Here is a 57,671-nt window from a genome sequence, read left to right as displayed (position 1 = left end):
TATTTTACTATAAGAGGAACGGATCAGGCTGTCCGTTAAATCCTCAGGCCTAAAAGGATAAAATGGAACGGTATATGGTGTTCCTAAAGATTCTAACCGTGTAAGGTGAATGATTAAAAAGGCAATCCCTATAACGATACCTAGTCCCCCCCAAATAGATGCGAAGAAAATTAAAGGAAAACGTAAAAAACGGATAGTGTTCGACATTTTATAAATTGGAGTAGTAAAGGAAGCTAAGGCAGATAAGGCGACTATAATGAGTAAGACATTACTTGTAAGGGACGCCTCAACTGACGCTTGGCCGATAACAATACCGCCCACTATTCCCAATGTTTGTCCTACCTTTGTAGGTAACCTGACTCCCGCTTCACGTAATAGTTCAATCGTGAATTCCAGAAAAATCACCTCTAATACCGGTGGAAACGGGACATTATAACGAGAATTACTAAGTGAACTGAATAAATCGTTTGGAATCATCTCGTAATGGTAAGTGATAACGGCTATATAAATAGATGTTCCAAAAATGGAGAAAAGGACACTGAATACCCGTATTAAACGAAAAAAAGATGCAAGAATCCATGGGAGAAAGTAATCTTCAGGTGAAATAAAATAATCAATTATCGTAGAAGGACCTGTAATGACATATGGCGACCCACTACTTAAAACAGCTACTTGTCCGTTAATAAGAGCTTGAACCACCCTATCCACACGTTCAGTTGGAAGAAGCAAAGGAAACGGAGTAAGAGAATCATCTTCTATAATTTGATGCAGCAGAGCAGTATCAAAAATGACATCAAAATCAATATCTTGAAGCCGTTGGGTCATGGTATTAACATGCTGCTCACTCGTAATCCCATCAATATGAGCAATAATAACTCGAGTATTTGAAGTAGAACCAATGTTTAATTCCTTCGTAATTAGATCAGTTGTATTTATTTGTTGTCTTAATAAATGTATATTTACATCAATATTCTCAAGAAACCCAATTTGTGGCCCCACCACACTAAACTCATTTTCAACGTTATTTTGTTCACGCAATCCAGCTTTATCATTAGATAAGAGAATTAAAGCAACCCTTTGATCATTTTCCTTCATTTGAAGTATCGCATACCCTTTAAGTAACTTTGATTCAGCTTCGTTCCGATTATCCGTTATTACAATATCTTCTATTGCGATGATTTTCTTTATGTCATCAATTTTCTCTAGCCTGTCTAGTTCAAAAGTGGTCTCTCGGAAAATCATTAAAATTTTCTGTTGGAGTTGTTGTTGATCGACCAGTGTATTGTAGTAAGAAATGATTAAATGTCCCGATTCATCCGTAAGTGGAAATTGTTTAAAATCACTGGATTTTTTAACCTTAGCAAACAGCTGGCCAATATCTTGTGAATTCTCAGTCACGGCCTGTTTGTCTTTATTATTTCTAATCTTTCGTTTTTTGAAGAACATCAAATCACCTCCCTATTACAAAGGAATTCATATCCTTCTATTATTATGTAAAGGCATCCCCATATTTATGTAAATCTGTTTTATCAAAAGTGAAAACTTCATCCTCTCCTGTCTACATAAAACAACTTTCTTGTTCAGCAAAAGTGGACTTTTGTTGAACAAGGAGTTGATGTGGCAGCATTCCTTTTTATTGACGGAGCAGTTTTGTTATAAAAGAAATTAAAAAAGCAAGCACAAAGTGCTCACTTTTTTTAACAATGTGGTAAGAAATATATCAGGAATACCTGTTCCATAGGTTAAGTTGGCATACTCAGTGATGAAGATAACTTAACGCTTATCTTTTCAATTAAGAAATATATTCTAACCAACACTCTAATTAGGGCTGTCATTATGACTCTTAATGAAGTATTCAAAAACATCCCTCCACATTGAACTTTAGTGTTATTAAACAATAACTCTAGAGTTATTATACCCTTTAAAACATATGAATACTTTTTCTTTTTATGGTTGTCGATTCGTATGAGGAAGTAAAAAATTTTATCTTCTCTGAAGTTTTTAACAAATATAATTTATTGTTAATGGTTAACCTATTTCTGTAAAAGTTAGGAGGGTTAAAAAATGGATCAGGTTAATCACCAAGATAAAATTAATGCCTCAGAATATGGAATCATCTGGTCGCAATATGTAAATGATAGTATGTCACGTTGTGTTCTTCGTTATTTCTTAAATGATGTTACGGATGAAAATACTCGTGCTTTACTTCAATTTGCCTTAGAATTATCAGAAACCCATATAGAAAGAACGAAACAATTGTTAATACAAGAAAACTATCCGATTCCAATAGGGTTCACAGATGAAGATGTAACTGTAAACGCCCCTAGTTTATTTACGGATACATTTAAGGTTATTTATTTGCAAATTATGGCGATACACGGCTTGACTAGATATGCTGGTGCAACAAGCCTTTGTATTCGAGAAGATGTCAGAAAATATCTTATTGAATGTACTTCTCAAACGTTGGAATTATATGATAGGGTCACTGCCGTCGCTTTATCTAAGGGAATTCTTAGTAAGCCCCCTACATTAAATAACAAACAAAAGATTGATTTTATTAGGAAACAAAACTATTTAACTGGTTGGTTCGGTAAGCGAAGACCGATAAATGCAATCGAAATCAGTGGTGCACATCTTAATATGCAAAAAAATATGGTGAAAATGGTTTTAGAGTTAGGATTCAGTCAAGTATGCCAATCTAAAGAAGTACGAGAGTATTTCGAACGTGCTCGAAAACTTTGTAAAAGACACTTTCATATACTGGGTTTAATGTTAGAAGAGGAGAATCTCCATCAACCAAGGATATTTGAATCAGAAGTAACCGATTCAACCGTACCTCCCTTTTCTGATAAGCTTATGCTTTTCCATATAGCAACACTACTTTCTGCGGCACTTGGTTATTACGGGGAGGCTTTATCAATGTGTCAAAGAAGAGACTTGTCGGCTGATTACGCTCGAATGAATATGGAAATTGCTTTAATCGCTGAAGATGGTATGAATCTTTTAATAGAAAATGGTTGGATGGAACAACCCCCTATTGCCACTGACCACGAAAACTTGGCGAAGGATTAGAACAATGTGGATGCAAAAGAACGATTATTTTGGTTCTAACCGTGAAATTGAAAAAGCGATTGATTATACAGACTATCAATGGATTATGTTTTATCCTTCTGTATACTTTTTTTCCATATGGGACGCTTATAAAGATGCAGGTGGAGGTAAGGAACCATATTCTTTCATACCATTTGCTCTTTCAGCTAAAACAATGGATTCTTATTAAGAACTGTTATATTCCAACCAATGAATTTACCTTGACAGGGCAGGGCGCTGGCTCGAATCTGTTGGAAATCATTAAAAGCCATCATCTTAAAGGTGTAGGCTTTTTTTCCTGTTTACATGAAATATTAACCCCACATATGATTTAGACATATGGAACAAGAAGAAGTAGTAAATGTAGGTGGAACACACACAAAGTAAGGTCCTAATTATTCCTTTTAGCCGCAAATAAACACATCCACTGGCTCCTATTCCATTTAATCGGGAAGGTGAGCCTTGCAATCGACCAGTATCTACCTTTCCGGCTGATTAGCGTTTTATTAGCGTCCCGAAGAGGATTCGAACCTCCGATCTGCAGTTTAGGAAACAGTAGGTCTATTAATATCGTAGGTGAATGTTGGTGCCATGTTTGGTGCCCAAATTTTTAAAATTAGAAATTACAAGGAAACATCAAAAAACAAGAAACCTTGATATATCAATACTTTAGGGTACATCAAAGCATCAGAGAAACAGATGCTAGCAAACTTCAAAACCGCTTGTGACCTGCGTGCCAGGTTAGCTGGGTTCGATTCCCAGGCGGTCGCGCCAACTATACATAGTTAACCGCACGGTGAAATTTCAACTCGTGCGGTTTATTTATGTTCGTTGATAAATATTATAAATAGGGTGAAGTCTATTATGTATCTAAAGGGTTTCGAAGGGAAATCAAACTTTACTTTGCGTCATTTCCTAAAAACCTATTAAGAGCCATTTTATTTTGATCTAAATCCACTTCTAAGACTTCTCCGATGCCCTCATAACGTTCATTTGTGAAACTTCCATCTTCAGGGATTCGTATGCTTTCTATATCTCCACTTTCATTGGTCAAAACTTCTTTTCCAATCGTCAAGAGAGTGGAGGTTTCAATGTTTGTATCGATGTATGTATTTAAAAGTCCCAATAGATCGGGAAGTTTTACGACACTTTGTAGACTTACTGCTTGATCTTTTAATTTGGTGATGACTTCTTGTTGTCTTTGGACCCGTCCGAAGTCACTTAAACGATCTTGACGAAAACGAACATATCCTAACAGCTCTTTACCATGAAGTTGCTGTTTCCCTTTCTCCAACGTCATTCCTATACCATGAGACATGTCATATGGTATGTCTACTTCAATTCCGTCGGGAACAAGGAGGTCGACAGCTTTTTCGAAGCCTTTAAAGTCGACAATCGCATAATGATGAATATCCAGACCGAAATTTAATTGAATGGTCTTCCTTAGTAATTCAGGACCTCCGTATGTATAAGCAGCATTTAATTTTTGCTGACCATGTTCAGGTATTGAGACATACATATCACGCATAAGTGAAATAAGTTTTACCTTATGAGTTTGTGGATTATAATGTGCAACCATGATCGTATCCGTTCGAGCTTGTTTTTCTCCACGTGAGTCACTTCCTAATAAAAGAACATTTACTTCGTCTAGTTTATTTTTCTCTCCTTGAAAGGATTGATTTGCTTCAACTTTTTTTAATGGTTGATTTAATTTTTTTGCCGTTCCTTCTATGTACTGGAATATATTAAAAAGACCAACTAAAAAGATACTTAAGAGAAGAAAGGCGGTCCATACTCTACTCCATTTTACCCTTATTCTCTTTTTTGTTCCTGACATACTTGCACCACCTAGGCTGAATAATAATAACCAACATTAAATATGGATGCCTCTACATTTTCTGATAGCGTAATAGAAATGCTGGAGGCCCATTTTTTCCTTGAAGAAGTCATTATCCCATAAATAGATTTCATCTTTTAGCAAATTAGGTTACATTTGTTTGAAATTCTGTTAACAATCATTACTTTCTTCGTATTACCCAAACTACATAGCAAGTAGTCTAAAATTCAATATTAAAGTTACTTAGATGGAGAAAGTATCATTGTTGGGAGCGGTCCGAATACTGAGGGGATCAAACCCGGATGATAAATAGGTAGTGGAAGAGTTCTTAAATAGAAGCAATTATAAATGTTATTAGAATATGTTAATCGAGTTCGACCCTATGCAGTCTAACAAATTACATAAGTAACCGCACGGTGATTTCACTCGTGCGGTTTTTTTGTGCTGTATTTAGTTAGCGTGGTGCCAGCCAATTAAATTGGTCTTAGTGGTCGTGATCTCCACCAGGATTTACTGGGAAAGAAAACTCTGGTATGGCATCATATACAGCTGGATCTGCATTTTCAATAGAGCCATCTGCCAGGCTATTCAGAACGGCCAAGACTGGTACTTTTGCAGTTTCTTTTAGCATGCCGCTTTGTTTCTGGCCTAAGGTTTGTGTTTGGCCTTTTATTTCTATGAGCATGGTAGCTGTACCATTTAACTGGATGGCACCCAAGCCTGAGCCAGGATAGTTAACAGTCGGGTATTTCTGAATGGCTCCATAGGATGAATTACCTCGCTGCAATGATTCATAAGCGACTGTGTTTACTTTTTTGCTTAAGGTCAATACTTCTGGGTCGAGATCATATGTTTTACCACTGAAAGGGTCTGTGTAGGGCTTTGTTGTAAATTGAGCTAACAGCTGGATAGAAACTGAACGGCTGTCTTCTTCAGATAATCTATTGAATCCTCGGTGATGAAGGTCAATCGCTACATCAGGATCAAATGCTTTTACTAGTTTTGTAAGTGCACGTGTTTCAGGAGAAAAGACTAAGGAAGCCTGAGAGCCATTGTTTGTACTATTATCTTTCAAAATACTTGCTACTTTAGCTGCATCCTTTTCAATTTCCTCATTGACATCAAAATCGTAGTTCGGATGGAAATCTCGATTCAGGTCAAAACCAGGGATTCCATAAACAACTTTTCCATCGTTATTTTGTCCTCTTTCGCTTCCTTCTGCATTGTAATACCAGGGAGCTTTTGTGTCTGCCGGCAGGCCTAGTTCTTCTGGCTTCCATGTTTGATGAGAATATCTAGTCGGATATGGCTTTCCTTCGTATTGATTGGCTGTTCCATCAGGATTAATTCGTGGGACAAACCAAATGCTGACCTTCTTCAGGATATTCTCCGCTTCAGTTCCTCCAGCTGACAGTTTTTGCATTAATTCTACTGCTGCCTCAGTACCCAGAGTTTCATTGCCATGGATTTGAGTATAAATGAGAACACGTTTTTTATTGGGATCATTGTCGCCAAATTTGGCAGCATAAAGCGGATAGCCATCATTGGAAGTTCCGAACTGATCCAGTACCATCTTTCCTTGTGATGACTTTTCAATTTGTTTTAGTTTGGCTTCCAATTGTTCATTAGACATTAGGCCTGCAAAAGAAAGGTTCTGTTCATCCTGTACCCAGGGACCGTTTGGGGTGGTTGTTGATTCCGCAAAAATGCTGGTTGAACTGCCAAGAAGAGAAGTGGCTAATAATCCGCTAGAAATTATGTATCCTAGTGCTTGTTTCTTTTTCATAGGGTTTTCCTCCTTTTGTTAATAGTTTCCACGACATTTTAACATGCTAACAACTATTAATAAAATAATAATTTAAAAATTATGAATATTAGGAAAAAAGTACCTGCGTTGTATAGGGAATTTTACATACATATTTAAACAAGGGCCTCGCCGAATAATATTCACTTTTAGGATTTTTGTTTTGTTTAAAGGCTGTGTTAATTGTTGACTTTTAAAAAAAGATTGAGAATATTGCGTGGGGGATTTCGGATCATGAAAACTGTTATAAGACATCTGAAAAATCCATAATCAGAAAAGAGGTGAAAAAAAAGAGACTTCCATGGAAGCCTCTATAAAATATAGCTGTTTGCCTGGGAATTCAGTTATTGAAAATTAGGCTAATTTTATCCCAAGGAATTTTACTTCTGTCATTTCCTCTATGGCGGAAGCCACGCCTTCCCGGCCAATCCCGCTGAGCTTCACACCTCCGTAAGGATAATGATCCTGACGCAAGGTAGAGATTTCATTAATCCACACTCCGCCAGTTTCCAAGGCTTCGAACATTCTGAAAGCCCGGTTAATATCGTTTGTAAAAACGCCTGCCTGCAGACCGAAATCTGAATCGTTGGCCAAGGCTATTGCTTCTTCCTCAGTTTCAAATGGACATACAGTTACCAAAGGTGCAAATACTTCCTGGCATACTACATTCATGGTAGGGTGAACATCTGCCAGCACTGTAGGCTGGAGAACGGTTCCTTGCCGCTGCCCGCCTGCTAGTAAGGTAGCACCCTTGTCCACAGCCTCCTGTATCCAAGATTCAATACGAATTGCAGCCTCTTCTATAATCATTGGGCCAACGTCAGTCGTTTCCAATGCAGGGTCTCCGACTTGAAGGTTTTTCACCAATGGAATAAATGCATCTAAAAATCTGGTATAAACATCCCGGTGCACATAAATCCTTTGCACGGATATACATGCTTGGCCTGCAAAGGAGAACCCGCCTTTTACTAAACCGGTCGCAGCCGCATTCAAATCGGCATCGGGAAAGATAATATTAGGGGAATTGGAACCTAATTCAAGAGTGACTTTTCGGTTTCCAGCCATCTCCTTAATTTTATAACCAACTGTACCGCTTCCGGTAAAGCTGACTTTTTTGATATATTCGTGAGTAACCAATTTAGGCACCAGATCGGTTCCAAAACCATTTACCACATTGATAGCCCCAGCGGGAAGACCTGCTTCTTCCATCAATTCAATGAGAATCATAGCAGAAAGGGGTGTTTTTTCTGCTGGTTTCAGGACGACAGTGCATCCTGCGGCAATCGCCGGGGCAATTTTATGCAGCACAAGGTTCAACGGGAAGTTAAAAGGTGTGATGGCAGCAATCACGCCCACTGGTACGCGCTTCGCAAATCCGATCCGTCCTTCTCCACCAATGGCTGAATCCATTTTAATAAGCTCTCCATCGTTGCGCTTGGCTTCTTCGCTGGCAAAACGGAGTACCTGAACAGCCCGGCCTACTTCAGCACGTGCATCACGTATTGGTTTACCTGCTTCCATGCAAAGAAGCTTTGCAAATCTTTCCTGTCTGTTTTCCAGAAGGTCGGCAGATTTCCGCAAAATGGCTGATCGCTCATATGCGGGCATTTTTTTCATTGTTTGTTTAAAAACATGTTGAGAAGTTTCAATTGCAGAAAGCAATTGTTGCTTCGTGGCAAATTGTACGGTTCCGACCAGCTCTCCGCTGTAAGGGCTACGAATTTCATTTGAAGGGTAATCATCTCTGATGTAATGTTTTCCGTTAATTAGTGATCCAATGTTCACGAGATCATCCTCCTGGAGTTCCATTTTTTAAAAAGAGTCAGTTTCCGCTCATCCTTTGGATTTAGGGGGATATTCCTTTTAGGCTAATGCGTCCCTTTTGGGAGAACCGAGGATTCCTCCTTTAACCTGGGGAAGAACTGACCTTGCACACACAAACCTTTCAAAAAAAGAGGATTCGACCATCTGCTCCGTGCAGGGAGAAAGCTCCGTATTAATAATCAAGGATCGCAAAATTTGAGAGAATTTGGTTTTCTCCCATTTTCTGAGTATGCAAAATTCCTTATTTATTTACTCTACAATTGGTATTTTGAATAATAGATTATTCTATGTCAATTTTATACTATTTCAAAAATTAAAAATTTTATCAACTTTGGATTTTTATATAGCAGGCACTGAAAATATAGTGGAGAACATGCATCCCGAGTTACAAAGGTGAGGGGGTTAAGCAAAATATTTTAACATTGACCAAAGGCAATCACTATACGAATAAATATCAATGAGGGTAGGCTTCATCCTGGAGTTTGGATGTGGCTCTGGCCTTATTTTATGAAGTTCTCGACCTGATTCTTAAGGGTTAAGATAGGCGGGCTTTAATATTGTCTGTTCAAATTTGGCTAAGTGTTAGTAGAAGTAAAAGCAGGAGAGGGATCTTACGGAAATTGCGTATAGAAGGATATAAGAATATACGTTTATACGCCCCTTTCAATGAATTCTAAAAAATAGGTGTATAAAAGCGATGATGCCCAATATAACCGCTAAATAGGAGTTAAATTATCAGAAGGAATATCCACTTTGTTTCAGGGCTCATTAGGCATTCTAGAAAAGTATTAATTTATCAACTAAAGATATATTGGTCAAATGTTTCTTTCGATTTTTTATTTATCAAATTTTCTAAAAATTGTTGAAATTAAGGAGAGAGTTAGTATAATGAAAAAGAGATGACATTGTTATACAACAAATAAATTATTGTTGTATAACAATGTTTCGTCCACAGCAACAATTTGAAATGTTGTTTCTTATTACGGAACGGAGAGGGGGTATGGTTTCGAAGTTAGGTTTAAAACATTCGTTCGTGAGGGCACCCCTTGTTCTTAATTTACATATTAACCAGTCATCATAGTGCCTATTTAACAGTTCTTTTTAAAAAGTAGGAACACCGTCTGTACTTTTGAAAAAAAGTTTATTATCTTAGGGGGTTTACTATGACATTCACGCAAGATTTCACGGCGGTTGGAGACAATCTGGCCTTGTCTGCTTTGGTAGCACTTGTGCCAATTTTATATTTCTTTTGGGCCTTAGCTATTAAGCGCATGAAGGGTTATTTGGCGGGTTTAACAACACTGCTGATTGCCTTAATACTAGCAGTTGTAGCGTTTAAGATGCCAGCCCATATGGCATTCATGTCCGCTACCCAGGGTGCGGTATACGGAATAATACCAATAGGCTGGATCATTATTACATCTGTTTTCCTTTACAAATTAACAGTAAAGACAGGTCAATTTGACATTATACGTACTTCTGTCGTTTCTCTTACTGAAGACAGACGCCTGCAGGCACTTTTGGTAGCGTTCTCATTTGGAGCGTTCCTTGAAGGAGCAGCGGGTTTTGGCGCTCCGGTTGCGATTTCCGCCGCACTTCTTGTTGGTCTTGGATTTAATCCATTATACGCAGCAGGACTTTGTTTAATTGCGAATACAGCACCTGTTGCATTTGGAGCGATCGGTACTCCAATCATTGCGGTTGAAGGTCCTACTGGGATTCCAGCAATGGAAATATCCAAAATGGTTGGACGTCAATTGCCGTTATTATCTGTATTTATTCCGTTTTATTTAGTTGTCATCATGGCTGGATTCAAAAAAGCCATGGAAATAATGCCGGCTATCTTGATTACTGGCATCTCCTTTGCAGTGACTCAATACTTGAGCTCTAACTTCCTGGGACCGGAACTTCCGGATATTTTATCAGCACTGGTTTCATTACTTGCCTTAGCTGTTTTCTTGAAATTTTGGAAACCAAAAACGATTTTCCGATTTTCAGCTGAACAAGAAATGGCTGCCGCGGTCACTGCTGATGCTCGTATTTCTCAGCAAGTAAAGTATACAGGCGGACAAACTTTCAAAGCCTGGTCACCATTCCTGGTGTTAACTGCGTTTATCTCGCTATGGGGAATTCCAGCAATCAAGCTTGCTTTGGCAGGTCATTATGAAGGATCAAACGCTGTTTTAAAAGCGATTAATTCTTTAGGCCACGCGCTATCATTCATGCCTGAAGTACCTTTTTTAAGTAATAAAGTCATTAATTCTGCCGGAGCTCCAGTGCCTGCAATTTATAAGCTGGAACTCTTGGGTGCTGCCGGTACAGCGGTACTTCTTGCAGCCGCAGTATCGAAATTCATCCTTAAGATTTCATGGAAGGAATGGGTCGTGACCTTCGGCGAAACACTTAGTGAACTTAAGTTCCCAATCATTACAATTGCTTCGGTAGTCGGGTATGCCTATGTGACAAACGCATCAGGCATGAGTACTACACTTGGTATGACTCTGGCAAAAACAGGAGCACTATTTGCCTTTTTCTCTCCAGTCCTAGGATGGCTGGGTGTGTTTATCACTGGGTCTGATACCTCCTCAAACCTATTATTCGGTAATATGCAAAAGATTACTGCACAGTCCCTGGGGATGGATCCGGTTTTGGCGGTCGCTGCAAACTCTTCAGGTGGGGTTACGGGGAAAATGATTTCTCCACAATCCATTGCAGTAGCGTGTGCAGCAGTGGGGCTTGCTGGTAAAGAAGCCGACTTGTTCCGCTTCACATTTAAGCATAGTATTGTATTGGTTGTAATAATCGGTATTTTGACATACTTGCAAAATAGTAGTTTGTTAAATTGGATGGTTCCGTAAAAATGTAATGATTTTTATCAAGACATTTAAACTGTACCCTATAGAGTAGACACTTTTAAAAAAGGCTACCTATCGGGTACTTTTTTGTATTATGAAGAAAATATGGGTTTAGGAAAAGTACATGAATAAAATCTATACATATGGAACTTGCTTCGTGTCTATTTTAATGATTGATAAATTCAAAAAAAATAATATTTCTTTTCCGGCATATTATGAGCTGTAATTTTTCAATACAAGCGATTACTTCAGTCGTAGACTTACTTTTCAATATGAGATTGTCATAAAGTCTACAAATTTTTAGAAAAAGATAAGAGGTTATGAATGAATTATGTAGAAGTACTTTTAATAATGAAACAAGGTTAATCAAGTCATTTAGGAGGGTGGAAAATGCATAACAAAGAGATGCTGCTTATACCTGGGCCAACACCTGTCATCGATTCTATTTATGACGCGTTAGCTCAAGAAACACTTAGCCACACAGACCCAAGGTTTGCTGCTATTTATCTGAGATCGATCCAGAAAACTAAAGAAATGCTAAAAACAGACGGAGAGGTATTTGTTGTTTCGGGTTCTGGTACGCTGGCAATGGAGATGTCTCTTGTCAATACCGTCGAACACGGCGAAAAGCTTTTAGTCATCAGTCAAGGCTACTTCGGTGACCGTTTTATTAAATTAGGAGAAGCATTTGGGATTGAAGTTGACGTGATTCAATCTGAATGGGGAAAACAGGTTAGTCTGATTGATGTAGAGGAGAAACTTGCAAAAGGGAATTATAAGGCTGTTACAATTACTCATGTGGACACCTCGACAGGAGTTGCAGCTAATTTGGATGCGCTTGTCCCGATCATAAAAAAACACGGAGCTCTTCTTATTCTTGACGGAGTCTGTGCCACTGCTGCCATCGAAGAAGATATGAGTAAGACGTATGGTGATCCAAATTATAAAATTGATGTCATTTTAACAGGTTCTCAAAAAGCAATTGGTGTTCCGCCAGGTCTGGCAATTGTCGCATTTAACAAAACTGCTTTAGCAGCAAGAGAACAAATAAAGCACGTGCATGCCTACTATTGTGATATATATAACTGGATTCCGATTATGAATGATCCGCAAAAATACTTTGCAACCCCGCCGGTGAACCTTATTTATGCATTTGATGAAGGAATGAGGATAGTTCTTGCCGAGGGAATGGAAAAAAGATATAAACGCCACGAAGCATATGGTAAAGCGGTAAGGGCTGCACTTACTGTTTATGGGATGAAGCCGTTAGCAGAAGAAGATGTCGCTGCTGCAACACTCAGTTGTATTTTTTATCCGGAAGGAATAGATGATGCTGTTTTCCGAAAGGCTCTTGCTGAAAAAGGACTCATTATAGCGGGAGCGCTTGCTCATTTGGCAGGTAAAGCCTTCCGTATCGGCCATATGGGAAATACCACTGAACAAATGCTCGAAAAAGCCATTGAATTGATCGGAGAGACGATGAATGAACAGGGGTTTTCGGTCGACTCGGCCAAAGCAGTAGAACGCTTTAAAGAATTAGCATGTCTAAAGGTGTAGTAAATAGTCTCAAAATAAATCCCCTTCGTTGACTTAACGAAGGGATTTTTTTATCGTTGATTTCTAAAAATGTATTAATAAGCGTCATCTTTGAAGTCCAGAATCCAAAAGATAAGATTGCCAAGGAATAGCAGATGATGTGGGAGATGAAAAGTGGTCTGTGTTAAAATTTCGTCTCGAAACATATATTTTTTGTAGTTGATGGACTGGAAAAGAGGGATGCAAAGATGAAATACCAGATGCAAAAGGCGAATTTGCTTGCTGAAAATATTAGGGTTTTTATCAAATTTGTTAATAAAACCCTCGATAATAAAAACAACCCACAGTCTTATTCAAATAGGATCTATCAATTAAAACTGTGGATTGAGGATTTTAAATTTCAATCATTAGCTGATGAACTTTCGAGAGTAAATCAAGTTACTTGTGATGAAAAGTATACCCGGCTATTAGTGGGTCGATTTAGAAAAGGAATCATGATTATTGATGAGTATGTAGAAAGAAATTATGAGGATTTATATATTTTTACTGCTAAGCTTTATACGTTAAAGAATATAAGTATTACTTTTTTTTATGAAGAAAATGCTGATATGGGAAATGGAAAATCAAAACTGAATCATACTAAAAATGAATAGTAAATTGTCCTAATATTCATTTTCCATGGCTGGAAATTCTCCCAATGATTCACTAATGAGATTATCTTGTAAACCTGTTAGCCTTGTAAATGGCCTGTTTTTATCAAAAAAAACTACAAACAGGAGGTTTATAAATGAATTATTTATTCTCTTTAGTGGTCACAATTTCACTCATTATTGGTTCATATAGCGTGTTTCCTACGCACCATTTCAATGCTGAGACAGTAGATCAAAAGGCTGCTGAAACATTGACACATAAAAAAGTTGAGGTCGACACGAAAGTATCTTCATCGACTGATAACCGGTTTATAAACGAAGAAGAAAAGAAGCTGCTTGCACGTCTTGTCCAGGCAGAAGCCGAAGGCGAGCCGTATGAAGGTAAGGTTGCCGTTGCAGATGTTGTTTTAAACCGTGTTGAGCACGAACAATTCCCAGACACAATCAAGGATGTTATCTATCAAAAGAATGCTTTTGAACCAGTTCAAAATGGCTCGATTAATGAACCAGCAAGCGAGGAAGCAGTTAAGGCTGTAGAGGAAGCTCTGATCAATCAGGGGAAAAACGAAGAGCTGCTTTACTTTTACAACCCAGAAACTGCTACAAGTGAATGGATCTTTTCTCGTGAAGTTGTAAAAAAAATCGGCAATCACTCATTTGCTATTTAAAAGGCGCGATCAGCAAAAATGCTGCGCGCTTTTTTGTTTATAAAAAATGCATTTAGTTTTATTTTTTTAAAATCTCCTTTAAAAACAAACTTATACAGGATCAAATGGCCAGATTATTAATTAACACATTGAAATTATGATTTCACAGTGAAATCATTTTTAATAAGAACACAACTAATATAAAATAACATTACAGATGAGTATCATATTCAAAATAAATGTTATGCCATAAAATCTTGATACTGAGATTTCCCAAATATTTTTATATAAAAAGGAAGTGATTAGGTGAGGAAGCATTCTGTAAAATGGGTATTAATTATATCAGTATTTTCTTTATTAATTATGCTTATAGGGCTTGGCTGGACGATTCAGAACCAATTTTTCAGCAGGGGCGAGGCTTCAGATGCAATAAAAAAAGTCGAACCAGCTGCAGAGGAGTCAACTAAAGCGGGGAAGGTTGTCGTCGCATTGGGGGACTCGCTGACTAGAGGAACTGGAGATGCGAGCGGAAAAGGCTATATTGGTTATTTAGTGGATGAGCTAGAGGAAAAATCTAAAGAAAAAATCACGCTCCATAACTACGGGGTAAAAGGGTATCGCTCCGAGCAGCTGTTAAATCAAGTGAAGCAGGCGGAGATTCAAAGGCAAATCAAAAATGCGGATTACATATTGATTACGATTGGCGGCAATGATCTTTTTCAAAGCGGACAAACGTTTATGAATCTTGATGCAAAAAAGATTGCCCCGCTTAGACAGAGCTATATCAGGAACCTTGAGGCGATATTAAAGGAACTGAGAACAATCAATAAGGAGGCTGTCATCTTTCAAATTGGTCTATATAACCCCTTCATAGATTTGAATGATGCCGAGGTCACAACAAATATTGTCCGTGAATGGAACTTTGAGACAAGCAAGCTTCTGGATATGGATCAGAAGACGATTTTCGTTCCGACATTTGATTTGTTCCAGATCAGCGTGAATGATTATTTGTATACAGATAAATTCCATCCGAACGCAGAAGGCTACAGGCTGATTGCTGAACGGGTTGCTTCACTGATTTCATGGTAGGGGGGATGGAGAATGAGTGAGATTACGCTTTCGGTAAAAGGGCTGAAAAAGAGGATTGGCAAAAAGGAAATCATTAAAGGTCTTGATTTTGAGCTTAAAAGAGGAGAAGTCTTCGGATTCCTTGGACCAAACGGTGCCGGAAAAACGACGACGATCAGGATGCTGGTCGGATTGATCAGGCCCACCTCAGGAACGATTGAAATATGTGGGTATAACGTTGAGAAGGATTTTACAAAAGCCATGACCCAAATGGGGTGTATCGTCGAGAATCCTGAATTGTATTCCTATTTGACAGGCTGGGAAAATCTTGAACACTTTGCCCGGATGCTCCCTAATGTTGAGCCATCTTATATCGATGAGGTTGTCAAGCTTGTCCGGCTGGAGGAAAGGATTCATGATCCTGTAAAAACCTATTCCCTTGGTATGAGGCAGCGCCTTGGAATAGCCCAGGCACTTCTAGGAAAACCAAAAGTGCTGATCCTTGACGAGCCGACAAACGGATTGGATCCGATGGGCATCAGGGAGATGCGGAGCTTTATTCGTTTCCTGGCAGAGGAAGAAGGATTAACCGTCCTCGTTTCAAGTCATCTTCTTAGCGAGATACAGCTGATGTGCGACAGGGTTGCGATTATTTCGAGAGGTGCCGTCATAAAAGTGGACACCGTCGACTCTCTTCTTGCTCTGCAAGAACGTGTCATTTGGAGGGTTGAACCCTATAAAGAGGGGAAGAAAATTCTAGCTGGACTAACCTCTGTAACGGAAGGAGCGGACGGGACATTAATCACAACCTACAGCGAGAATGATGCCTCTACATGGAACAAGGTACTTGTTGAACAAGGAATCATGGTAAAAGAAATGAATCGAAAGCTGCCTGCTTTAGAGGATCTCTTCCTTGAACTGACTGGAGGTGAATCCATTGATTAACCTCGTTAGAAATGAAATGCTAAAAATAGTACGAAAGAAGAGAATTTTGGTCGTGGCCGCTATTATTGCTGTCCTTGTCGCTATGTTCACCTATTCCCAATACAGGGACATTGAAAGAAGGCTGGAGCGCTTTGGCGATGTTGACTGGAGAACAACGCTTCAACAGCAAATTATCGACACTCAAAACCGGATTACGAGCAGCGGGATATCAGACGAGTGGAAAAGTGAGCTGCTGCTGCGTATCCAGCAGCAACAGTACTATCTTGACAATAATATCAATCCGATGGAACCAGGCGCGCCGACCTTTATGCGCGTGTTTGCCGAGTTTTCGATAAATCTGCTGATTCCTTTGATGATCATGGTGGTTGCCGCTGATATTGTATCCTCAGAACGGAGTGCCGGAACAGTGAAGCTACTTCTGACAAGGCCAGTGAAGCGCTGGAAGGTATTGATGAGTAAATACATTACCCTTATTCTTTCCGTTTCGGTCATTGTTGTGTTGTTCGGTTTATTGTCTGGTTTGATCTCTGGGCTTGTTTTTGGCTTTCAGGGCTGGACGGCGCCCGTCATCACTGGCTTCAGTGCTGAGGGAAACGAACTGAACACAAGTGCAGCACAAATGATTCCCCAGTGGCAATACCTGCTTATGGAGTTCAGCTTGGTATGGTTTGTTGCGATTGTTGTTGGAACCCTTACGTTCATGCTCTCCGTATTGATCAGAAATACACCAGCAGGGATGGGTGTCATGCTCGCTGCCCTGATTTCAGGCGCAATCCTTACGAACATGGTTTCATCATGGGAATCAGCTAAGTATTTATTCATGATCAATTTGAATCTAACAGGCTATTTGGCAGGGCAGGCTCCGCCGATTGAGGGGATGTCGTTAGGATTCTCACTTTTGATTTTAACGTTGTGGGGTCTTGCGGCATTAGCTGTGTCCTTTACTGTCTTTATCAGGCAGGATATATATTAAAGGAGAACGCAAGCTTCAAGGTAACACCTGAAGCTTGCGTTTTTAATTAGTGGTTCTTTTTCAGCTCATGTCATATTTGTAAAATTAATTTCCTGTAATTTAGACTTATGGAAATCTACTTTTATTGTTATAATTCATGGTGTCAGAAAGATGTGTATGGCATGCGAGACTCCATATTAAAGGAAGTTTTACATATGAAAATAAAGTTTTTTTCAAAACAAAAGAAAGTTAAGATTGAATTCTGCCAAAAAAATCTTCAGCAGTTTTTAACGGAAGAGGATTATGCTGGCTATCAGGAATTCTTAGACCAGAAAAATGTAACCGTTCAAGAGTATGAATGTCAAAGCAGATGCAAGGAATGCAGGAATTCAGCTTATGCCATTGTAAACGGTGAAATAGTCTTGTCACATGATTCCGCTGAGCTATTGGACAAAATGAAGCAATATATCTAAAAGCTTTTTCCGCCATTGAATATTGGCGGTTTTTCTGTATTTGTATCTGACTGTAATGGGATAGAATGTACAATAAATTCTTATATTTAAGTATGCAGATCTGGAAAAGGATAATATACAAATAGGGAGGGCGCATCATGTTTATCGAAAAACGGGCGGAAAAAAGAAGGAAGAAAAAACAAGAAGATATGTACGGATTTTGGGATTTTATCAGTGATGTCTTGTTTTGGATTCCGGAATTGATTATTCTTCCGTTCCGCCTGTTATTTCTCCTGTTCAGGTTCCTGGTGAGATCTGTTTTTGATTCCTTTTAAAATAAAAATAAAGCTTGGGATATACGATGAGGTCCAAAGCTCTTTCATAAAATTATAATGTTTTAACTTGCTCAATTTTTAATCCGAAAATTTGAGGTGGTTCGATTTTGTTCATTTGTAAATATGTAGAGATTTGTCCTCGATGATGGATTTCATGTTCCGGAATTGCCATAAGTATTCTCCAAACGCTAACTTCATGACCATGAAGGGTTAAAACTTTTTTTGTTAATATATCGTTGCTAACTTTTATTAGACCCTCTGTTAGTTTAATTTGAGATGCCTCTAAATAATTTGAAATATCCTCAATAGAAGCCCCCTTACAAGTATCATGTCCTGTGTATATCCACTTTCCGTGTTCAAATATACCAAGAAACATCATTCGAGATGATGCGATATGTCGCAATAAATCACCGGTAGAAAATTTATCTTCAGATGGCTTCCAATCTAAGAGTTCATTGGTATTACTTTCACAAATCGCATCGTTCGTTTATGAATACCATCTAAATATTTTACATATTCCTTTATATCATGAAGGCATGTTTCCACTCTCCAATTTACTAACTTTTGTAACTTATATTCTAAATACTTTGGAAATAATCCTTTTAAATTACAAGAGCGTTTCTCCTGGTATAACAACATGGATTTTCTTGCTTTTCAACCCGCAAGTTTAAAGTACCTTTTATCAAGATATGCAGGGAAAGATGTCCAAATTGAAATGTTTTTTAATAAGGAATTAACACTTGATTTCTCAGAATATTAAGAAAAAATGGTATACCTTTTTGTGAAAATGTATATAATAGAGAGAAAAACTATTAGGATAAAGGGGAAAAGGTATGGTGACATATGGCACTTTTTTACGTTTAGTAGAAGAGGCGGAAAAGTTGAACTGCAAGGTGATTCTCGACTCTCAGAAAAAAATCAATTTTAATCCAAACATGTCCATTACGATTCCATTATCGACCACTCTGGAAAATATATATGCTTTTGCCCATGAAATCGGGCATTTAATAGATTTCGTCAATGGTGAACTCGACTATGATCAATGGCTGAATGACTGGTCTTACAGAATAACTGCCGAAATGAGCGCTTGGGTTCATGCCTATAAGGTGCTTCAGGACTTGAATGTTCCGCTAGATGATTGGAAATCTCATGTAGAATCCAAATTATCGACATATTTTAAATATCATGAAGTAATTGCTTAGACCAGCTTAATGCTGGTTTTTTCTTTTTGGCGTTACATTAGAATGTTGATTTCCGCTCCAGGCACTCGCTTTCCGCGGAGCGTCCGTTGAAAGAAGGGAAAATCATACTTGAATCGGAAATGTTTTTGAGATCTGCTGCTGTCCTCTAAATTTTGTAGAGGAGGCTCTTTTCTAACTAATTGGTAAATGTAGAGATTAACGGGCAAATCGTAGAAATAAAGTAGCTTTTCGTAGAAATGACTAGGGATTTCGTAGAAAAAAGTGTTGAATTTGTAGAGAATATGATTCATTCCGTAGAAATTATTATGGTTACGAACGTTTGTTCGGGGTATAATGTAGGTGAACTCACCTGAAAGGATGGATCGGAATGAGAATTCGTGACAGGGGAATGCTGAAGTTTTTACCGGCACACTTTGCACCTGAACACCGGGCATCGTTGCGAGAACTCGCTCGCGATGAACTCCGCCAAGCTAAACCGATTCTGGACGAGTATGAAATCGAAGAGCTGGAAAACCGCATTTGTTACGCGATGGAATATACATATCCTGTGGTTATATCGAAGTGGGAGGACGGATTTACATATGAAGAACAAGGATTAGTCCATTATCTTGACCCAATTAAAAAGCAGGTCCGTTTGGTTAGCAAAGACGGGGCAGCTATGTCCATTAAGTTTGTGGATATTGTTGGTGTTGAGGTGAATGAACTCCAAGGCTAAAGACATTTATGAAAATCGAAATGAAAAGAGAGATGTTCAGGAAAAGGGGAAATCCACTTTTTATCGAATTCTTTTAGGAGGTAAGAACGGGGGTTAGAGAGATGAGTATAAATATTCAAATCATGCCAGTCACTCAGGACAATATAAGGGCCTGTGCGAGATTGGAAGTTTCTGACGATCAAAAGAAGTTTGTGGCAAGGAATTTGGCTACGATTGCGTGGGCTTATGTAGATTCCAAATTCACACCTTATGCTATTTGTGCTGGTGAAACGGTAGTAGGACTAGCGGCTATTGAGTATATTCCAGAAAATGAAGACTATGATCGGCACTGGGTTCCGAGGTTCATGATTGGGGAAGAGTTTCAGGGCAAGGGCTATGGAAGGCTCGCGATGGAAAAAATCTTAGAAAAGATTATTTCTGAGCATCCAGATTGCCAGAGAGTTCGTCTTTCAGTTGTCCCGGAAAACGAAAGGGCTATTCAATTTTATAAAAATCTTGGATTCGTTGAGACGGATGAAAAGATAGAGAACGAAAAGGTAATGGACTATTTTGTGAAAGTCAATAGCTTGTAAAATATATTGGTAAGTGGGAGTGAAGAGCATGGTTTCTCAGGCTCTAATAATTCGCGATGGCAAACTTTTGATGGTCAAACAATACGTTTCTGGTGGGCGGATTGTCTGGAATTTTCCTGGTGGTGGAATTGAAAATGATGAGACTCCCGAGCAGGCATGCATACGAGAGGTCAAGGAAGAGACCGGATATGATGTAGTGATCCAAAGTCTGCTGTTAGAAGTAGATGCAAAGTTCACCTACATTGCGGAGATCATTGGTGGCGAACTATGCCTTGATATATCTAACGCAGCTAATGATGATTTGATAGAAGTCTCATGGGTTTCTCTTGAAGATCGTGATAAATTTGATCATGTCACTACCCCTCTAATAAAACTTTATTTAGATCATGTTATAGGCCTGCCTACCTATTAATATTGAGGGACAGGCGTTTTTACACCTACATAGGTCTAACGAGTTACGGGAGAAGGTAAACTGTGATTTATAATGAATTAATATGTAATTGGGTGAATCTGTTTGAATAATGGCAAGGAGAGAGTCACTTGGGACAATTTATTTCTTCAACTGACAAAATAAAAGTAAACAGTCCAAAAGATTGTGGAAATGCACCTAAAAAACTACAGCTGCAGGAATTAACAATTGCCTTTGCATCTCTAGAAATTGATGCGATTAAAGTGAATATTTCTGATGATATTGTATGGGAGATAGTTGGTGAAAAACCTCTCCAGGGTAAGGATTCCTTTTTAAGGAAGCTTAAAGAGATGGCTCACAGGCAGGTTACTGAAATACATATATCAAACATAATAACTCACGGTTCAACCAGTTCTATCAATGGTAAAATGATCATGAACGATGAATCGAGCTTAGGGTTTTGTGATGTCTATACATTCACCGGGGCTGGGAAGAAGGCAAAGATAAAAGAAATCACCTCGTATATCATTCATTTGATGTAATAGTTTCATATTAGAGATAACAGGATCTCTGGAAATCTCATATAGAAAAGACATTAATATAGAGACTGGAAAGGACTTCAAAATTAAGTCCTTTTTTTCGTATTTGAAAAAACAGGGCTGCATCTTTACTTACTTCACTAAATAAAGGAAATCAGTACCCTGAAGCAGAATATAATTGTTCAAGATATTTAGTAAATCAAAACTTCTGAGGGAGGAGAACATATGCAGATTACAGAGAAGAAAAGCAGCATTCATCCTTTTTTATTTGGCGTACTTATGGTTGTAACGACGTTCCTTATGGGTTCTTCTTTTACAGTAGGGAAAATCGGCTTAACGTATGTATCCCCGTTATTATTAGTTGGGCTCAGGTTCACACTGGCTGGTTTGATAATGTCAGTGCTTGTCAGGAAAAAAACGCTGCCAGTTCATCTAGCAGATTGGGGAAGGGTTTTTGTAATTGGAATGTTTCAGACTGCGGGTGTGATGGGATGTATCTTCCTGAGTTTAAGGACGATTACTGCTGGGGAGTCTTCCATTCTTACTTTTAGCAATCCATTAATGGTTGTCATAATGGGTACAGTATTTTTGGGTATTCGTTACAGATTTATGCAATGGCTTGGTGCAATAATTGGCTTTATTGGTGTTTTTGTTACTTTGGGATTCCATCTGCAGTTAACGGCGGGAACACTTTTTGGATTAGGAGCGGCAGTATCCTGGTCGATTGCGACGATACTGATCAAACAGTGGGGCAGCCGATTTAATGTCTGGGTGCTAACGGCATATCAAATGCTATTTGGCGGGAGCCTTTTATTGATCATGGGGGTTACACTTGAAATTCCAAAGCTGATGATTAATCTTGTATCCGTATCGATCATATTATATCTCGCCATCATGGCTTCGATTGTTCAATTTGCAATTTGGTTTTATTTGATCAATGAAGGGGATCCAGGCAAGACAAGTGCATTCTTATTTCTCGCACCATTTTTCGGTGTCCTGACAGGATGGGTGCTTTTGGATGAAGTGGTTAAATGGTATGTCTATGCTGGAGGAACGCTCATTTTTATAGGAATCTTCCTGGTTAATTGGACCTTTAAAACATCATCGATTAAATATGCTGAACCATTAGACGGGGATCAAATGAAAATAGAAGAAATTGGACAATAATGCAGGAGAAATGATTCGGATAAAATGGTGGTTTAAAAGAATAGCTTTAGCACATCACCGTACTGGGGGTCAGACCCCCAATGCTTTAGAGTGGTAAAGTGAGTGAGAGAAATTAGTAAGGGGATATATAGTATGAGTGACGGGGATACAGGAAGAATAGAGAGAATGAAGCGTGCATTGGTCAATTCGTGGTCAATACAATCTAGCAGTAAATGAAGTATGGTCAATCCGGCAAAGGGTCAATGCGGAGTTACAGCCTTAGTTGTCCAGGATTTCCTGGGCGGAGAAATTAAAAAAACAAAGGTGAAAAACAGTTGGCATTTTTATAATGTCATTGCTGGCATGAGCTATGATTTTACAGCAACTCAATTTGATGAAATCATTGATTACACAGATGTCCCATCAAATAGGGATGAGGCATATCTTGATACTAATGATGCTCAATATTGCTACTTAAAGCAAAAAGTAAGCTTTTATTCAGAGAAGGAGGGAGATGATGGATCATATCAATAAAAAATTGCGTGAGTTAAAAACACTTGAAGGTCCTTTTCCTTCCTTAAGTCTAGACTCCCTTCCTAAAAGTCCCTACGATCTTTTTCTGAAATGGTTTGAATCTGCTGTTGAAGCTGATGTTCGAGAGCTTCATTCTATGACCCTTTCAACGGTGGACGAAAATGGTTATCCGGATGCTCGTATCCTGATTTTAAAAAACGTGGATGAAGATGGCTGGTATTTTGCCTCAAGCTCAAACAGCAGGAAGGGTCTCCAGATTCAAAACAATCCCAAAGTTAGCTTAACCTTTTATTGGGCGGCAATCGGCAGACAAGTGCGTATTAGGGGAACGGCAGTTGATACTGGCAGTGAAGCAAGTGCAAAGGATTTCCTTGAACGTGGTAAAGTTGCTCGTGCAATCGCGCTTACTGGAAAACAAAGTACTATTTTAAATAAAAAAGAGCAGTTAGAAGATGAAATCAGTTTACAGCTTAATAGGATAAATCGGGAGCCAGGCCTTGTGTGTGCTGAATGGACCTTATATCGGGTGGAGGCTGATGAAGCAGAGTTTTGGCAAGGTGATGAGGAGCGTAAGCATACTCGAATCCATTACAGTTTCACTGATGGTGAATGGGTAAGAGGGCTTTTATGGCCATGAAAAAGGACAGCATTTTTACTGAGATAAAATTTATACATAACATCAAATCAGTTTTTCCCCTCATATAATGCTTGAAAATGATTTAGAATCGTAACCTTATCTTGTAATATAAAATATTTTTTCAGGGCGTATCTTTTTCTCTCCCTTCATTCGTTATAGGGGCAGAGAGGTTTAAAGGAGTGAACAGAATGCAAACCGACAAGCGATTGGTGGCCGAGGAAGCACTGGAGGAGCCGAAAGAATACATCGGGATTACTCAGTTTTATCCCCGCCTGCAGCAGTATTGTCAATTCCTGACTCAAAATGGCTGGGATGGTGATGATCTGTTTCAAGAAACGATCATTAAGGCAATCAGGCACTATGAGTCAACCCAAATTAATTCAGCCTTGCTGAAAAAAATTGCGTACCATCATTGGGTGGACACGATCAGGAAGCGGAAGCATGAGGTACCAGGGATTCCTGAGTATTTTACAGGGCTAGAGAGTGCTCCTGCTCAAAACAGCGCGGCTGAAACGGTTGAGCTGTTGTTGGAAAAAATGACACCTAAGCAGGCAGTTATTTTCATCCTTAAGGAAGCATTCCGATTTCAATCACCTGAGATTGCGGGTCTGCTAGGGATGACTGAAATGGCAGTAAAGGGCTCGTTGCATCGTGCGAGAAAACGGCTTGAAAAAGAAGGGACAATTCGTGAGGTGGACTCATTCCAAAATGAAAAGGAAGAAAAACTCCTTTCCAGCCTGCTGAGCGAATCTCTTCAAGCTCAAGATCCAACGGTCCTGTTAGAAAATATACATGATATCCCATCTCTTTTTGCTGCTCCAAAAATGGCTATGGCCATGCATTCAAGTACTTCTCTCTCTTCTTTCAAAATGGCAGCCTAACCAGAAAAGGGAGGAAATATCATGGGTACAATTCCATATGTTATCGAGCAATCAAACAGGGGAGAAAGGTCTTACGACATTTATTCTCGACTTTTAAAAGACCGGATCATCATGCTGGGTGATGAAATCAATGACCAGGTGGCAAACAGTGTCATCGCTCAGTTGCTTTTCCTTGAAGCGGATAATCCAGAAAAGGATATTTCGATTTATATTAATAGTCCTGGAGGTTCAACTTCAGCTGGTTTCGCTATCTTTGATACGATGGAATATATCAAACCTGATATAAGCACGATTTGCATCGGAATGGCAGCTTCATTTGGAGCGATGCTTTTACTCGCAGGTACAAAGGGGAAGCGATATGCCCTTCCAAACAGTGAAATCATGATTCATCAGCCGCTAGGCGGAGCTAGGGGGCAGGCCACTGAAATTGAAATTTCAGCTCGAAGAATTCTCAAGCTTCGTGAGCATATAAATTCAATCATCTCTGAGCGGACCGGGCAGCCGCTTGAAAAAATCGCAAAAGACACAGACCGTGATTATTTCATGAGTGCACAGGAAGCCCTTGGATACGGGATCATTGATAAAATCATTACGAAATAGTTACTGGGACTTTTAGCATTCCTGTTTAAAAAATGAGCTGTTCCTCGGCTCATTTTTTTTTACATTTATTCTTATAAACCATTAAAATGGAATTATAGTCATCAGGATGAATTTCATACTAGAGTTCTTAATAAATCATCATTTAGAAAAATATAGTAGAGAAAAATCTTAGAATTAACGAAAGAACTTAAACCGGAGGAAAGTGTATGAAAGTAGAAATCAGACAAGCCGTAGATAGTGACAGAGATATTTTTATTGAGTATGCAGTTAAATTAAGTAACTTCAATCGAAAAAACCATAATAGCGAATGTACATACGATAATTATGAAGATGTAATGCATTCAATTAAAAGGAATGCTCTGGAAACTTTTAATAATAGGAATGAAGATACCTTGATCCTTATAGCAGAATTAGAAGGCACACCAGTCGGATATGCATTAGGAAGAATTTTTGAAGAAAATGAAGCAGCAGATAATGGAACAGGCAGGATGGGTCTTTTTGATGAACTTTTTTTGGATGATGCCGCTAGAGGACATGGTCTGGGACAAAGACTATTAGATGAGACGGTAAATTGGATGAAAGAAAGAGGGATTAATAGAATTAAATTACATGCTTATTCATGGAACGATCATGCGAAAAAATTATACGCAAGAAATGGCTTTAAGGAATATGCAGTATCCTATGAAACATTTATAAAGTCAATTTGACCTTTGATTTGACATAGTAAGCAAATATTCGCCACATAATAGGGTATTATTTTCTTTATGTATTGCCTAGAAATAATACCCTAGTCATTTTTACTTCTTAATGAACCAATGATGCTCTCAAATTACTCACGCCATTTTCCAAATATCCTTTTAAACAAGTTAACATATATACCCAACCTTCTTTTTGCTGGAGCATTTTATTTACTATTTCAGGGTCATCTGCTTTCAAACCAGATTCGTTAACCTCAACGATGGTACTCGTAAAGTCTAGCTCTTTCAGAGTGATTGTAACAATTGTTTCTTGATTTTCTGCTCCCCAGGAAAACACGATTTTCTTATTTTCCTCGACTTCCAACACAAGGACGGAACCTTCTGCATTGTATTCATCATACCTCCAGATAATTGTCTTTCCCGGTTCCATTCTTCCTGTTCCGGATGAAAACCAGAAATTAGCCATCTTTTCTGGGTTTACAAATGCTTCAAACACCTCATGAGCAGGTTTTGAAATTTTCATTTTTGTAGTAACGTGAGTATCCATAATTGTTTTACACTCCTTCTATATTTAACGTTTCTATCATTTTATCATGAATAAAAGCTTGAATCCTACAATGGACAATGAGGATAATCTTATGCCTTTTGAAAAAACAACAACTGATTGGCTTGTACAGAAGACTTTATTAAGTTAAAAATTCTGAAGAATAGAAAAAGATTCTGGAACTGTAAATGTGAGACTGTTATAATCGAATTTATATTTTAAAAAGTTAGAATTCTCGAAGAACAACAACATGACGTAAATTCACAGTAAAGGGGAATGTCCATGAATCTCTTCGGATCAGAAAAAATTAGAAAAATGACCTCCAGCATCTTTCAGGAGGTGGTAGATCGAAAGCAGGCTGCTTTTTTGAAAGGGAAAGATGTCATCGATCTTAGCATTGGGAGTCCGGATTTCCCGCCACCATCTTTTGTAGTTGATACCCTGGTTGAATATTCGAAGGATTCTGGAAGATACGGGTATACATTGAAAGGAATCAGTGAATTCAATGAGGCGGTTAAATATTTTTATCAACAGCGTTATGGTGTTGAATTGGATGATAAAAATGAAGTCCTGCAACTGATGGGGTCTCAGGATGGACTTGCTCATCTTGCCACAGCGATCATTGATCCAGGTGATTATGTACTTGTACCGGATCCCGGATACCCAATCTATGAAGCTAGTGTTACAATTGCAGGCGGGCTCATCCATCCGATGCCTTTACTTGTGGAGAATAAATTCCTCCCTAAACTAGACGAAATTCCAGAAAGCGTCTTACAAAAAACGAAAATGATGGTTTTAAGCTACCCAGGGAATCCTGTAACAGCGCTTGCTGATCAAAGCTTTTTTGAAGAGGTTATCCAGTTTGCCAAGTTCCATAATATCCTGATTGTCCACGACTTTGCATATTCTGAGCTCATCTATGACGGAAACCCGCAAATCAGTTTCATGTCAGTGCCTGGTGCAAAGGAAGTAGGAGTAGAGTTCAATTCGCTCTCGAAAACGTTTAATATGGCAGGCTGCCGAATTGGCTATGTGGTAGGCAATTCACAAGTCATTGACATTCTGGCTTCTTTTAAATCACATATCGACTATGGGATCTTTTATCCGATCCAGATGGCAGCAGTTGCTGCTTTGACTTCTGATTATTCGTTTCTAAAGGATCAGGTTAGGCAATATGAAGCTCGTAGGGATGCTTTAGTTTTTGGATTAAGAAATAGCGGATGGCAAGTTGCTAATTCTCCTGCAACGATGTTTGTATGGGCAGAAATCCCTGCAGGTTGGAAATCCCGTGATTTTGCCTTCGAGTTGATTGAGCAGGAAGGCATTGCAGTCGTCCCGGGTGACGCTTTTGGCAAACAAGGGGAAGGCTATGTAAGAATTGCGATGGTACAACCACCTGAGAGACTAACTGAAGCAACCGAGCGGGTAAACCGGTTCATGATGGAGCATTCATTATAATAATTAAAATATTTCGAATTACGAATTGACTTTTATTTAAATTTAGAATATTATCCCTTTATTAAACTAAAATTTAATACATAGTTTCTTCTTATCAAGAGAGGTGGAGGGAAAGGCCCTGCGAAACCTCGGCAACAGGTTCAATTTGAACACTGTGCCAATTCCTGCGAACTTTTTGTTCGAAAGATGAGGAGAGAGTTTTGGTTAGCTCTCTTCTTTGTGAAGGGAGCTTTTGTTTTGGGGAGACTTTTGTAAGTCTCTATCTTTTTAAAAACAATCCCAACTTAATGTGTTGGTAAAGTAGAGATTGCGTGAGCGGAGGAGAGATAAGAGATGAAATATGGATTTTGGCTGCCGATTTTTGGCGGATGGTTAAGGAATGTTGAGGATGAAAAGATGCCACCGACTTTTGATTATGCCAAAAGCGTCATACAATCAGCAGAGCAATGGGGGTATTCTACTACCTTAATTGCCGAACTGTACTTAAATGATATTAAAGGGCCGGAGCATGATTCACTTGAAGCGTGGACCACGGCTGCCTCACTTGCTTCTGTTACGGAAAAAATAGAAATAATGGCTGCAGTCCGTCCTGGTTTTCACAACCCGGCAATCACTGCAAAGATGGCCGCGAATATTGACAACATCAGCAAAGGACGTTTCACTCTGAATGTCGTTTCTGCCTGGTGGGAAGAAGAAGCTCGCCAGTACGGAGGCATTTTTACCGAGCATGATGAGAGATATGAAAGGACCACTGAATTCATAGATATTCTAAAGGGACTTTGGAGCGAAGAAAGTTTTTCGTACGATGGAAAATTTTATCAACTGAAAGATACAAAGCTTTTTCCGAAACCGGTTCAGCGTCCAAATCCAATTTTGTACGCTGGCGGTGAAAGTGAGAAGGGGAAACAGACGATTGTTGAGAAATGCGATGCTTATGTGATGCATGGAGGAACGGTTGAAGAAATTCAGCGGAAAATTTCCGATATGAGAATTCGTAGAGCTGCTACGGGAAATGCAGAACTGTCGGAGTTCGGAATGGCCGCATATGTCATTTGCCGGGATACCGAGGAAGAAGCGCACGCTGAATTAGCGCGAATCACGAATGTAAAAGAATCTAGCGCCTATGCAGGATTTAAGGATTTTACGAGCAAATCCCAGCTCGAACAGCAGATCCAGCTTCAGGATTATTCCGTATCAAATCGCGGTTTGCGGCCAAATTTGGTGGGCACACCAGAGCAGATTGCGGAACGGATTTTACAATATGAAGAGGCAGGACTAGGATTGCTTCTCCTGCAATTCTCACCTCAGTTAGAGGAAATGGAACGTTTCGCCAAAGAAGTGATGCCACTTGTCGAGGGAAAAAGAGATATTTTAACGGTTTGATGGAGAATTATTTTCTCAGCGTGATATTTGAGTTGTTTTTTTCTGAGAAATTAAATTTGGTATAGAAGTCATTTTAATTTTAAAAAATTCAACGTGTAATTTATTAAGGAGCGAATGAATTTGAGCAAAGTATATGTAATTCATGAAAATAACGAGTGGACAGTACATTTGACAAAGAGACTTCAAGAACTGGGTGTGCCGTATGAAGAATGGCATCTTGATCAAGGAGTGCTGGATTTAACAACGGAGCCGCCTGAGGGAATTTTTTATAGCAGGATGAGTGCATCGTCCCATACAAGAGGGCATCGCTATGCACCTGAATATGCTTCGCAGGTTTTAGCATGGCTGGAAGCTCACGGACGGAAGGTGCATAACGGAACAAGGGCTCTTGAATTAGAAGTAAGCAAGGTCAAGCAGTATTTGGAGTTGAATAAACATGACGTCCGGACTCCCAAAACAATAGCGGCTGTAGGAAAAGACCATATTTTGGAGGCAGTGAGGGCTTTTGAAGGAAGACCGTTTATCACAAAGCATAATCGGGCAGGGAAAGGCCTGGGTGTCCAGCTGTTTCAATCAATTGAAGCATTGAAGACATATGTTGAGGGAGCTTTCTTTGAAGAACCGGTTGACGGCATTACTCTTATCCAGGAGTATATCCTTTCGCCTGAAAGCTATATCACTAGATGCGAGTTTGTTGGCGGTGAGTTTGAATATGGTGTTAGAGTTGATACATCAGAAGGATTTGAATTGTGCCCCGCAGATGCATGCCAGATTGGTGATCTTTTCTGCCCTGTAGGGGAGGAAGTCGAAGAGAAGCCAAAGTTCCAAATCATCGAAGGATTCAATGACCCTATTATAGAAAAATATAAAAAGGTACTTGAAGCAAACAACATCAGTGTAGCTGGAATCGAATTTATCCGAAATGGACAAGGAGAAATTTTCACCTATGACATAAATACAAATACCAACTATAATTCAGATGCTGAAGCAAAGGCAGGGAAATTTGGCATGCTGAAGCTAGCGGAATTTTTAGAAAAAGAACTTAAGGCAGAATATAAAATTAGTAGAAATTTATGTGGTTAATGAGCAACAACTGATTGGAAGTTGTGTATATGTTCTTATTAATCATGAAGTTAAAATTTAGCCTCGGTATTGTACCGAGGTTATTTTTGTTGGAAAGATACGAGGGGATATATAAAGGAAGTGTTAAGTTATTTGTTGAATTCATATTTAACAATATAAAAACTGGATTTTTGTAAAGTTTATTAGAGGAAGTGAAAGATGTGCCTAACCAATTAAAGATTGATAAACTAAAAGATTTACGTGCTGATTGTACAAATTGTTTTGGTTTGTGCTGTGTAGCATTGCCATATGCGAAGTCAGCTGACTTTGCTTTTGATAAAGATGGTGGTACTCCCTGTCAAAACCTGCAAAATGATTACAGCTGCAGCATCCATAAAAACCTTCGCAGCAATGGTTTCAATGGGTGTACGGTATATGAATGCTTCGGCGCTGGCCAAAAGGTTTCCCAGGTGACGTATAGAGGGAAAGATTGGCGAGAAAATTCTGTATCTGCAAAGGAAATGTTTGATGTGTTTCCCATCATGCAACAGCTTCATGAAATGCTGTGTTATCTGCATGAGGCGCTTTCTTTTAAGGAAGCAAAGCCATTCCATAACGATTTATTGTCTGCCTTCGAAAAAACCGAAATCCTTACTAACCAGGATTCTTCTGCAATTCTAAGCCTGGATATTCCAGCCCATAGGGCGATAGTGAATGATTTGCTTTTACAGATCAGCGAATTGGTCCGTTCAAAAGTTAGAAATAAGAAGCAAATGCCAAAACGAGGCAGCAGTTTTATAGGTGCAAAAATGCGGCGTACTAACATGAGAGGAGCAAACTTACGAGGAGCTCTCCTTATTGCAGCTGATTTGAGTGAAGCAGATTTAAGGGATTGTGATTTTATCGGGGCCGACATGAGAGACACCGATTTAAGCGGGGCAGATCTAACAGGAAGCTTTTTCCTCACGCAGGCACAGGTTAATTCGGCTAAAGGAGATACATATACAAAACTACCGGCAAGTTTGCTACGTCCTCAGCACTGGTAAAATAGAGACATTAAAGGAGTTGAGAAGATGACCGCTCTGATTATTCTAATTGCCAGTATATTTAGCGTTCTTGCAGTTGGATATGGAAGTAAAGTTTGGAATGAGAAGAAAAAATGAATCACTCTCTTTTATATTGTTTTCATAAAAAAAATGACTAAGGAAAGAGGGTTAATATGAGTGCTCCAATCCTCAGCACAGAAAGATTAATTTTAAGAAAAATGAACCAACATGATGCAAATCATTTATTGGAAATATTTTCGGACCCTGAGGCCATGAGATACTATCCTTCCACAAAAAATGATAACGAGACGAGGGAATGGATTAATTGGACTTTAAACAATTATGCTAAATATGGTGTAGGTCTCTGGATTGTTGAGGATAAAGCGGCAGGTGATTTTCTTGGTCAATGCGGAATAGTGCCTCAGGAAGTTGATGGAGAAATAAAAATGGAAATTGGTTATCTATTTGTTAGACGTGCATGGGGAAAGGGATATGCCACTGAAGCGGCAATGGCTTGTAAAGAATATGGCTTCGAGCACTTAAACCAAAGTGAGATGATCTCATTGGTAGATGTTCATAATATCCCATCCGCCAAGGTTGCTGAACGAATCGGCATGTCCGTAAAAAAGCAAATCAATAAATGGGAAAAAGAGATACTTGTTTACTCTGTATTAAAATAAGTAGTCATTATCTCTTTAATGTTAAGTTTTTTAAAGCCTATTTAATATAGAAGATGAATACAAGTGATCTAAAAGCCTAATAAAATTGTTGTTCAAGAACTTATTTTAAAAATAAAATGGGAGGTCAATATGAATCAAACTGTAACCTTCAGATTAGCCAAAGAGCAAGACCTTGACCGAATAGTTGAAATGCTTGCAGATGATATTTTAGGAAGTAAGAGGGAGTGTTATCAAACACCTCTTCCCGACAGCTATTTTCACGCTTTTCGTGCGATCCAATGTGATCCGAACAATGAATTGGTTGTGGCATGTCTTGGTGATCAAATCATTGGTGTGCAGCAAATTACTTTTACCCCATATATTACCCATCAGGGTGGTTGGAGGGCTACGGTTGAAGGTGTAAGGACTTCGTCATCACACCGTGGTCTTGGTTTAGGTAGCAAAATGATTCAATGGGCAATCCAACGGGCGAAAGAGCGAGGGTGTCATCTAATTCAATTAACTACGGATAAAAAGAGACCTGATGCTAAACGGTTTTATGAGCAGCTAGGTTTCACGGCAACACATGAAGGGATGAAATTAAAGCTGTTATGATATTTATAGTAAAGATAGAAAAGAAGGTTAAAAATAACAGCCGCAGTGGACTCGACTGCGACTGTTTTATTGGATTAATTCTCATGCAATGTTTCCAAAATCTCTATGATTGTTTTCCTCGTGCTAACCCCATCGTTTTTAAACATCAAACGAAAGTACAAGGTTTTCAAAAAGTTGCTTAGATTAGTCTTTTTTCTAAAGTAGGATAAAGAAAACCCGTTTGGATTACGAATTTCATTAAGATAATCAGATAGACTGAAAATCCATTTTTCTAGAATTCTCTCATCCATTCCCTTTTCTAAGAGAGCTTCAATTGAATAAATGAGTCTTTCATCCTCGCCGTCAGTGTAGACTGCTTCCTTAAATAAACAGCTACTTATCGTATCAAGGCAGTCGTTAACTATGCCCATCTCAAAGAGGGGATGCTTGATCGCTTCATCCAATAAATCTGCACCATGAGCAATGCTATGTGCCCATCCTTTACCCTCAACATATCCCCGGGTATCTGTTTCTTCTTGCAAATAAAACATGCTGCACTTGATTGTACGTTTGGTAAGTTCCGTGGACAGGAATTGATTCTCTCGGTCTTTTCCTAAGATAAGGGCAACAACAAGGGAAGAAAATGCTCTGGTGAAAACTGTATCATCATCCTGGCTTCCGATGCTTAAAAACAGATGCTTCTCATCTAGACAGGTCTCTATTAAATAAGTCATCTGTTGTTCGTTAAGGTAATCTCGCTGTATTAAATAGTAAAATGAAGTATAAATCAGCTTGTCTCTTAACTCAGGGTCGGTAGAACCTATATGGTTTACCATTTGCTCAATTAGTTGATTGAGGTCTTTACTTTTAATTTTTTCCGGCTGCTTAAAATCCAAGTCTATTAGTTCTGATTTTAATAAAAGAGCTGTTTGTTCCATACTCACCAATCCTAAATTAAGATAATTACATTTTAACATAATTTTCCTATAATTGCTTACATAAACAGTGATTACAATCCAAACCTTGATTTCAGGGTAGAGAATGAGGATAAAGCAGAAGTTGCTTCATTCATGAATAGCAAGGCAACCCAATAACAGCAATTACGGAGGTTTTTATGTAAAGGCAGAAGCTAGAACTGTTACGAGCGTTTTCAAAGAATTTAAGCCTGATGTATTTGTTGATGTACACCACCGTGGTTTTAATACGTTAACAGAGGAAGATAATCGTTCCGTACCAATTCAGGTTGCTGCAGTAGTAGCCGATCCTTACACGGATCCATTCAGTGGTAAACAGTACGAAGTGGATGAAGATGTTTAGAAGCTTGGAAAGCAGGTTAATGCACTTTCCGCTCAGGCGCTGCAGAGAGGATTCTCACACTTTGGAGCCATTCAGAAGTATCCAGATGTAAACCTTCCAGGAACCGCCCTTGGTGCGTTTGCCTTAAATGACGCGGCCATTATGCTGATTGAAATTAAAGGTCAGAGCCAGACGCTTGGCCAAAAGCAGGCGGGAATGCTTAAAGAGACTGTAAAAGTACCACTTTTTGAAGTGTTCAGGGGACTTGCAGATGGTTCTATCCATGACGTAGACACAGCATATTATGATGCAATCCCAGAATCACAGAATCGAATCGAAGATCCTACAACACGAGAAACTGAGAAAGACTTTTAAATTTATACACTGAAAACCCCTGAAGTTTAATATAACTTCAGGGGTTTTTCTTGCATGGGCAATTCGTAATTCGTAAAACGGTTGGGGGGCATTTACATACAATCATCTTCTCTGATTAAAATGCAGTTTTTTTCCATAAGCTAAGCTCGGGTGATGAACATGGAAAAAATACTTCATATCCTTTTATGGATTGGCTGCATTGGATTATTATCCTTTGCTTACGAGGATTATCTTTACGCTGAATTTTCGCTGCAAAAAAATCAAGGAACCATAACCGAAAAAGGTGTAGAGAAGGTTGTAAGCAATATATATGGAAATTTTGGAGTCGAAAACCAATATTGGCTCCAGCTTGATGGTGAAAAATTAGTTGTAACAAGAGCTGTTTACCAATCTGTTGAACCCAATGACGCGGTAAATGTGAGTAGAACGAAACATGGTACTTTAATTCAAAAGCAATAAAAGAAAGAAACTCCTTTTTCCCAGGAGTTTCTTGTTTTGGTTTATAAAAGTGTTATCTTAGCGATTCAGGACTTAACTTCCTTGCCGGAGCTAAGTAAAAATAGGATGGTCCATTCGATACAAAAGATGGTCAACCCTAGCACAAAATCAATCAATCTGTTTCTCATTACTACCAACTCCTTGTTGTTAGTACATGAGTAATTATAATTCCGAAAAGGGCATCATTATCGTTTTGGAATTGATCATTTGGTGAACAAAAAGGGGACAAATAGTGAATAAAAAAAGATGGTTCTCTTATGCTGAGAACCATCTGCTCATTTACCATGTATCGCCGTGTTCTTTCTTTAAGGCTCGCGTTTTATCAGTCCATTGCATTTCAATCGAAGAACAGTATATTTTTAAATGGTGATCATGGATCCTAACTAATCATAACTTGATATAAAGATTAGTGTCGGCTGCTGCACACTTTTTTAATTCGACAAACAGAGAAGATAGAAGAAGGAATTTAGTTGGATTGGAAGAATAAGTAATTATAAATGTTAATTTTATAAAAAAGAGGAGGATCAAAATGAGTTTGAATCCCCGTCCAACAGTCCATTATAATGAACAACTTTTTCCGATTGATGAACAAATTTGTGCTCTATTAAAACAACGCAAAGCTCTTTCTAACAACAATCCTGGTCTTCCGTCTAGTGAAGTGATCTCTGTGTGGGGTGCAAAATATGAGCTTTATGAAGACTACTTAAATCAGTTGTTCGAGACTATGAGATATGAGAACCTATTTAAATCTCGAATAGAGCCTGCTGGATACAGAAAGCACCTATCTGTTTTAAATTCGGTTGAAAATGGTGAACGCATATATTCCGTTACAGTTATAAAGCAATACCAGAATGCTAGTGTAATACAACTTCATATCGATTGGGATGGAACAAAGGATTCGCCAATCGACACACTTCATAAACATCATAACAATACATTTGAATTATATTTAGGGAAACAATACGATTGCAGGCAGGACCGAGCAGGAGGCTCAACAGGTTATTATACATACAATTTCATTGTTTCACCTCCGGTACCTGACGATATTTCAGGACTTGACTTAGTATTTAAAGAATATAGCGATACCTTAAAGGAAAAGCCAACAGGACTTGAAATTGTAATGCATTTAGATTAACTGTTACTAACAGGAGTAAAAGTTAAATAAGATGTTTGGAGAGGCAGCATCTTTTTTACCGATGCCTAATTTTAAGAGGACAAATATACATGGTTTGACTTCTGCGGACCTTGTTTTCGCATTCTTAATGATCAAAAGTAAGATAACCTATATCTGTACAGAGGTGAAAAGGTGGGTATTAAATTTATAAGGTATATTCTATTTTTCTTAGGATTAATTTTCTTTGGTCTTGGAAACGCCATCGCAGTGAAGGTGAAATTTCTTGGACTTCATCCATGGGAAGTTCTGAATGTAGCACTTTTTCAGCGTTTTGGTTGGACAATTGGAACTTGGAGTGTTGCATGTGGCTTACTGCTTGTCCTTGTTTCTTTAGTGGTGGATCGCAGGTATATTAGCATCGGAACGTTTTTAAATGCTCTCTTGATAGGTCCTATTATGGATTTTTTCCTGTGGCTGAACATTCTTCCTCAAGCTACGCCGTATCTTTGGGTTAATCTTCTGTTGTTATTATTAGGAATCACCATTACAGGAATTGGTGGTGGAATGTATGTGGCTGCCGGAATTGGGGCAGGTCCGCGCGATGGATTCATGCTCTCCATTTCTGATAAAACTAGATTATCTGTAAGTCAAGCCAGGATCATTGTAGAAAGTATAATATTGGTAATTGGTTATTTTTTAGGCGGTCCGGTATTTATTGTTACGTTCCTCTATACATTTTTTCAAAGTCCCATATTCCAGCAATCATTGAAGATATTTAGAACATTGATTGAAAACCTGGAGACGAAAAAGAAGGGGGATATCACGATCAGTTTGTAGCTGCATTTACTTAAGTTTTTATAATCTTCATATTGCAGTAACAATGCTAATCGTTAACCAATGTGCGATCAACTTATATCTTCACATTCGAAAAAAAACGGAAGAAAGCATCTGTCCGGTTTACTAGGAAAATGAATGACAGTTTAACGTGAATACAAGACTGCAAATCTAGTCGACTGCCTAAAATAATAAGGAACCCACCCTTTTCGGGTGGGTTCCTTCAGCAAGTCAGTTGAATGGGATCCTTTCTACTACCATGGAAGCTCTATATCCATTTTCTTAGCAAGTTCCCTGCTTTTTTTCCTTCTCTTCTTCCTGTTTTCGGCTCTCTCTGCCGCACTTTCATGAAGCATGATTTCCTCTTGTGTACTAGGGACGACTTTTGGGATAGATACAGGCTTGCCTTCTTTAGATAAGGCAACAAATGTCAGGAATGAAGTAGCTGCAAGTTTTCTTTCACCTGTCATTAGGTCTTCAGATATGACTTTTACAAATACTTCCATTGATGAAGTTCCCACCCATGTTACAAATGATTCGAGGCAAACAGAATGATCCTTTTGTATGGGGATCAGGAAGTCGACTGAATCAGTCGATGCCGTGACAATATCGCACCTTGCATGACGGGATGCAGATATTGAAGCAACATCATCAATCATACTCATCAATTTTCCTCCGTAAAGCGTTCCATGGTTGTTTGTATCGAGGGGAAACACTCTGCTGGTTTTTATTACTTTTGAAGCAGAACACATCTTTGTTTCTTCATCCATTCCTTTTCCTCTTTTCTATCTTTTTTTTCTATTATATATTTTTCCGTCTGACGTAGCCATTCAATGCCTACATAGAATTCATTGTCTATTTCCTGATTTGATGTAAATGAGGCTGAAGCACCAGGGCAGCTGTGGGAAGTTGCGTTAACAGAAAATTGTATCGAAGAATTGAAAAATTTATAAGGAATGTTGATATTTCCGATCTGAGAGAACCGTATAGGCATCATCTTTTTCTTGCCAGGTCTGATTAGAAAATAATGGTATATAAAGAAATGGTTTTATATTAAAATGAGATCAACAGTAATTTAGATATATAAAATGGGGGAATAAAGTTGGGGAAGGTTGTTGGGGTATTTTTTATTGTTATCTTCCTGGTTATTTTAACATTAATAATACTGCGATATTTCTTGAAAAATAAAATTCTGCGTAAAAGTCAAAAGTGGATCAAGGAAGAGGGTATGGCGGAGTTAGTTGAATTACAAGTGAACGGAACAAAACAATTTATTTTACTTGAAGGCAAAAGTCCAGATAAACCAATTATTTTATTTTTACATGGCGGTCCTGGTCAGCCAATCCCATTCGGGGTAAGTTCAAGAGGCGTCTATCCGGAAATTGCCGAGAACTTTATAGCGGTTTATTATGATCAAAGAGGTTCTGGCAAGAGCTATCATAAGGATATTCCAATTGAAACAATGAATGTACATCAATTTGTGGACGATACAAAACAAATTATCGATTATCTGACTGAACGGTTCGGTCAAGACAAGATTTATTTATCTGGAATGTCCTGGGGATCGATCATCGGAATGAAGTGTGTTGAAGAATATCCCGAAAAAATTAAGGGCTATTTTGGTATATCCCAATTTGTTAATAATGCTGAAAATCAAAGATTATCTACAAAGTGGCTACGGGATATAGCTGTCAGAAAGAATAGCAAGAAGCTGAAGGAAGATCTGGCATCATTTGGCGAGCCGCCATACAGGATAGAAAAAGAAGAGAAATACAGCAAGTATATCAGCAAATATGGCGGAGATAATTACAGCGATGAAAAGATTAAAAAGGCAAACATTCTGAACTTTTTAAAACCTATATTCTCAAGTCCTGACTATACGTTGAAAGATATTTATAGCGTCCTTGTGGGAGGTGCGAAATTCAGTTTGTTTACAGCGAAAGAATTGCAAAAAGAGATTCAACAAGAAGTGGATTTACAAACAATTAGGAGAGTACATGCACCAATATATATGTTCCAGGGGAAACATGATAAGCTCACGAACTATGATCTGGCACTCGACTTTTTTAACAAATTAGAGGTACAGGGAGGTAAAGAGTTTATTACACTTGAAAACTCTGCCCATTATCCTAATGAAGAAGATTTTAAAATCATTATTGATAAATTGATGAAGGTTTCTAAAAGAAGATAACCGTTGTATAGGAAGCGGTACGTACTGCCGCGGATTTTTTGTATATTCTAATGAAACAATAAATCTTTTTTGTTTTATTATCATTATATAGGATAAAAGATATAGTAAAGGATTTAACCAAGTCTGATACTAGGAGGGATGTTCGATGCATCCTGTTATTCTGTTTGACGGAGTATGCAACTTCTGTGATGCGAGTGTCCAGTTTATTTTAAACCGCGATCCAAAAGGGATTTTTCAGTTTGCTTCTCTGCAGAGTGAAGCTGGGCAGAATCTGGTGAAGAAGCACAATGTTCCTGCCGATGTCGACAGCATGATTTTAATTGAAGATGACAAGGTATATTATAAATCGACGGCGGCGCTAAGAATCAGCCGCCATTTGCAAGGGGCATGGAAATGGCTGTACGGCTTTATCATCGTTCCAAGTCCGATGAGGAACATCGTTTACAATCTGATTGCCAAGAATCGATACAAATGGTTTGGGCAAAAGGAAAGCTGCATGCTGCCACCGCCAAATATTAGAAAACGGTTCTTATAGGAGTCGTTTCTCTTTTCGGTGAACACTGGCCGTATTGATGAATAAGAAAAAGAACGGAAAGCTACTGGATGCTTTTCCGTTCTTTTTTGATTATGAGGTAAAAGTGGAGTAACGCCAATATTGGTTTGCAAGTGTACTAGCCATCATCTCCAGTCCTTTGCTCTCAGCTTGATGGATGGTCTGCCAGTCTTCCGTACCTGCTTCTTTTAAATAGATTTCATGATGCGGTGCCTGGTCGTGGATGCCAACAAGATCGAATTGCCCATCCTTGTAAAACGTACCGCATACTATATAATCGATTGCCGGTGACATAACTAAAGGGTTACTGATGGAATGATGCAATTGAAAAATAATTTTATCATTATCAGAAAACACCTTTTTGAGTTTGATCCCTTCATCTGAAGCATCCGCTTCTTCTATGAATTCTTCGTTTTTGTTAAACGCCTCTGTCTTGCCGACCTCCTTGCTTAACAAAGCAGAAGGGTTCTCTGAATCGATAAAGACGTCGGCCCTGGTGCGAAATTTGGAGGACTCAGGGTCAAAGCTGCGGTTGTCGCCTTTGAAATAGTGATCAGCAGAAGCAGGATTCGGATTTTGCAGCCACTCTTCATTTAAAAAAGTGGTATAGCGCAGCTGCCACAGCCGTTCCTTATTATCTTCTGATGTTGCACTGACTGGTTTTAAAAGCTGGTTGAGCGGACCAATCTTCTTTGTAATCGAAAATTCTTCTTTTGCTGCCATTTCAGTGGAAGAATCATTCTTTATGGCACCTACGGCATGAGCGACTACCGATTTGATTTCCCACTTGATTTGATCTGAACGCTGCAAGGGTCTTTTTGCTTTTATCGTATAAATGATTTCCTCATCAGATTTCAAATCATCATCTGAATAAGAGCAGCAGTCGATTGTTTTCATTTGCACGCCATTTTTAAATATAGTGTACTCAGATACACCCTCAATCGGTTCCCACTCAAGACTGACCTGATTATTAGCAACAACAGAAGTCATGATGAGATCCTGAAGGACATTTTCTCTTTCTTTATAATCGACCGCCGTTCTTGTCTGGATTTTCAGTATTTCCTCTACATGATCATTCTCGTCCATTTTTTCAATTGAGTAAGTATAAAGCGTTCCTGGAATAAGGTTTCGGTCCATCAATTTTGTGGCAGGTCCATTATAAATGAGTTTATGATCGCGGTACACACGATACCGGCCATCACTCTCTGGACAGGCAACTGTAATACATGTAGGCTTTTGTTCTATAAGATCCATAATCCGTGAATGAGAGATGGACGCCGTTTTCCTCCGTCGATTAACAGAAGCAGCATAGAGTGTCCCGGCGATTCCAAAAGCGGCAAGAGGCAAAATCCTTTTCGACATTTTTGATGTATTTAAATTCGGGTTATCGGACTTCATAAATTAATCACCTCTTTATTGAAAATTTGATCCTGCTTTTTGTTTACCCATTATAAGGGTATAGAACGCATTTAAATGTGCTGTGTAGGAGAAAGGCCATGAAAGAAAAGGGGATAGTGTTTAATTTTAAGGCTAGCAAGCTGGTTTTACTTTTGCTAAAGTTATAGGGTCTTACCATTAGAAAATGAATGTGGAAACCCAAAGCTTAAGACATTTAATTAACGTTTTAAATTTTTGTACATAAAGGTGAAGGTTATATGGAACTAAATATTCGTGCAGAACAATGATAGAGGCAAAAAATGTTTTAGCTAGACCAATTGAATTTTATGTTTAATATGTATATGAACGCGTTTTGGATGCGCTTAAGTCAGAAAAACAGCCTGGTCTAGCTCAACAATTGATAGATAAGAGTCTCGAGTTGATTGAACACAATGCTTTTGAAGACATAGAAAAGATAGAAAACAACTTCAATCATATTTTTATTAAAGAAGATGTGGTACAAGACTTCGCCAATGATATAGAAATTTATTTTTACAAAGCGTATCGACTTGGAGGGAAAGTGTTATGTGGAAGGAGACTGAAATCAGGAGGGGATAGCAGATTTACAGCATACTTTCTTATTAAACATCCCATCTATTCTTTTCTGTTAGATTATCAAGAACAGTATAAAGTTTTCTACGAACAACTTCAGGTCGTAGATCATTTCAAGCTAAGCGTATTGTATTATTATCAGAATCAGACAGGTTTATAATTTTAGGTAAATTGGCAAGGATTTTGAAATGTAATAAGCGGAGAACGCACATTAAATAGATCATAGTGTGCGTTCTCCGCTTCTTCTTTTTCAAATCTTATATTGTAATAACAACTTTTCCTCGAGCGTGACCTTCACTAAAATACTTGAAAGCTTCTCTAATTTCACCTAAGGTATAGCTTCGGTCAATAACTGGTTTTACCTTTCTGGTTTCTATTAATTCTTTTATATCTTTTAAATCTTTTTGGTTCGGTCGTTGTAAGAAAGTGTTTATTTTCTTATTTCCTGTCATTGAAATCCAAGGTCCCTTAATCAGGGCTTGATACATTTGAGTCTCGGATCCTCCCACGTGTACAAATGTTCCATTTGGACTTAATGAACGCTTATATGCGGAAATTGGCTGATTTCCATTCACGCCAAGTATCAAATCATAACGCTTCTCGTTTTGGGTGAAATCTTCCTTTTTATAGTCGATGAGATGGTCTGCTCCTAATGATTGCAAGATGTCTAAATTTCTCGTGCTGCACACACCAGTTACCTCAGCCCCGAGTGCTTTGGCAATTTGAACAGCGAAAGTGCCTACGCCTCCAGAGGCTCCATGAATCAATACCTTTTGCCCAGGCATAATCTTGCCTTTACCTCTCAAGGCTTGCAATGCCGTCACTCCTGCCATAGGGACAGAAGCCGCTTCTTCAAAGGAAATATTGGCGGGCTTTAATGCTAAAGCACTTTCAGGAACCGATACATATTCTGCAAAGCCACCCCAGCCACAACTAGCAAGATCTCCAAATACATCATCACCTGGTTGAAACTGCTTAACCTCTTTACCAACTGCTTCAACCCTGCCTGCTATGTCACCGCCAGGTATCGAGTATTTTGGTTTAAGAATACCGAAAGCAAAGCGTGCTAAAAATGGTTCACCCTTCATTAGTACGAGGTTTCCATAGTTCACCGAAGATGCGTGGATTTTCACCAGAACTTGATGATCATTAGGAACAGGTTTTTCCACCTCAGTTAATTCAAGAACTTCAGGAGAACCATATTTATTACATACGATAGCCTTCACAAGCATTCCTCCCCATATCTTGTAGCATATATCTGACTAACTCACTAAATAATTAATCATATCGCGAAACAAACGATATAAGACCAACAATAGAAAAAAGAACTTCACAGCAGATGCGTGTTTATTAATAAATCCTATTTAACGCGACTTTCAATTTCTTATAGGATTATATGGTAATATAATATTTAATATTTAATATGATTAATAGATTAGGTGGACTAGTTAAAGACTAGTTAAAGACTTTAGCACACCAACGCACTGGGGGTCTGACCCCCAGTGGTTTAATGCGGTGAAGGGGAGTTGTACATGATGCTGCGTCTTAAAGGGATTTTGATGATTGTGATGGGGGCGATGTTATGGGGTACTACTGGTTCTCTGACGGAATGGGTGTTGAGCAATACGGATTTGACGGTGCCTTTTCTGCTGACGGTTCGTTTGGTTGTTGCTGGATCTGGAATTTTGGTATTTCTGGCTATTAAAAAAGAAGATGTTTTTGGAGTGGTGAAGACACCTTACTGGCGCAATCAGCTGATTCTTTTCAGTATTTTTGGGATGGTTGGTTTGCAATTTACCTTTTCTTATGCGATCGAGACAAGCAATGCAGTCGTTGCGACTTTATTGCAGTTTTCTGCTCCGATTTTCGTCGTGCTTTATGTTTCTTTGTCTCATAAAAAATTCCCGCCTCGATATCAAATCCTTGGTATAGTGGGAACGTTGGCCGGCCTTTTCTTACTTCTTACAAATGGCTCGCTTGGAAATCTGCTGGTCAGTAATGAAGCGCTGATCTGGGGAGTAGCTGTAGGATTAACATTCGCTTTCTATACATTATATCCAGCTCGCTTAATGAAGGAATGGAGCGTATTAGCGATCGTGGGATGGAGTATGCTGATTGGCGGGATTGTTCTTGGTTTAATCAACCGTGTATGGCAGTCTGATCATTGGCCATTCCTGGTTCAGCCACAAGGACTTCTCATCATGAGTATACTGATTATATTTGGCACGATGGCATTTCTGTTGTTCTTAGCCAGCATGAAGTATATAAGTGCTGTTGAGACAAGTATTTTATCAAGCGTGGAACCATTAACCGTCATGGTCATTGCCGTCATCTGGTTTGATACAATGCTGCATAGCATCCAACTGCTTGGCGTGGTCCTCATGCTAGTATTCGTTACCTGGCTGTCGATTGGCGGAAATAAAGCAGCAGTGGAGAGTAAAAGTGTTAAGCAGAAGAGTGCTTAAATCTTAGAATACGATATACCCATAAATGAAAGGAGCCGCTCACGGTTCTTTTTTTCATTTCGAAACTTAGTTTTTTTGACACAACCTCATTAAAAAATAAAGACTTAAAAGCAAATTAATTTATGTGTAAAGTTACAGGTACATAATAATATTTTTCTAGAAAACGATAAGAGGTGTAACATGTTGAAAAAAATGAAAGTTGATCAGCCGAAAATTCCAGCATATTTAGAGAAAGCAAATTTTCAAGATATATACTATGAGGAAGATCCTGAGTTAGTGAACTGTGAAGTGGATGGCGCGGTCGTTGATAATGAGGTAATGGATAAAGTGTTTTTCTCCAAGGTCCATTTTAAAAATACAACATTTATTAATTCTACATTTAATAAAGTTGATGTAACGGATGTCATTTTTGAAGAATGTAATCTGTCAAATGCCAGTTTTTCTGGGGGCATAGTTCATAGAGTCGTTTTTAAGGATTGCAAGTTATTGGGGATGAATCTTTCAGAAGCTAATCTTGGTAACGTTTCTTTTGAGAATTGTGATGTGAATTTAAGCGACTTTTCTGATGCGAAATTAAAGCAGGTAAGATTCGACCAATCGTCTCTGGCAAGTGCTAACTTCTATGAGTGTAAACTTAACAAGGTGGAATTTAACCTTTGCGATCTTAACCATATTGATTTTACAGAAACTGAGCTAAAGGGAATTGATATCAGCACTTGTACATATGAGCAGCTTAATGTTTCATTGGAAAGCTTGAAGGGATGCGAGGTCTCTGCAAATCAGGCAATAGGTTTTTCGAAATTGCTGGGATTAATCGTTAAAGAGTAAGGTTCTTAAAATAACCTTGCCTCAAGTAAAATTGTAGAGAAGTTAGGAATGATCATTAGCATAGAAAATAAAGACGTTGTGGATTATATAGTTTTCAATAGACATATATTATAAAAGGAATGCAGTTTATGAGACTCCAATTTTAGCACAAGTCAAAATGGGGGATGTTTCTTGTTTTCATTTCGCGATATTGACCTTTTAACTGACTCTGAAACCATTATAAAATTCAGAAGAGATGCGTTTGTTATCAGTTTTGGTGACGACAGCTTATTCGGTGATAATGACATTTATCTAATGAGGGTTAATGAACTTCTTCAAAAGTTTCCAGGTGGGCTGGTTATTGTCGAAGATGATGGTAAACCAGTTGGTCAGATCGAGCTGCAAATCACGCGTTATGAAAAGAAAGAGATCGGTTATGTTAACCTATTTTATTTAATTCCGGAATATCGAGGAAAAGGACATGGGACGGCCTTGATGGCATACGCGGAGAATTTCTTCCGCAAAAATAAGATGAAAAAATATCAGCTAAGAGTATCTAAGACAAATAAAGGGGCGATCTCCTTTTACGAAAAAAACGGGTTTGAATTGGTTAGGATGGAAGAGGAAGAAACTGTTTTCTTGTATAGAATGCAAAAGAACTTATTAAATCCATTAGTATAAGTTTAATACTCCATAAAGTTGTAATGAGATGGTACTTTTTAGGTGTATACTGAAGTAGATTATCACCTAATAAAAGGAGGATTACACGTATGGAGGTTACATTTACAGTAAGCAAATGGGATGAAAAGCCAGTCGATGACACTAGAAAAGATTTTCCTATTAATAGTGCCCATGTCGAATATGATCTTGACGGTGAATTAAAGGGAAAAGCTTTTGTTGAGTATTTATTCTATTATTTAGATTCAAATGTAGATGATGGTCACTTGGCTACTGCTAAAATTTCTGGGTTTCTTCATTTTGAAGGGACTTATAAGGGGAAAAGAGGGACATTTACAGCTGTAGAACAAGGATTATTTGATAAAGGAAATTTAGATTCTCCGGGAACAATTATCAAAGCTACCGGTGACTTAGAAAACCTGAAAGGGTCCTATAATTATAAGTTTTCAAATCAAAGCAGTAAAATGATTCTAGACTTTGAATTTTAGGTAAATACCCTAAAGTAAAAAATGTCTCTGTATACAAATAACATAACAAATAGCATACAAAAAAGCTCAGAGTCGTATCGCTCCGAGCTTTTCTTCTGTTAAGAGCCTTATTAAATGATGGTGTAAGTTCAAATGATCCAGCCATTAAAAACCATACCCAAGTTGATAACAAAGTGAAAAACTATGGATGGGTATATACTATTCGTCTTTAAAACTACGATTGCGTAGAAAAGCCCTCCGAAAGAAAAAAGTAAACATACTATTACAGGAATTCCAATTGATAAATGCAATAGCCCAAATCCGATACTGGTTATTACGACAGCATAAAATGTGGAAATGTTTTCTTTTAAGTTTGATAACAGAATACCTCTCCAAAGTACCTCTTCAAGTGTAGCATTCATGATGGCGAACAATAGGCCGAAAAGTAATATTGATTTTATATAGCTCGTTTCTAGATGTAAAAATATAGGTATTAGTATTATGCTCGAACCCAATAGACCAATAAGTAAAAAATAGGGTAACTTGATTGTATGAAATGGCATTTTGATACTTCTGTGCCAATCTGGTAAAAGTGCAAAGATGAAAATTTTCTGTTTAAATAACATTAGTGAAATTACTGCTCCAATAATGATAAATAGCAGGAAACTTCTGTTCATTAGGATTTTCATTTCTGCGGATATATTCCATTCATAGATGTAATTGCTTCCTATTTGAAACATCAATGTGCCTAATAAGAAAAACAGAAACAAGGAAACTGATGAACGGTATTTATTTGTAGAGATGCAGATAAATAGCAAGAAGATTACTGGTATTAATCCCCATATAAACAACCTATGTGAAAATAGAATAATACCTGCGAAAAATAAAATTGCCAAAAATAAGAGAAATATATTTGAACGTAAATGATTTATACCAATCTCCCCTTAAATAACATTACCATTTAAAATGCATTAGCCCTTTCTGAATCAACGTAACTTTTATTTTTAACATAACTTTGAAAAGTGGTAAATGGTGCCGCGAATGGATGATACTGTCCTCATTTAAAATAACCCGCGCAAATCAACCCAAAATAGGTTGGTACTTCATAAGACAAAAATTCAACATTTCTTTCTTCAATAGGAATGGCACCTGCAAGGATTAGGGTTTGCCAGATTCCATCCGGTTTCGCATCATCGATAAAGGCCGCTTCAAATTCAGCCATTTTCTCTAATTGGTTCGTTTTAATAAGTTCAACGGCTTTCTCATCAAATTGTTTGGCGGCAGGATGGTACCCATATGGACCATGTTCATCATGAGCGTGTGCCCAATCACAGCTCGCTATTAAACCTACTCGCTCAGTAGATTTTTCAACCGCCTTTTGAAGGATTGCCCCGAATTCAATGTGCTGCTTGAAAGAAAGATCCCTGGATGGCGTAATGACAACAATCGGAACGTCTGGCATAAATCGAAGCGGTACAATTGCACCCCAATCCAATGGCAAGCAAGAAATGGGTCCTTCAGAAGTTCCGAAATTGATTGTGGAAGCTGGTACATTGTTTCTAACTGCTTCCTCGTTAATTGATCGTGCTAAATCACGAGCAACTCGTTTTTTCATTTTGTAGCTCTCGTTGTTCTCCTCCCAAGAACCTTCCATTCTTTCTGAATCTACAATAGAAAATCTCCCATTAATCCTCGTCCCATGCGGTGTAAGGACAATAATATAATCAGGATTAGCGTCCTTCATGCATTTTCCAAGCTTTATCATACTCTCACGCGTTAAAGCCATCCGTTCAGGATCCGAGCCTTGCAATTCAGGAATAAGCTCACCGCCATGAGGAGCAATACAAGCAAATACAAATGGAATCATAACTTTTAACCACCTTTTTTCCTCGTTAATCTATTAATTTGATGGTTAGTTACAGTATTCCTTCTTACATAGTGACTATTCTTATGGATTTCACCTTTTAAAAGATGAGATTCAGTTCCATTTATTTCCCAACTCCAATTAGGTCCTTCCACACTTACCCATTTATAGAAAAATCTTAATAATGGATTAATACTAGATTAATAGTCTTTTAATAAGATGGAAGATGTACTACATAACCTTGAAAACATACATAGGAGGAGAATGATGAAGAAGCATTGGAAGAAGAAATTCGTACCGATTGTCCTATCAGTTACCTTAGCCGCTAGTATGGTTTCACCGAGTCTGACCTCTGCACTTGGGAGTTTCGATTTAAAATCTCCCATCGTCCAACTCCCAATTAACCAGTATCAAGCTGATCTGGCACCTGGTGTGAAGGAAAAGCACTATAGCTTTGAAGGAAAAGAAGGAAAGAAGATTGAGAGTTTTGTAGTGGAAGTGGATATGCATAACCCAAGTGTAACAATTGAAGCTGGGACACCTAATGACGGAACTGCTTTCGGGCTGCAGCCTGTCAGGCAGCAGGCAAGTGCCGCTAATAAAGAAAACCATCAGGTAGTGGCTGCTGTAAATGCGGATTTCTACAATATGGCTACTGGTGAGCCTTTGGGCTACGTCTACAAAGATGGACAAGCAGTAAAAGATAAGTCCTCGTCTGGACAAGAGTTCTTTGCAATCAAAAAATCTGGAGAAGCAGTCATCGGCACTCCTGTGGAATTTGAAGCAATAAAAGATCAAGTCGAAGAAGCTCTCGGCGGAAATGCAATTCTCGTAAAAAACAGCCAAGTCTATCAGACTCCACAAACAGGAGCAGATAAAGAGCCGAGAACTGCAGTTGGAATTAAGGCGGACGGTGATGTGTTTTTCGTCGTGATTGATGGACGGCAAGAGCCATATTCAGCAGGAATCTCTATGCCTGACTTAGCTCGGCTAATGATCGACATGGGTGCAGTTAGTGCATTGAACCTGGACGGTGGAGGATCGTCTACCTTCACGACTCGTCAATTGGGCGGCGATCAGCTCGAAGTGGACAATAGACCTTCCGACCGGAGCGAACGAAGTGTTGCGAATTCATGGCTGATCGTCACAGAGGAGCCATCAGACCATGTGTTTGCTTCTGCGCATATTGAACCCTACGACAAATCGTATACTCCTAGTTCAACCATCACATTCAACGCAAAGGGCAGAGACAAATCAATGGCGCCAGCTCCTATGCCTGAATCAGGCTTAACGTGGGAATTAACCGATCCAACATTTGGTGAAATCTCAGAGAATGGCACATTTGTTTCAAATGGGAAAGCGGGTCAATTTAATGTCCTGCTTAAGCTTGATGGGAATGAGGTTGGCAAAAGCATCATCGAAATCGCACAGCCTGATCAGATGTCTTTTTCAGCGACGGAATTAACGGCAGCCAGGAACAGCGCCATCAATCTAGGTTTGGTAACCAAATTTAAAAAGCGAGAAGTTGCTTGGAAATTAGAAGATATCGAGTTTGATATCCCAGAAGGAATGGGAACGATTGATGAAGCTGGGGTTCTTCATACTGGGGATCAAAATGTTACAGGCATGGTAACTGCTAGACTAAAGGGGACAAACCTTTCAACTCAAATGAAGGTTTCTGTAGGTAAGCTTCCTGAGGTAATGTACGATTTTGAAGGGAACCTTGGTACATGGAAAACCTCTACAGCAAACCGCGGCGAAAAAGGGTCTCTTAGTTTATCGAAATATCCCGCTCCAGTACGGTTTGGAAATCAATCGTTAAAATTAGATTTTGACTTCACGAATTCGCCGATTGGAACGACACTTGGTGTTTACGCAGGTCCAGGAGTAAATACACCAATCAATGATAACCCTACCGGAATTGGAATGTGGGTGTATGGAACCCCTGAAGCTCAGGGCTACTGGTTGAGAATGATGATTATGGATGGAAATAATAAGGCACAAACGATAAATCTAACACAAGAAATTCCGGGGATCGACTGGACTGGCTGGAAGTACATCGAGGCAGAAATCCCAGCAACCTTTAAAGGACCTTTTAAGATTTCCGGCACACAAGCTGTTCGCATGATGTCAACGAAATCTGGAATCACAGGTCCAATGACAAAAGGGTCCATTTATATTGATAATATCAGGGCCGTTTATGGTGAGAAAATGGATGATTTATATCCACCTAAAATCACTTCCATAAACGTGGAGGACAAGAATTTTACCACCAATGCGGTCAACCTTAAGGCAGAAGTTAATGAATATGAAGAAGATCCTTTCAAAACGGGGATTGATTGGGAAAAAATCAATATCTATGTTGATGGGAAAAATTATTTCAATGCAGAAGGCCATTTCTCCTATGACATGGACGGATCTATCTCATTGAGCGGTTTGAAATGGGCAGATGGTACTCACAAGGTCACACTAATGGTTCCAGATCAATTTGGAAACCAAGCGATCAAGACGGTTTATTTTACCGTAAATACAGGATCGGCAAAAATTGACCTAGTCGGTGAGGAGCAGTCATTGCTGGGAGATGTGTACAGCCTTGGCGTCAAGGCAACGAATGCTGCTGAGATTACAGGTTCCACAATGAACTTCCAGATTGATAAAAATTTCCCTGTGGAGGATGTTCAGTTTGCTGAAGAATTCAAGAATAGTACCTACACCTATGATGCAGAAACTGGAATGCTTTCGCTCAATTTGGTAAATAGCACTGCAACCGGAGCATCAGCCGAGGCAGCTGAGATTAAAATCAGAGTTCCAGCATCAACAAAACAAGGCAGCAAGCTAACCTATGAAATTATAGATGCAGAGCTAAGCTATAAATCTGCCAAAGAAGAAAGCTTCGTTTCCACATATTCAATGGTCCCTGCAAGTGTAGAAGTAAAGGGTGCCTTCTATGTCGAAGGAGACGCTATGTTGATCGGCAAGCCATCCGTTTTCACTATTAAAAATAACCTTAATGAAGTAGCAAAAGATGTTGAAGTCTATGCAACAATCGACGGCAGCAAAGATCCAATATTATTAGGAATAACCGATACCGAGGGCAAGATAACAGTAGATTCGATTACGAGTGAAGTGGAAAAAATCGCGATCTATGCAGTTAAGGATGGAAAATATTCATTCAAATGGAACACGCAAACATATCCGGCACTGGCGGCTGCTGATGAGATTAAAAACATCATCGCGACACCAACAGCTGATCCTTATAAGGAAAAGGCGTTTACCTGGATGTCGAGTCCATTAGCGAATGAAGAAACACTTGTTCAATATGCAAGAAAGCAGGATTATGACAGGAAGGGCGAAGGCGCACTGGAAACAGTCGCAGGATCTTCAAGCCGCCAGGTATTCTCTGGTGAGCAGGACATCACAAAGAATGGAATTGTCAGAGTGAATGAAGCCATTTTAAGGAAGTTGCAGCAGGATACAACTTATGTCTACCGTATTAGTGACGGTGAGAATTGGTCAGAGCTGCAGGAATTCACCACATTACAAAGAAAGCAAAGCTTTGAGTTCGCAGTTCTGGGAGACACCCAATCGCCTTCAGACTTAAGCGACTTTAATAAAATCCTGGGACAGTTAAATAATAAAGACTTATCGTTCATGATCCATGTTGGGGACTTGATTGATGAATCCTCGAAGTTCAGGCAGTGGGACGAGACGTTAAAATCATTGAATCAGTACAATAACATTCGTAATACTGATCTGGTCGCTGCATTAGGAAATCATGAATACATGGGAGATGCTGATGGAAGTTTGGCTAAAGCCATCTTCAACTCACCAGAAAACGGCCCGGCTGCAGATAAGGGCGGTACGTATTCAGTAGATTATAACAACATGCACATCAGCGTATTAGGCTATACGAGTGAGGCAGATGTATTAGAAAAGCAACTCGAATGGTTAAAGCAGGATGTGAAGAATTCCGATAAACCATGGAAAATTCTTGTGACACACAAACCACCTTACTTCACTAATCCGTTTGGCGGAAATGAGATCATGAAGGAAAAGCTGCCTCCAGTCGTCGATGAATTAGGGATTGATATTGTCTTCTCTGGCCATGACCATTCATACGGAAGGACGAAAAAACTCAAGGCAGGTCAGGAGGATTCTGATGGAGCGGTATATGTTGTTGCAGGTACAACAGGCAAAAAACATTACGATGCCGTGGCCGATGAAAAATTCGAATACGTCAACATGGATAACATCGCAGTATCCATGCAGGCAAAGGTTGATAAGGATCAAATTACCTTTACAACCATAACATCAGATGGGGAAGTGATTGATGAATTTACGGTTGTGAATGAGGATTATTTTTTGGGAGAGGAAGAATAAATAAAATGGAGTGTCAGGTTTCTCCGCCTGGCACTCTGGCTGTAGACAAACTTGAAAACAAGGTTGTCTACAGCCTTGTTTTTTTTGTTAGGACATTATTTTTATAAGGCTCTAATGACCATTCAGGAAAAAAATCTTCAACCAACAGAGTTTCAATAACTGAACTTTGAACGGTATCATTGTCGACAAACTGAGTGTCAGGCATTTTTGCCTGGCACTTTTTTATTTTTTTGTAATTAAAAAACCGTGTGATAGAATTCTAAGGCATATCCAAAAGGCTTCATGATGATAATCAGTGAGTGCTTTTACAGCAAAGGTGCTGCCATAAGATTTACTCCTGTCAAGAACCTATGAGTTTACTAATTGCAAAATCAGTTCCTTATTTCTCTCTGAAAACACTTTATTATGGGATGAAACCATCGCAGCCGTTTCAGCAGAGGGTTCAATGAATTGTTTTGCTTTATTGACTGCATTGGCGGCATCCTGGAAGGTTCCGGCAATCAAATTTAATTTGCCTTCATGTTTCAGGACATCCCCAGCAGCAAACAAGCCAGGTACGGAAGTTTCACTTGTAGGCGTTCCTTCTATGAAAAACTGATCAATAAGACGTACATCCAGCTCGCTATTTTCCAGTAATGATGCATCCTGGTCAAAACCGTGATTGATCAATACCTCATCAATAGGAAGTGAAATGATTTCACCCGTTTTTTGATTGGTCAGTTCGACAAATTGAATTGAAGTATGGCGTTCATCTGCCAATAAATTCGTAATGGATGTATTGAATATACATTCTACCGAGCTGTTCATCAGCTGTGTTACCTGTGACTCATGGCCAGAAAAGCAATCTCGCCTGTGGACCAGATAAATCTTTTTGGCTACAGGCTCAAGCGAATTAGCCCAGTCAATTGCTGAATTCCCACCTCCAGAAATGACGACTGTTCTGTCCTTAAAATACTTGAGTGAATTCACCATGTAATGGAGGTTGGACACTTCATATTTCTCTGCACCCTCTAACTTAAGCTTCTGAGGTTTCAAAATGCCGCTTCCAATTGATACAATGATAGACTTCGAGTAATGGATTGTACCTGACTCAGATCTCAATAAGAATAATCCATCAACCCGGCCGATGGAGGCAATTTTCTCGTTTAAGACAACCTCTGGATTGAAAGTCATCGCCTGATTTTTTAGCTGTTCAATTAGCTTCGCACCTGTAATCGGTCCCAATCCACCAACATCCCAAATTACTTTTTCCGGATAGACATGGATTTTCCCGCCCAAGTCCGGCTGGGCTTCAATGATCTTTGTCTTCATTTCCCGCAGGCCCGCGTAAAAGGCTGAATAGAGTCCAGCAGGTCCTCCGCCGATTATCGTGAGATCAAAAATTTCTATATTTGTATTTATCATGGAAAGCACTCCTCGATATGTAAAAGGTGATATTTCTGTTAAAAATGTTATTGACTCAAGAAAATAATAGCTTTATAGTGTTCATTGTAAACGATACTGATAATCATTATCAATGATAAAATTAAAAAAGTCTTGGAGGAATGATAATGGTTCGCCTTTACACAGATCAATTGAAAGTGGGATATGGAGAACGGACAATCGTAGATGAGTTGACGATAGAAATTCCCGAAAAACAAATCACCATTATTATCGGCCCAAATGGCTGCGGGAAATCGACTTTAATTAAATCGATGTCACGAATCATCCCTCACCAGTCAGGCTCCATTTTCCTTGACGGAGTCAGCATCACAAAAGAAGACACGAAGAGCCTTGCCAAAAAGATGGCGATTCTGCCGCAGACTCCGGAAAGCGCTGCCGGTCTCACGGTAGGGGAGCTAGTCTCATATGGCCGCTTTCCTTATCAAAAAGGCTTTGGAAGGCTGACGAAGAAGGATCTCGAGGTAATCGACTGGGCTCTCGATGTGACTGGAACGGCGAGTTATAAATACGATCCTGTCGATGCATTATCCGGCGGCCAAAGGCAGAGAGTCTGGATCGCACTTGCGCTTGCACAGGAAACAGAAATGATTTTCCTTGATGAACCAACCACTTATCTGGATATGGCCCATCAGCTGGAAATCCTTGAACTTTTGCAAAAGCTGAACCATGAGCAAGACCGGACAATCGTAATGGTGCTGCATGATTTGAACCATGCTGCCCGTTTTGCAGATCACCTTGTGGCTTTGAAAGCCGGGAAGATTGTAAAGACCGGAACAAGCGAAGAAGTGATCAACAAGGAAGTTCTCAGGGAAGTTTTTGAGATCGATGCCGAGATTGGCATGGATCCCCGTACAAGGAAACCTATTTGTATAACTTATAACTTAATTAAAGGAGAAGAAGAAAATGAAGAAATTAGTCATGCCATTCCTGCTTATGCTGGTGCTCATTCTTAGCGCCTGCGGCGGAGGAGAAACAACAGAGAAATCAAGTGAAAATAAAGAAGACGATAAGCCAGAAACGATTTCCTATCAATCTGAAAACGGACCTGTAGAGGTACCTGCAAACCCAGAAAGAGTGATTGTTCTTTCCAGCTTTGCCGGTAACGTAATGGCTCTGGATGTAAACATTGTAGGAGTAGACTCCTGGTCAAAAATGAACCCGCGTTTTGAAAAACTGAAAGACGTTGAAGAAGTTACCGACGAAAACCTGGAAAAAATCATTGAATTAAATCCAGACCTGATCATTGGCCTTTCTACAATTAAGAACGTGGATAAACTAAAGGAAATCGCGCCGACTGTCACGTTTACATACGGAAAGCTTGATTACCTGACACAGCATCTTGAAATCGGAAAGCTTTTAAACAAAGAAAAAGAAGCACAAGAATGGATTGATAACTTCAAAGCAGATACTAAAGCTGCAGGAGAAGAGATCAAAGCAAAAATTGGCGAAGAGGCAACTGTTTCCGTCATCGAAAACTTTGATAAAGAACTATATGTATTTGGCGACAACTGGGCAAGGGGCACAGAAATTCTTTACCAGGAAATGAAATTGAACATGCCAGAAAAAGTGAAACAAGCAGCTCTTGAACCGGGTTACTATGCAATTTCTCCAGAAGTACTGTCTGAATATGCAGGTGACTATGTGATCTTCAGTAAGAATGCAGAGGGGGATACATCCTTCCAGCAGACAGAAACATACAAGAATATCCCTGCTGTAAAGAACAATCAAGTCTTTGAAGTGAATGCAAAAGAGTTCTATTTCAATGACCCTCTAACACTTGAATATCAGCTTGAATTCTTTAAAAAATCATTCTTAGAAAAATAAAATAAGCAGGAGGAATTCTTAGGAATTCCTCTTCTTGCTATCGGAAAGATGAGATGCTTATGTTCAATCAAGACAGTTCTCTCTCAGTTTTTATTAAATTTCTTGCCGGTTTCTTGGTACTAGTCTTTAGTTTTATGACAGCAATGATATTTGGGGCTGCTGATACTACAGTAAAGGAAATCTGGCTGGCACTTACCTCAACTGTAAAAACAGATACCATAACAATGATCCGGGAAATTCGCCTGCCTCGAGAAGTCGCAGCGATTTTTGTTGGTGCAGCGCTTTCGATTTCCGGTGCAATTATGCAAGGCTTGACGAGAAATCCGCTTGCCGACCCTGGTTTGCTGGGTTTAACAGCAGGGGCAAACGCTTCTTTAGCTTTAACTATGGCAATCTTTCCAGGAGCGGGATATGTAGGCATTACGTTTGCATGCTTTTTGGGAGCAGCAATTGGAGTGATCCTCGTTTTTGGAATTGGGGCCATGAGGAAAGGGGGCTTTTCACCATTACGGATTGTGTTAGCCGGTGCAGCTGTTTCAGCCTTTTTATTTGCAGCTGCAGAAGGGATCGGGCTGTATTTTAAAATATCTAAGGATGTTTCAATGTGGACGGCTGGCGGTCTGATGGGAACCTCCTGGACTCAGCTGAAATTAATTATACCGTTTATGTTGTTTGGTATGGTTGTATCCTTTTATTTATCAAGACAGCTAACAATCTTAAGTTTGAATGAAGAGGTCGCAGTTGGCCTCGGTCAAAAAACCAACCAGATTAAACTGGTTTTGTTTATTGTCATTGTACTCCTTGCGGGCTCAGCGGTGGCACTGGTCGGAAATATGGCCTTTATCGGATTGATGGTTCCGCACATTGTCAGAATGATTGTCGGAACGGATTATCGATTTGTGCTGCCAATGTCAGCATTATTCGGCGCATCGTTCATGCTATTGGCGGATACGATTGGACGGACAATCAATGCGCCATACGAGACGCCTATTTATGCCATCATTTCAATGCTGGGTTTGCCCTTCTTCCTGTTTGTCGTCCATAAAGGAGGGAGAAGCTTCTCATGATTCATCCTTCTATTATTAAGAAGCAAAGATTGATAATCAGTGTACTCTTTGTGCTAATCATATTAACCATCGTTACAAGCCTTGGCTTAGGCTATTCCTCTGTATCCTATAATAGGATTCTGCCGACGATTTTAGGTCAAGGAACGTTTAAAGAGGAATTTGTATTATTTTCTATCAGATTGCCGCGGATTGTGGTCACCCTTCTTGCCGGAATGGCCCTGGCGATTTCAGGTGCCATTTTACAGGGATTGACGAGGAATGACCTCGCTGATCCGGGAATCATCGGTATTAACTCTGGAGCAGGGGTGGGTATCGCGGTATTCTTTTTATTTTTCCCGATTGATGCAGCATCGTTTGCTTTCATGCTTCCAGCTGTCGCCTTTACCGGTGCGTTAGTCACGGCGATTCTTATTTATCTATTTTCATATAAAAAAGGAATCGGGCTTCAGCCAGTCAGGTTAATCCTGGTTGGAATCGGGTTCTCTATGGCACTATCAGGTGCCATGATTGTCATCATTTCAGCAGCCGATCGCCAAAAAGTGGATTTCATCGCCAGGTGGCTTAATGGTAATATTTGGGGAACGGATTGGCCATTCATCTTGGCACTCCTGCCATGGATTCTGATCTTAATACCATTCACTCTATATAAAGCAAATAGATTAAACCTCCTAGGTTTAAGTGATCCTGTCGCCATCGGAGTAGGGGTTTCCATTGAAAGAGAAAGGATTATCCTGCTTTTGACTGCTGTCGCCCTGGCTGCATCGGCTGCTTCGGTGACAGGCGGAATCGCCTTTATCGGATTGATGGCCCCACATCTGGCAAAAGCATTAATTGGACCGAGAAACCAATTATTTCTGCCGATCGCCATGCTGACTGGCGGGTGGCTGTTGCTGTTTGCTGACACAATCGGCCGCAACCTGCTTGAACCAGAGGGAATACCTGCGGGAATCATGACGGCGTTAATCGGAGCTCCATACTTTGTATATTTATTGCTTCGAAAATAAAGAGAAAAGCTGTTGGGCATCGGCTTATAGGATTCTGCTTAGAGGGACTGGTTTTGAAATCGTTGTTGGTGTATAAAAAAGCAAAACTCGCCGCATGTATGAACTGCACCTCCATTGTTAGGTTAGTGTCTAACAATGGAGGTGCAGT

56 protein-coding genes, 1 pseudogene and 1 riboswitch (1 of these 58 running past the window's edge) are annotated in these 57,671 nt (G+C 39.1%); of the genes and pseudogenes, 44 read left to right on the top strand and 13 right to left on the bottom strand.

Annotation, left to right across the window (positions count from 1 at the left end; translation table 11 throughout):
- Nucleotides 1-1,446 carry the 5' portion of a spore germination protein gene (locus V7654_RS07995; RefSeq protein WP_335429774.1) on the bottom strand. 90 nt of this gene lie to the left of the window's left edge, so the window shows 1,446 of its 1,536 coding nt (coding positions 1-1,446); it begins with the start codon at nucleotides 1,444-1,446; its stop codon lies beyond the left edge, outside the window.
- Nucleotides 1,447-2,064: 618 nt separating this feature from the next.
- Between V7654_RS07995 and V7654_RS07990 the strand changes: the two genes are divergently transcribed.
- Together V7654_RS07990 and V7654_RS07985 are read left to right on the top strand one after the other, a co-directional pair.
- On the top strand, nucleotides 2,065-3,072 hold the full coding sequence (locus V7654_RS07990) for a DUF3231 family protein (protein WP_335429771.1): 1,008 nt from the start codon (nucleotides 2,065-2,067) through the stop codon (nucleotides 3,070-3,072).
- Between the two features lie 4 nt (nucleotides 3,073-3,076).
- Nucleotides 3,077-3,280: a hypothetical protein gene (locus V7654_RS07985; protein ID WP_335429769.1), complete on the top strand. Its 204-nt coding sequence runs from the start codon at nucleotides 3,077-3,079 to the stop codon at nucleotides 3,278-3,280.
- A gap of 708 nt (nucleotides 3,281-3,988) precedes the next feature.
- Here V7654_RS07985 and V7654_RS07980 read toward each other — a convergent pair.
- From V7654_RS07980 to V7654_RS07970, 3 genes are all read right to left on the bottom strand, one after another.
- Nucleotides 3,989-4,927: an LCP family protein gene (locus tag V7654_RS07980; protein ID WP_335429767.1), complete on the bottom strand. Its 939-nt coding sequence runs from the start codon at nucleotides 4,925-4,927 to the stop codon at nucleotides 3,989-3,991.
- 484 nt (nucleotides 4,928-5,411) lie between these two features.
- Entirely contained in the window at nucleotides 5,412-6,713 is a 1,302-nt protein-coding gene (locus V7654_RS07975) for a M14 family zinc carboxypeptidase (RefSeq protein ID WP_335429766.1), read from the bottom strand.
- Between the two features lie 372 nt (nucleotides 6,714-7,085).
- Entirely contained in the window at nucleotides 7,086-8,516 is a 1,431-nt protein-coding gene (locus V7654_RS07970; RefSeq protein ID WP_335429765.1) for an aldehyde dehydrogenase family protein, read from the bottom strand.
- 1,202 nt (nucleotides 8,517-9,718) lie between these two features.
- On the opposite strand from V7654_RS07970, the gene V7654_RS07965 reads away from it, so the two are divergent.
- From V7654_RS07965 to V7654_RS07925, 9 genes are all read left to right on the top strand, one after another.
- A complete protein-coding gene (locus tag V7654_RS07965; protein ID WP_335429763.1) occupies nucleotides 9,719-11,413 on the top strand; it encodes an L-lactate permease in 1,695 nt (564 codons plus the stop codon).
- Between the two features lie 387 nt (nucleotides 11,414-11,800).
- The gene (locus V7654_RS07960; RefSeq protein ID WP_335429762.1) at nucleotides 11,801-12,967 is read left to right on the top strand and encodes a pyridoxal-phosphate-dependent aminotransferase family protein; all 1,167 of its coding nucleotides are present in this window, start codon (nucleotides 11,801-11,803) and stop codon (nucleotides 12,965-12,967) included.
- Between the two features lie 227 nt (nucleotides 12,968-13,194).
- Nucleotides 13,195-13,599, top strand: coding sequence for a hypothetical protein (locus V7654_RS07955; protein WP_335429761.1), 405 nt, complete (start codon nucleotides 13,195-13,197; stop codon nucleotides 13,597-13,599).
- A gap of 134 nt (nucleotides 13,600-13,733) precedes the next feature.
- Nucleotides 13,734-14,264 (top strand): cell wall hydrolase, encoded by a 531-nt coding sequence (locus tag V7654_RS07950; RefSeq protein ID WP_335429759.1) that lies wholly within the window; start codon nucleotides 13,734-13,736, stop codon nucleotides 14,262-14,264.
- A gap of 285 nt (nucleotides 14,265-14,549) precedes the next feature.
- Nucleotides 14,550-15,332: an SGNH/GDSL hydrolase family protein gene (locus tag V7654_RS07945; protein WP_335429757.1), complete on the top strand. Its 783-nt coding sequence runs from the start codon at nucleotides 14,550-14,552 to the stop codon at nucleotides 15,330-15,332.
- Nucleotides 15,333-15,344: 12 nt separating this feature from the next.
- Nucleotides 15,345-16,256, top strand: coding sequence for an ABC transporter ATP-binding protein (locus tag V7654_RS07940; protein WP_335429756.1), 912 nt, complete (start codon nucleotides 15,345-15,347; stop codon nucleotides 16,254-16,256).
- Complete coding sequence (locus V7654_RS07935) at nucleotides 16,249-17,229, top strand: ABC transporter permease (protein ID WP_335429755.1); 981 nt, start codon at nucleotides 16,249-16,251, stop codon at nucleotides 17,227-17,229. Before V7654_RS07940 ends, V7654_RS07935 begins: the two co-directional genes overlap by 8 nt.
- A gap of 194 nt (nucleotides 17,230-17,423) precedes the next feature.
- The gene (locus V7654_RS07930; RefSeq protein ID WP_335429754.1) at nucleotides 17,424-17,681 is read left to right on the top strand and encodes a DUF1450 domain-containing protein; all 258 of its coding nucleotides are present in this window, start codon (nucleotides 17,424-17,426) and stop codon (nucleotides 17,679-17,681) included.
- A gap of 137 nt (nucleotides 17,682-17,818) precedes the next feature.
- Complete coding sequence (locus V7654_RS07925) at nucleotides 17,819-17,995, top strand: hypothetical protein (protein WP_335429753.1); 177 nt, start codon at nucleotides 17,819-17,821, stop codon at nucleotides 17,993-17,995.
- A 52-nt stretch (nucleotides 17,996-18,047) separates the two neighbouring features.
- Here V7654_RS07925 and V7654_RS07920 read toward each other — a convergent pair whose 3' ends face one another.
- Nucleotides 18,048-18,470 (bottom strand): DinB family protein, encoded by a 423-nt coding sequence (locus V7654_RS07920; protein WP_335429972.1) that lies wholly within the window; start codon nucleotides 18,468-18,470, stop codon nucleotides 18,048-18,050.
- A 358-nt stretch (nucleotides 18,471-18,828) separates the two neighbouring features.
- Between V7654_RS07920 and V7654_RS07915 the strand changes: the two genes are divergently transcribed.
- The 11 genes and pseudogenes from V7654_RS07915 to V7654_RS07865 all read left to right on the top strand — a co-directional run bounded on the left by V7654_RS07915 (nucleotide 18,829) and on the right by V7654_RS07865 (nucleotide 25,937).
- On the top strand, nucleotides 18,829-19,197 hold the full coding sequence (locus V7654_RS07915; protein ID WP_335429752.1) for a hypothetical protein: 369 nt from the start codon (nucleotides 18,829-18,831) through the stop codon (nucleotides 19,195-19,197).
- Between the two features lie 367 nt (nucleotides 19,198-19,564).
- Nucleotides 19,565-19,912, top strand: a complete 348-nt coding sequence (locus V7654_RS07910; protein ID WP_335429750.1) for a YolD-like family protein — start codon at nucleotides 19,565-19,567, stop codon at nucleotides 19,910-19,912.
- A 101-nt stretch (nucleotides 19,913-20,013) separates the two neighbouring features.
- Nucleotides 20,014-20,484, top strand: coding sequence for a GNAT family N-acetyltransferase (locus V7654_RS07905; RefSeq protein ID WP_335429749.1), 471 nt, complete (start codon nucleotides 20,014-20,016; stop codon nucleotides 20,482-20,484).
- A 28-nt stretch (nucleotides 20,485-20,512) separates the two neighbouring features.
- Nucleotides 20,513-20,896 carry an NUDIX hydrolase gene (locus V7654_RS07900; protein WP_335429748.1) on the top strand — a complete coding sequence of 128 codons (384 nt, stop codon included), beginning with the start codon at nucleotides 20,513-20,515 and terminating at the stop codon, nucleotides 20,894-20,896.
- Between the two features lie 128 nt (nucleotides 20,897-21,024).
- Complete coding sequence (locus tag V7654_RS07895; protein WP_335429746.1) at nucleotides 21,025-21,435, top strand: hypothetical protein; 411 nt, start codon at nucleotides 21,025-21,027, stop codon at nucleotides 21,433-21,435.
- Between the two features lie 249 nt (nucleotides 21,436-21,684).
- Nucleotides 21,685-22,599 (top strand): DMT family transporter, encoded by a 915-nt coding sequence (locus V7654_RS07890; RefSeq protein ID WP_335429971.1) that lies wholly within the window; start codon nucleotides 21,685-21,687, stop codon nucleotides 22,597-22,599.
- A gap of 132 nt (nucleotides 22,600-22,731) precedes the next feature.
- Nucleotides 22,732-23,112 (top strand): annotated as a pseudogene (locus tag V7654_RS07885) (YunG family protein).
- A complete protein-coding gene (locus V7654_RS07880; protein ID WP_335429744.1) occupies nucleotides 23,096-23,749 on the top strand; it encodes a pyridoxine/pyridoxamine 5'-phosphate oxidase in 654 nt (217 codons plus the stop codon). The pseudogene V7654_RS07885 and the gene V7654_RS07880 overlap by 17 nt, the downstream one beginning before the upstream one ends.
- Before the next feature lie 188 nt (nucleotides 23,750-23,937).
- Nucleotides 23,938-24,630, top strand: a complete 693-nt coding sequence (locus V7654_RS07875) for an RNA polymerase sigma factor (protein ID WP_335429742.1) — start codon at nucleotides 23,938-23,940, stop codon at nucleotides 24,628-24,630.
- Between the two features lie 21 nt (nucleotides 24,631-24,651).
- Nucleotides 24,652-25,230, top strand: coding sequence for an ATP-dependent Clp endopeptidase proteolytic subunit ClpP (clpP, locus tag V7654_RS07870; protein WP_335429740.1), 579 nt, complete (start codon nucleotides 24,652-24,654; stop codon nucleotides 25,228-25,230).
- Between the two features lie 206 nt (nucleotides 25,231-25,436).
- Entirely contained in the window at nucleotides 25,437-25,937 is a 501-nt protein-coding gene (locus tag V7654_RS07865) for a GNAT family N-acetyltransferase (RefSeq protein WP_335429738.1), read from the top strand.
- A gap of 97 nt (nucleotides 25,938-26,034) precedes the next feature.
- Here the strand turns inward: V7654_RS07865 and V7654_RS07860 are convergent, their stop codons facing one another.
- A complete protein-coding gene (locus tag V7654_RS07860) occupies nucleotides 26,035-26,475 on the bottom strand; it encodes an SRPBCC family protein (protein WP_335429737.1) in 441 nt (146 codons plus the stop codon).
- A 279-nt stretch (nucleotides 26,476-26,754) separates the two neighbouring features.
- Between V7654_RS07860 and V7654_RS07855 the strand changes: the two genes are divergently transcribed.
- The 6 genes from V7654_RS07855 (at nucleotide 26,755) to V7654_RS07830 (ending at nucleotide 32,695) form a co-directional block, all read left to right on the top strand.
- Nucleotides 26,755-27,930 carry an aminotransferase class I/II-fold pyridoxal phosphate-dependent enzyme gene (locus V7654_RS07855; protein WP_335429736.1) on the top strand — a complete coding sequence of 392 codons (1,176 nt, stop codon included), beginning with the start codon at nucleotides 26,755-26,757 and terminating at the stop codon, nucleotides 27,928-27,930.
- An 88-nt stretch (nucleotides 27,931-28,018) separates the two neighbouring features.
- Nucleotides 28,019-28,123: riboswitch (SAM riboswitch) on the top strand.
- Between the two features lie 140 nt (nucleotides 28,124-28,263).
- The gene (locus V7654_RS07850; protein WP_335429734.1) at nucleotides 28,264-29,313 is read left to right on the top strand and encodes an LLM class flavin-dependent oxidoreductase; all 1,050 of its coding nucleotides are present in this window, start codon (nucleotides 28,264-28,266) and stop codon (nucleotides 29,311-29,313) included.
- Nucleotides 29,314-29,433: 120 nt separating this feature from the next.
- Nucleotides 29,434-30,396 carry an ATP-grasp domain-containing protein gene (locus V7654_RS07845; RefSeq protein ID WP_335429733.1) on the top strand — a complete coding sequence of 321 codons (963 nt, stop codon included), beginning with the start codon at nucleotides 29,434-29,436 and terminating at the stop codon, nucleotides 30,394-30,396.
- 200 nt (nucleotides 30,397-30,596) lie between these two features.
- Nucleotides 30,597-31,421 (top strand): pentapeptide repeat-containing protein, encoded by an 825-nt coding sequence (locus tag V7654_RS07840; RefSeq protein WP_335429731.1) that lies wholly within the window; start codon nucleotides 30,597-30,599, stop codon nucleotides 31,419-31,421.
- A 173-nt stretch (nucleotides 31,422-31,594) separates the two neighbouring features.
- Entirely contained in the window at nucleotides 31,595-32,101 is a 507-nt protein-coding gene (locus V7654_RS07835; RefSeq protein ID WP_335429730.1) for a GNAT family N-acetyltransferase, read from the top strand.
- A gap of 129 nt (nucleotides 32,102-32,230) precedes the next feature.
- A complete protein-coding gene (locus V7654_RS07830) occupies nucleotides 32,231-32,695 on the top strand; it encodes a GNAT family N-acetyltransferase (RefSeq protein ID WP_335429729.1) in 465 nt (154 codons plus the stop codon).
- A gap of 74 nt (nucleotides 32,696-32,769) precedes the next feature.
- Here the strand turns inward: V7654_RS07830 and V7654_RS07825 are convergent, their stop codons facing one another.
- Nucleotides 32,770-33,612 (bottom strand): DUF2785 domain-containing protein, encoded by an 843-nt coding sequence (locus tag V7654_RS07825; protein ID WP_335429728.1) that lies wholly within the window; start codon nucleotides 33,610-33,612, stop codon nucleotides 32,770-32,772.
- Nucleotides 33,613-34,132: 520 nt separating this feature from the next.
- Between V7654_RS07825 and V7654_RS07820 the strand changes: the two genes are divergently transcribed.
- From V7654_RS07820 to V7654_RS07805, 4 genes are all read left to right on the top strand, one after another.
- A complete protein-coding gene (locus V7654_RS07820; protein WP_335429726.1) occupies nucleotides 34,133-34,345 on the top strand; it encodes a hypothetical protein in 213 nt (70 codons plus the stop codon).
- Nucleotides 34,346-34,504: 159 nt separating this feature from the next.
- Nucleotides 34,505-34,804, top strand: coding sequence for a hypothetical protein (locus V7654_RS07815; protein WP_335429724.1), 300 nt, complete (start codon nucleotides 34,505-34,507; stop codon nucleotides 34,802-34,804).
- A gap of 568 nt (nucleotides 34,805-35,372) precedes the next feature.
- A complete protein-coding gene (locus V7654_RS07810; RefSeq protein WP_335429722.1) occupies nucleotides 35,373-35,978 on the top strand; it encodes a hypothetical protein in 606 nt (201 codons plus the stop codon).
- 171 nt (nucleotides 35,979-36,149) lie between these two features.
- Nucleotides 36,150-36,794, top strand: coding sequence for a YczE/YyaS/YitT family protein (locus V7654_RS07805; protein WP_335429720.1), 645 nt, complete (start codon nucleotides 36,150-36,152; stop codon nucleotides 36,792-36,794).
- A gap of 251 nt (nucleotides 36,795-37,045) precedes the next feature.
- Here V7654_RS07805 and V7654_RS07800 read toward each other — a convergent pair whose 3' ends face one another.
- Entirely contained in the window at nucleotides 37,046-37,561 is a 516-nt protein-coding gene (locus tag V7654_RS07800) for an acyl-CoA thioesterase (protein WP_335429719.1), read from the bottom strand.
- 332 nt (nucleotides 37,562-37,893) lie between these two features.
- Here V7654_RS07800 and V7654_RS07795 point away from each other — a divergent pair, with 332 nt between their 5' ends.
- Together V7654_RS07795 and V7654_RS07790 are read left to right on the top strand one after the other, a co-directional pair.
- A complete protein-coding gene (locus tag V7654_RS07795) occupies nucleotides 37,894-38,982 on the top strand; it encodes an alpha/beta fold hydrolase (protein ID WP_335429718.1) in 1,089 nt (362 codons plus the stop codon).
- Between the two features lie 145 nt (nucleotides 38,983-39,127).
- On the top strand, nucleotides 39,128-39,517 hold the full coding sequence (locus V7654_RS07790; RefSeq protein WP_335429717.1) for a thiol-disulfide oxidoreductase DCC family protein: 390 nt from the start codon (nucleotides 39,128-39,130) through the stop codon (nucleotides 39,515-39,517).
- A gap of 90 nt (nucleotides 39,518-39,607) precedes the next feature.
- On the opposite strand, the gene V7654_RS07785 is transcribed toward V7654_RS07790, so the two are convergent.
- Nucleotides 39,608-40,933, bottom strand: a complete 1,326-nt coding sequence (locus V7654_RS07785) for a DUF3238 domain-containing protein (RefSeq protein WP_335429716.1) — start codon at nucleotides 40,931-40,933, stop codon at nucleotides 39,608-39,610.
- Between the two features lie 352 nt (nucleotides 40,934-41,285).
- On the opposite strand from V7654_RS07785, the gene V7654_RS07780 reads away from it, so the two are divergent.
- The gene (locus tag V7654_RS07780) at nucleotides 41,286-41,684 is read left to right on the top strand and encodes a hypothetical protein (protein WP_335429715.1); all 399 of its coding nucleotides are present in this window, start codon (nucleotides 41,286-41,288) and stop codon (nucleotides 41,682-41,684) included.
- Between the two features lie 97 nt (nucleotides 41,685-41,781).
- Here the strand turns inward: V7654_RS07780 and V7654_RS07775 are convergent, their stop codons facing one another.
- Nucleotides 41,782-42,750, bottom strand: coding sequence for an NAD(P)-dependent alcohol dehydrogenase (locus V7654_RS07775; RefSeq protein WP_335429714.1), 969 nt, complete (start codon nucleotides 42,748-42,750; stop codon nucleotides 41,782-41,784).
- 309 nt (nucleotides 42,751-43,059) lie between these two features.
- On the opposite strand from V7654_RS07775, the gene V7654_RS07770 reads away from it, so the two are divergent.
- The 4 genes from V7654_RS07770 to V7654_RS07755 all read left to right on the top strand — a co-directional run bounded on the left by V7654_RS07770 (nucleotide 43,060) and on the right by V7654_RS07755 (nucleotide 45,962).
- Nucleotides 43,060-43,989, top strand: coding sequence for a DMT family transporter (locus V7654_RS07770; RefSeq protein ID WP_335429970.1), 930 nt, complete (start codon nucleotides 43,060-43,062; stop codon nucleotides 43,987-43,989).
- A 180-nt stretch (nucleotides 43,990-44,169) separates the two neighbouring features.
- Nucleotides 44,170-44,817, top strand: a complete 648-nt coding sequence (locus V7654_RS07765) for a pentapeptide repeat-containing protein (protein ID WP_335429713.1) — start codon at nucleotides 44,170-44,172, stop codon at nucleotides 44,815-44,817.
- A gap of 171 nt (nucleotides 44,818-44,988) precedes the next feature.
- On the top strand, nucleotides 44,989-45,477 hold the full coding sequence (locus V7654_RS07760; protein ID WP_335429712.1) for a GNAT family N-acetyltransferase: 489 nt from the start codon (nucleotides 44,989-44,991) through the stop codon (nucleotides 45,475-45,477).
- Between the two features lie 89 nt (nucleotides 45,478-45,566).
- Complete coding sequence (locus tag V7654_RS07755; protein ID WP_335429711.1) at nucleotides 45,567-45,962, top strand: DUF3224 domain-containing protein; 396 nt, start codon at nucleotides 45,567-45,569, stop codon at nucleotides 45,960-45,962.
- Between the two features lie 128 nt (nucleotides 45,963-46,090).
- Here V7654_RS07755 and V7654_RS07750 read toward each other — a convergent pair whose 3' ends face one another.
- Both V7654_RS07750 and V7654_RS07745 read right to left on the bottom strand, forming a co-directional pair.
- Complete coding sequence (locus V7654_RS07750; RefSeq protein ID WP_335429969.1) at nucleotides 46,091-46,504, bottom strand: CPBP family intramembrane glutamic endopeptidase; 414 nt, start codon at nucleotides 46,502-46,504, stop codon at nucleotides 46,091-46,093.
- Between the two features lie 494 nt (nucleotides 46,505-46,998).
- Nucleotides 46,999-47,808, bottom strand: coding sequence for an extradiol ring-cleavage dioxygenase (locus tag V7654_RS07745; protein WP_335429709.1), 810 nt, complete (start codon nucleotides 47,806-47,808; stop codon nucleotides 46,999-47,001).
- Nucleotides 47,809-48,072: 264 nt separating this feature from the next.
- On the opposite strand from V7654_RS07745, the gene V7654_RS07740 reads away from it, so the two are divergent.
- Complete coding sequence (locus tag V7654_RS07740) at nucleotides 48,073-52,185, top strand: phosphodiester glycosidase family protein (RefSeq protein WP_335429707.1); 4,113 nt, start codon at nucleotides 48,073-48,075, stop codon at nucleotides 52,183-52,185.
- Nucleotides 52,186-52,533: 348 nt separating this feature from the next.
- On the opposite strand, the gene V7654_RS07735 is transcribed toward V7654_RS07740, so the two are convergent.
- A complete protein-coding gene (locus V7654_RS07735; RefSeq protein ID WP_335429706.1) occupies nucleotides 52,534-53,589 on the bottom strand; it encodes an NAD(P)/FAD-dependent oxidoreductase in 1,056 nt (351 codons plus the stop codon).
- Nucleotides 53,590-53,735: 146 nt separating this feature from the next.
- Between V7654_RS07735 and V7654_RS07730 the strand changes: the two genes are divergently transcribed.
- From V7654_RS07730 to V7654_RS07715, 4 genes are read left to right on the top strand one after another with little or no spacing between them, the layout of a single operon-like run.
- Complete coding sequence (locus V7654_RS07730; RefSeq protein WP_335429704.1) at nucleotides 53,736-54,581, top strand: ABC transporter ATP-binding protein; 846 nt, start codon at nucleotides 53,736-53,738, stop codon at nucleotides 54,579-54,581.
- The gene (locus V7654_RS07725; protein ID WP_335429703.1) at nucleotides 54,532-55,452 is read left to right on the top strand and encodes an iron-hydroxamate ABC transporter substrate-binding protein; all 921 of its coding nucleotides are present in this window, start codon (nucleotides 54,532-54,534) and stop codon (nucleotides 55,450-55,452) included. Before V7654_RS07730 ends, V7654_RS07725 begins: the two co-directional genes overlap by 50 nt.
- 59 nt (nucleotides 55,453-55,511) lie before the next feature.
- Nucleotides 55,512-56,519, top strand: a complete 1,008-nt coding sequence (locus V7654_RS07720; protein WP_438825269.1) for a FecCD family ABC transporter permease — start codon at nucleotides 55,512-55,514, stop codon at nucleotides 56,517-56,519.
- Nucleotides 56,516-57,523 (top strand): FecCD family ABC transporter permease, encoded by a 1,008-nt coding sequence (locus tag V7654_RS07715; RefSeq protein WP_335429700.1) that lies wholly within the window; start codon nucleotides 56,516-56,518, stop codon nucleotides 57,521-57,523. Before V7654_RS07720 ends, V7654_RS07715 begins: the two co-directional genes overlap by 4 nt.
- Nucleotides 57,524-57,671 lie beyond the last annotated feature (148 nt).

Origin of the sequence: Bacillus sp. JJ1609, assembly GCF_036967045.1 — a bacterium.
Classification (GTDB): domain Bacteria; phylum Bacillota; class Bacilli; order Bacillales; family Cytobacillaceae; genus Mesobacillus.
This window is presented reverse-complemented; position numbering and strand designations above follow the sequence as displayed.

Excerpts from the sequence above, each read along its gene's own strand:
- V7654_RS07990 (WP_335429771.1), top strand. The coding sequence starts at position 2,065 with ATGGATCAGGTTAATCACCAAGATAAAATTAATGCCTCAGAATATGGA.
- V7654_RS07985 (WP_335429769.1), top strand. The coding sequence starts at position 3,077 with ATGTGGATGCAAAAGAACGATTATTTTGGTTCTAACCGTGAAATTGAA.
- V7654_RS07980 (WP_335429767.1), bottom strand. The coding sequence starts at position 4,927 with ATGTCAGGAACAAAAAAGAGAATAAGGGTAAAATGGAGTAGAGTATGG.
- V7654_RS07975 (WP_335429766.1), bottom strand. The coding sequence starts at position 6,713 with ATGAAAAAGAAACAAGCACTAGGATACATAATTTCTAGCGGATTATTA.
- V7654_RS07965 (WP_335429763.1), top strand. The coding sequence starts at position 9,719 with ATGACATTCACGCAAGATTTCACGGCGGTTGGAGACAATCTGGCCTTG.
- V7654_RS07960 (WP_335429762.1), top strand. The coding sequence starts at position 11,801 with ATGCATAACAAAGAGATGCTGCTTATACCTGGGCCAACACCTGTCATC.
- V7654_RS07955 (WP_335429761.1), top strand. The coding sequence starts at position 13,195 with ATGAAATACCAGATGCAAAAGGCGAATTTGCTTGCTGAAAATATTAGG.
- V7654_RS07950 (WP_335429759.1), top strand. The coding sequence starts at position 13,734 with ATGAATTATTTATTCTCTTTAGTGGTCACAATTTCACTCATTATTGGT.
- V7654_RS07940 (WP_335429756.1), top strand. The coding sequence starts at position 15,345 with ATGAGTGAGATTACGCTTTCGGTAAAAGGGCTGAAAAAGAGGATTGGC.
- V7654_RS07930 (WP_335429754.1), top strand. The coding sequence starts at position 17,424 with ATGAAAATAAAGTTTTTTTCAAAACAAAAGAAAGTTAAGATTGAATTC.
- V7654_RS07925 (WP_335429753.1), top strand. The coding sequence starts at position 17,819 with ATGTTTATCGAAAAACGGGCGGAAAAAAGAAGGAAGAAAAAACAAGAA.
- V7654_RS07915 (WP_335429752.1), top strand. The coding sequence starts at position 18,829 with ATGGTGACATATGGCACTTTTTTACGTTTAGTAGAAGAGGCGGAAAAG.
- V7654_RS07910 (WP_335429750.1), top strand. The coding sequence starts at position 19,565 with ATGAGAATTCGTGACAGGGGAATGCTGAAGTTTTTACCGGCACACTTT.
- V7654_RS07905 (WP_335429749.1), top strand. The coding sequence starts at position 20,014 with ATGAGTATAAATATTCAAATCATGCCAGTCACTCAGGACAATATAAGG.
- V7654_RS07900 (WP_335429748.1), top strand. The coding sequence starts at position 20,513 with ATGGTTTCTCAGGCTCTAATAATTCGCGATGGCAAACTTTTGATGGTC.
- V7654_RS07880 (WP_335429744.1), top strand. The coding sequence starts at position 23,096 with ATGGATCATATCAATAAAAAATTGCGTGAGTTAAAAACACTTGAAGGT.
- V7654_RS07875 (WP_335429742.1), top strand. The coding sequence starts at position 23,938 with ATGCAAACCGACAAGCGATTGGTGGCCGAGGAAGCACTGGAGGAGCCG.
- clpP (WP_335429740.1), top strand. The coding sequence starts at position 24,652 with ATGGGTACAATTCCATATGTTATCGAGCAATCAAACAGGGGAGAAAGG.
- V7654_RS07865 (WP_335429738.1), top strand. The coding sequence starts at position 25,437 with ATGAAAGTAGAAATCAGACAAGCCGTAGATAGTGACAGAGATATTTTT.
- V7654_RS07860 (WP_335429737.1), bottom strand. The coding sequence starts at position 26,475 with ATGGATACTCACGTTACTACAAAAATGAAAATTTCAAAACCTGCTCAT.
- V7654_RS07855 (WP_335429736.1), top strand. The coding sequence starts at position 26,755 with ATGAATCTCTTCGGATCAGAAAAAATTAGAAAAATGACCTCCAGCATC.
- V7654_RS07850 (WP_335429734.1), top strand. The coding sequence starts at position 28,264 with ATGAAATATGGATTTTGGCTGCCGATTTTTGGCGGATGGTTAAGGAAT.
- V7654_RS07835 (WP_335429730.1), top strand. The coding sequence starts at position 31,595 with ATGAGTGCTCCAATCCTCAGCACAGAAAGATTAATTTTAAGAAAAATG.
- V7654_RS07830 (WP_335429729.1), top strand. The coding sequence starts at position 32,231 with ATGAATCAAACTGTAACCTTCAGATTAGCCAAAGAGCAAGACCTTGAC.
- V7654_RS07825 (WP_335429728.1), bottom strand. The coding sequence starts at position 33,612 with ATGGAACAAACAGCTCTTTTATTAAAATCAGAACTAATAGACTTGGAT.
- V7654_RS07820 (WP_335429726.1), top strand. The coding sequence starts at position 34,133 with ATGCTGATTGAAATTAAAGGTCAGAGCCAGACGCTTGGCCAAAAGCAG.
- V7654_RS07815 (WP_335429724.1), top strand. The coding sequence starts at position 34,505 with ATGGAAAAAATACTTCATATCCTTTTATGGATTGGCTGCATTGGATTA.
- V7654_RS07810 (WP_335429722.1), top strand. The coding sequence starts at position 35,373 with ATGAGTTTGAATCCCCGTCCAACAGTCCATTATAATGAACAACTTTTT.
- V7654_RS07800 (WP_335429719.1), bottom strand. The coding sequence starts at position 37,561 with ATGGATGAAGAAACAAAGATGTGTTCTGCTTCAAAAGTAATAAAAACC.
- V7654_RS07790 (WP_335429717.1), top strand. The coding sequence starts at position 39,128 with ATGCATCCTGTTATTCTGTTTGACGGAGTATGCAACTTCTGTGATGCG.
- V7654_RS07785 (WP_335429716.1), bottom strand. The coding sequence starts at position 40,933 with ATGAAGTCCGATAACCCGAATTTAAATACATCAAAAATGTCGAAAAGG.
- V7654_RS07770 (WP_335429970.1), top strand. The coding sequence starts at position 43,060 with ATGCTGCGTCTTAAAGGGATTTTGATGATTGTGATGGGGGCGATGTTA.
- V7654_RS07765 (WP_335429713.1), top strand. The coding sequence starts at position 44,170 with ATGTTGAAAAAAATGAAAGTTGATCAGCCGAAAATTCCAGCATATTTA.
- V7654_RS07755 (WP_335429711.1), top strand. The coding sequence starts at position 45,567 with ATGGAGGTTACATTTACAGTAAGCAAATGGGATGAAAAGCCAGTCGAT.
- V7654_RS07750 (WP_335429969.1), bottom strand. The coding sequence starts at position 46,504 with ATGCCATTTCATACAATCAAGTTACCCTATTTTTTACTTATTGGTCTA.
- V7654_RS07745 (WP_335429709.1), bottom strand. The coding sequence starts at position 47,808 with ATGATTCCATTTGTATTTGCTTGTATTGCTCCTCATGGCGGTGAGCTT.
- V7654_RS07740 (WP_335429707.1), top strand. The coding sequence starts at position 48,073 with ATGAAGAAGCATTGGAAGAAGAAATTCGTACCGATTGTCCTATCAGTT.
- V7654_RS07735 (WP_335429706.1), bottom strand. The coding sequence starts at position 53,589 with ATGATAAATACAAATATAGAAATTTTTGATCTCACGATAATCGGCGGA.
- V7654_RS07730 (WP_335429704.1), top strand. The coding sequence starts at position 53,736 with ATGGTTCGCCTTTACACAGATCAATTGAAAGTGGGATATGGAGAACGG.
- V7654_RS07725 (WP_335429703.1), top strand. The coding sequence starts at position 54,532 with ATGAAGAAATTAGTCATGCCATTCCTGCTTATGCTGGTGCTCATTCTT.
- V7654_RS07720 (WP_438825269.1), top strand. The coding sequence starts at position 55,512 with ATGTTCAATCAAGACAGTTCTCTCTCAGTTTTTATTAAATTTCTTGCC.
- V7654_RS07715 (WP_335429700.1), top strand. The coding sequence starts at position 56,516 with ATGATTCATCCTTCTATTATTAAGAAGCAAAGATTGATAATCAGTGTA.